At 36.6% G+C, this 49,024-nt stretch carries 44 protein-coding genes and 1 pseudogene; 18 read left to right on the top strand and 27 right to left on the bottom strand.

What is annotated here, in order from left to right; all coding sequences use genetic code 11:
- Window positions 1-54: 54 nt before the first annotated feature.
- The 12 genes from BLW20_RS09590 to BLW20_RS09530 all read right to left on the bottom strand — a co-directional run bounded on the left by BLW20_RS09590 (window position 55) and on the right by BLW20_RS09530 (window position 11,442).
- The gene (locus BLW20_RS09590; protein WP_091099699.1) at window positions 55-2,139 is read right to left on the bottom strand and encodes a type IA DNA topoisomerase; all 2,085 of its coding nucleotides are present in this window, start codon (window positions 2,137-2,139) and stop codon (window positions 55-57) included.
- Window positions 2,140-2,141: 2 nt separating this feature from the next.
- Window positions 2,142-3,593, bottom strand: a complete 1,452-nt coding sequence (locus BLW20_RS09585) for a DUF3945 domain-containing protein (protein WP_091099695.1) — start codon at window positions 3,591-3,593, stop codon at window positions 2,142-2,144.
- A gap of 97 nt (window positions 3,594-3,690) precedes the next feature.
- On the bottom strand, window positions 3,691-3,984 hold the full coding sequence (locus BLW20_RS09580) for a helix-turn-helix domain-containing protein (protein WP_091099690.1): 294 nt from the start codon (window positions 3,982-3,984) through the stop codon (window positions 3,691-3,693).
- A 24-nt stretch (window positions 3,985-4,008) separates the two neighbouring features.
- Window positions 4,009-4,362 (bottom strand): helix-turn-helix domain-containing protein, encoded by a 354-nt coding sequence (locus BLW20_RS09575; protein WP_091099687.1) that lies wholly within the window; start codon window positions 4,360-4,362, stop codon window positions 4,009-4,011.
- A 262-nt stretch (window positions 4,363-4,624) separates the two neighbouring features.
- The gene (locus BLW20_RS09565) at window positions 4,625-5,470 is read right to left on the bottom strand and encodes an RteC domain-containing protein (RefSeq protein ID WP_091099680.1); all 846 of its coding nucleotides are present in this window, start codon (window positions 5,468-5,470) and stop codon (window positions 4,625-4,627) included.
- A gap of 394 nt (window positions 5,471-5,864) precedes the next feature.
- Entirely contained in the window at window positions 5,865-6,215 is a 351-nt protein-coding gene (locus BLW20_RS09560) for an arsenate reductase family protein (RefSeq protein ID WP_091099676.1), read from the bottom strand.
- Entirely contained in the window at window positions 6,212-6,802 is a 591-nt protein-coding gene (locus BLW20_RS09555; RefSeq protein WP_091099673.1) for a hypothetical protein, read from the bottom strand. Before BLW20_RS09555 ends, BLW20_RS09560 begins: the two co-directional genes overlap by 4 nt.
- 130 nt (window positions 6,803-6,932) lie before the next feature.
- Window positions 6,933-8,300: an oxygen-dependent tRNA uridine(34) hydroxylase TrhO gene (gene trhO / locus BLW20_RS09550; RefSeq protein WP_091099670.1), complete on the bottom strand. Its 1,368-nt coding sequence runs from the start codon at window positions 8,298-8,300 to the stop codon at window positions 6,933-6,935.
- Between the two features lie 110 nt (window positions 8,301-8,410).
- A complete protein-coding gene (locus BLW20_RS09545; protein WP_091099667.1) occupies window positions 8,411-8,854 on the bottom strand; it encodes a hypothetical protein in 444 nt (147 codons plus the stop codon).
- 70 nt (window positions 8,855-8,924) lie between these two features.
- Window positions 8,925-9,347: a c-type cytochrome gene (locus BLW20_RS09540; protein WP_091099665.1), complete on the bottom strand. Its 423-nt coding sequence runs from the start codon at window positions 9,345-9,347 to the stop codon at window positions 8,925-8,927.
- 67 nt (window positions 9,348-9,414) lie between these two features.
- Window positions 9,415-10,491 carry a L,D-transpeptidase gene (locus BLW20_RS09535; protein WP_091099662.1) on the bottom strand — a complete coding sequence of 359 codons (1,077 nt, stop codon included), beginning with the start codon at window positions 10,489-10,491 and terminating at the stop codon, window positions 9,415-9,417.
- Between the two features lie 72 nt (window positions 10,492-10,563).
- Window positions 10,564-11,442, bottom strand: coding sequence for a L,D-transpeptidase (locus tag BLW20_RS09530; RefSeq protein WP_091099659.1), 879 nt, complete (start codon window positions 11,440-11,442; stop codon window positions 10,564-10,566).
- Window positions 11,443-11,580: 138 nt separating this feature from the next.
- Between BLW20_RS09530 and recA the strand changes: the two genes are divergently transcribed.
- A complete protein-coding gene (gene recA, locus BLW20_RS09525) occupies window positions 11,581-12,588 on the top strand; it encodes a recombinase RecA (protein WP_091099712.1) in 1,008 nt (335 codons plus the stop codon).
- Between the two features lie 35 nt (window positions 12,589-12,623).
- On the opposite strand, the gene BLW20_RS09520 is transcribed toward recA, so the two are convergent.
- The gene (locus BLW20_RS09520; protein ID WP_091099654.1) at window positions 12,624-13,184 is read right to left on the bottom strand and encodes a zinc-ribbon domain-containing protein; all 561 of its coding nucleotides are present in this window, start codon (window positions 13,182-13,184) and stop codon (window positions 12,624-12,626) included.
- A 191-nt stretch (window positions 13,185-13,375) separates the two neighbouring features.
- On the opposite strand from BLW20_RS09520, the gene pnuC reads away from it, so the two are divergent.
- A complete protein-coding gene (gene pnuC / locus BLW20_RS09515) occupies window positions 13,376-13,966 on the top strand; it encodes a nicotinamide riboside transporter PnuC (RefSeq protein WP_091099652.1) in 591 nt (196 codons plus the stop codon).
- Window positions 13,959-15,005: an acyl-CoA dehydrogenase family protein gene (locus BLW20_RS09510; protein WP_091099643.1), complete on the top strand. Its 1,047-nt coding sequence runs from the start codon at window positions 13,959-13,961 to the stop codon at window positions 15,003-15,005. Before pnuC ends, BLW20_RS09510 begins: the two co-directional genes overlap by 8 nt.
- Before the next feature lie 120 nt (window positions 15,006-15,125).
- On the opposite strand, the gene BLW20_RS09505 is transcribed toward BLW20_RS09510, so the two are convergent.
- Window positions 15,126-15,869, bottom strand: a complete 744-nt coding sequence (locus BLW20_RS09505) for a lysophospholipid acyltransferase family protein (RefSeq protein ID WP_091099640.1) — start codon at window positions 15,867-15,869, stop codon at window positions 15,126-15,128.
- A gap of 91 nt (window positions 15,870-15,960) precedes the next feature.
- Here BLW20_RS09505 and trpS point away from each other — a divergent pair, with 91 nt between their 5' ends.
- Complete coding sequence (trpS, locus tag BLW20_RS09500; protein WP_091099636.1) at window positions 15,961-16,929, top strand: tryptophan--tRNA ligase; 969 nt, start codon at window positions 15,961-15,963, stop codon at window positions 16,927-16,929.
- Window positions 16,930-16,985: 56 nt separating this feature from the next.
- Here the strand turns inward: trpS and BLW20_RS09495 are convergent, their stop codons facing one another.
- On the bottom strand, window positions 16,986-17,543 hold the full coding sequence (locus BLW20_RS09495; protein ID WP_091099634.1) for an autotransporter outer membrane beta-barrel domain-containing protein: 558 nt from the start codon (window positions 17,541-17,543) through the stop codon (window positions 16,986-16,988).
- A gap of 234 nt (window positions 17,544-17,777) precedes the next feature.
- On the opposite strand from BLW20_RS09495, the gene BLW20_RS09490 reads away from it, so the two are divergent.
- From BLW20_RS09490 to BLW20_RS09480, 3 genes are read left to right on the top strand one after another with little or no spacing between them, the layout of a single operon-like run.
- Window positions 17,778-18,539 carry an exodeoxyribonuclease III gene (locus BLW20_RS09490; protein ID WP_091099709.1) on the top strand — a complete coding sequence of 254 codons (762 nt, stop codon included), beginning with the start codon at window positions 17,778-17,780 and terminating at the stop codon, window positions 18,537-18,539.
- Between the two features lie 16 nt (window positions 18,540-18,555).
- Window positions 18,556-19,434 carry an OmpA/MotB family protein gene (locus BLW20_RS09485; RefSeq protein ID WP_091099632.1) on the top strand — a complete coding sequence of 293 codons (879 nt, stop codon included), beginning with the start codon at window positions 18,556-18,558 and terminating at the stop codon, window positions 19,432-19,434.
- A gap of 50 nt (window positions 19,435-19,484) precedes the next feature.
- Window positions 19,485-20,789: a mechanosensitive ion channel family protein gene (locus BLW20_RS09480; RefSeq protein WP_091099630.1), complete on the top strand. Its 1,305-nt coding sequence runs from the start codon at window positions 19,485-19,487 to the stop codon at window positions 20,787-20,789.
- Window positions 20,790-20,807: 18 nt separating this feature from the next.
- Here the strand turns inward: BLW20_RS09480 and BLW20_RS09475 are convergent, their stop codons facing one another.
- The 5 genes from BLW20_RS09475 to BLW20_RS09455 all read right to left on the bottom strand — a co-directional run bounded on the left by BLW20_RS09475 (window position 20,808) and on the right by BLW20_RS09455 (window position 27,196).
- Complete coding sequence (locus BLW20_RS09475; RefSeq protein WP_091099628.1) at window positions 20,808-21,089, bottom strand: FoF1 ATP synthase subunit delta/epsilon; 282 nt, start codon at window positions 21,087-21,089, stop codon at window positions 20,808-20,810.
- Window positions 21,090-21,109: 20 nt separating this feature from the next.
- On the bottom strand, window positions 21,110-22,621 hold the full coding sequence (gene atpD, locus BLW20_RS09470; RefSeq protein ID WP_091099626.1) for a F0F1 ATP synthase subunit beta: 1,512 nt from the start codon (window positions 22,619-22,621) through the stop codon (window positions 21,110-21,112).
- A 304-nt stretch (window positions 22,622-22,925) separates the two neighbouring features.
- Window positions 22,926-24,773 carry a glutamine--fructose-6-phosphate transaminase (isomerizing) gene (glmS, locus tag BLW20_RS09465; RefSeq protein WP_091099624.1) on the bottom strand — a complete coding sequence of 616 codons (1,848 nt, stop codon included), beginning with the start codon at window positions 24,771-24,773 and terminating at the stop codon, window positions 22,926-22,928.
- 2 nt (window positions 24,774-24,775) lie between these two features.
- Entirely contained in the window at window positions 24,776-26,380 is a 1,605-nt protein-coding gene (locus tag BLW20_RS09460; protein WP_091099622.1) for a DUF4270 domain-containing protein, read from the bottom strand.
- Between the two features lie 12 nt (window positions 26,381-26,392).
- The gene (locus BLW20_RS09455) at window positions 26,393-27,196 is read right to left on the bottom strand and encodes a glycogen/starch synthase (RefSeq protein ID WP_091099617.1); all 804 of its coding nucleotides are present in this window, start codon (window positions 27,194-27,196) and stop codon (window positions 26,393-26,395) included.
- A gap of 106 nt (window positions 27,197-27,302) precedes the next feature.
- Between BLW20_RS09455 and panC the strand changes: the two genes are divergently transcribed.
- The 6 genes from panC (at window position 27,303) to BLW20_RS09425 (ending at window position 33,558) form a co-directional block, all read left to right on the top strand.
- Window positions 27,303-28,151 (top strand): pantoate--beta-alanine ligase, encoded by an 849-nt coding sequence (gene panC, locus BLW20_RS09450; RefSeq protein WP_091099614.1) that lies wholly within the window; start codon window positions 27,303-27,305, stop codon window positions 28,149-28,151.
- Window positions 28,152-28,169: 18 nt separating this feature from the next.
- Window positions 28,170-28,520 (top strand): aspartate 1-decarboxylase, encoded by a 351-nt coding sequence (gene panD, locus BLW20_RS09445; RefSeq protein ID WP_091099606.1) that lies wholly within the window; start codon window positions 28,170-28,172, stop codon window positions 28,518-28,520.
- Window positions 28,521-28,523: 3 nt separating this feature from the next.
- Entirely contained in the window at window positions 28,524-29,483 is a 960-nt protein-coding gene (locus tag BLW20_RS09440; protein WP_091099604.1) for a lysylphosphatidylglycerol synthase transmembrane domain-containing protein, read from the top strand.
- A gap of 72 nt (window positions 29,484-29,555) precedes the next feature.
- A complete protein-coding gene (locus BLW20_RS09435; RefSeq protein WP_091099603.1) occupies window positions 29,556-30,101 on the top strand; it encodes an AAA family ATPase in 546 nt (181 codons plus the stop codon).
- Between the two features lie 175 nt (window positions 30,102-30,276).
- Window positions 30,277-31,638, top strand: a complete 1,362-nt coding sequence (radA, locus tag BLW20_RS09430) for a DNA repair protein RadA (protein ID WP_091099602.1) — start codon at window positions 30,277-30,279, stop codon at window positions 31,636-31,638.
- A 78-nt stretch (window positions 31,639-31,716) separates the two neighbouring features.
- On the top strand, window positions 31,717-33,558 hold the full coding sequence (locus BLW20_RS09425) for a DUF4139 domain-containing protein (protein ID WP_091099601.1): 1,842 nt from the start codon (window positions 31,717-31,719) through the stop codon (window positions 33,556-33,558).
- 44 nt (window positions 33,559-33,602) lie between these two features.
- Here the strand turns inward: BLW20_RS09425 and BLW20_RS09420 are convergent, their stop codons facing one another.
- The 3 genes from BLW20_RS09420 to fbp all read right to left on the bottom strand — a co-directional run bounded on the left by BLW20_RS09420 (window position 33,603) and on the right by fbp (window position 36,749).
- Window positions 33,603-35,174 (bottom strand): S41 family peptidase, encoded by a 1,572-nt coding sequence (locus BLW20_RS09420; RefSeq protein ID WP_091099600.1) that lies wholly within the window; start codon window positions 35,172-35,174, stop codon window positions 33,603-33,605.
- Window positions 35,167-35,613 (bottom strand): deoxycytidylate deaminase, encoded by a 447-nt coding sequence (locus BLW20_RS09415; protein WP_091099597.1) that lies wholly within the window; start codon window positions 35,611-35,613, stop codon window positions 35,167-35,169. The genes BLW20_RS09420 and BLW20_RS09415 overlap by 8 nt, the downstream gene beginning before the upstream one ends.
- Window positions 35,614-35,765: 152 nt before the next feature.
- Window positions 35,766-36,749: a class 1 fructose-bisphosphatase gene (gene fbp / locus BLW20_RS09410; protein WP_091099596.1), complete on the bottom strand. Its 984-nt coding sequence runs from the start codon at window positions 36,747-36,749 to the stop codon at window positions 35,766-35,768.
- A gap of 202 nt (window positions 36,750-36,951) precedes the next feature.
- On the opposite strand from fbp, the gene BLW20_RS09405 reads away from it, so the two are divergent.
- Both BLW20_RS09405 and BLW20_RS09400 read left to right on the top strand, forming a co-directional pair.
- Window positions 36,952-38,205: an aspartate kinase gene (locus BLW20_RS09405; RefSeq protein ID WP_091099705.1), complete on the top strand. Its 1,254-nt coding sequence runs from the start codon at window positions 36,952-36,954 to the stop codon at window positions 38,203-38,205.
- A 96-nt stretch (window positions 38,206-38,301) separates the two neighbouring features.
- Window positions 38,302-38,844, top strand: a complete 543-nt coding sequence (locus BLW20_RS09400; RefSeq protein WP_091099594.1) for an autotransporter domain-containing protein — start codon at window positions 38,302-38,304, stop codon at window positions 38,842-38,844.
- Between the two features lie 62 nt (window positions 38,845-38,906).
- On the opposite strand, the gene BLW20_RS09395 is transcribed toward BLW20_RS09400, so the two are convergent.
- From BLW20_RS09395 to BLW20_RS09380, 4 genes are all read right to left on the bottom strand, one after another.
- Complete coding sequence (locus tag BLW20_RS09395; RefSeq protein WP_245725305.1) at window positions 38,907-40,250, bottom strand: MFS transporter; 1,344 nt, start codon at window positions 40,248-40,250, stop codon at window positions 38,907-38,909.
- Window positions 40,251-40,267: 17 nt separating this feature from the next.
- A complete protein-coding gene (locus tag BLW20_RS09390; protein ID WP_091099590.1) occupies window positions 40,268-41,677 on the bottom strand; it encodes a hypothetical protein in 1,410 nt (469 codons plus the stop codon).
- 99 nt (window positions 41,678-41,776) lie between these two features.
- A complete protein-coding gene (locus BLW20_RS09385) occupies window positions 41,777-43,042 on the bottom strand; it encodes a sensor histidine kinase (protein WP_177165066.1) in 1,266 nt (421 codons plus the stop codon).
- Window positions 43,042-43,719, bottom strand: a complete 678-nt coding sequence (locus BLW20_RS09380) for a response regulator transcription factor (RefSeq protein ID WP_091099585.1) — start codon at window positions 43,717-43,719, stop codon at window positions 43,042-43,044. Before BLW20_RS09380 ends, BLW20_RS09385 begins: the two co-directional genes overlap by 1 nt.
- Before the next feature lie 191 nt (window positions 43,720-43,910).
- On the opposite strand from BLW20_RS09380, the gene BLW20_RS09375 reads away from it, so the two are divergent.
- The 3 genes and pseudogenes from BLW20_RS09375 to BLW20_RS14585 all read left to right on the top strand — a co-directional run.
- On the top strand, window positions 43,911-47,306 hold the full coding sequence (locus BLW20_RS09375; RefSeq protein ID WP_091099582.1) for a hypothetical protein: 3,396 nt from the start codon (window positions 43,911-43,913) through the stop codon (window positions 47,304-47,306).
- Window positions 47,307-47,560: 254 nt separating this feature from the next.
- Window positions 47,561-47,833: pseudogene (locus BLW20_RS14980) on the top strand (hypothetical protein); the annotation flags it as partial.
- 434 nt (window positions 47,834-48,267) lie between these two features.
- The coding region (locus BLW20_RS14585) for an IS1595 family transposase (RefSeq protein WP_143037754.1) at window positions 48,268-49,024 on the top strand (757 nt) is incomplete at its 3' end.

Here is a 49,024-nt window from a genome sequence, read left to right as displayed (position 1 = left end):
CCCTAATGGTGTGGATAAGCGGAGCTATTTCTTTTTGGGATATGATAATATCGGTCATTGTCTTTTTGATTTTTTGTTTTCAAACTCAAAGGAGGTTTTGCAGTCGGCATCCAACACGATGTAGGCATCGAATTTCTTACCTGCCTTGCTTTTCATTCCTTTGATGAGTGAAGTTTTGCCTTTATTGACAAGATTTTCTATATCGGCTACACCGATTTGAACACCGCACACATTGCGGAACTGTACCCAATTACAAACTTCATCGGGGCATTTGGCAAGTTTATCACGGATAATGAGTTGCTGGCTTTTGCATTTCGGGCAGGTAAGTTTGGGCAGGTTGCTTTGGGCAATGGAGGTTTGTAACAACTCATTGGTAATCGTTGAAGCATAAGTTTCCATTTCCTTTTGAAACGCACCCGCATCAGCTTCGTTGTTTTCGATTTTCTGCAAAGCCAATTCCCATTCAGCGGTCATAGAAACATCTGCAATTTTTCGGTCTTTGACCAATTCATACACCTGCAAACCCTTTTCGGTCGGGATTAAGGATTTCTTTTCCCTTTTGATATAATTGCGGGTAAACAAGGTTTCAATGATTGATGCTCTTGTAGCCGGAGTACCGATACCGATATTTTGCAGGGCTTTCCGTTCTTCCTCGTTTTCGATTTCCTTACCTGCGGTTTCCATAGCCGACAAAAGCCCGGCTTCGGTATAAAGCACGGGCGGTTTGGTTTTCTTTTCCAAAACGGTAGCTTCCTTGATTTTGAGTTCATCGCCTTTTTTCAGCTCAGGCAAATCTTGTATCGTTTCGCTATCATCATCGGAAAAATTGCCTTTGATACCACGCCAGCCCGCTTCGGTAATCTTACAGCCTTTCAACGTAAAATCATAGTGCGACACTTCCAACGAAACATCGGTTATCTCTTTGATACAGGCTTGCGAAACGGCTTCGAGCAAGCGAAAGGCAATCATATCATACACCTCATTTTCCTTTGCGTTCAGTGCAGACGGGATTTTGTCCGTAATTAATAATCCGTGATGGTCGGTAACACGCAGGTCGTTTACAATGCGTTTATTGAAACGACCCCATTTCATTTTTGACAAGGCTTTTTTACAGGTTTCCCTGTTTTGCAAAGCCCTCACGAGGTTAGGAATTTCCACCCACATATCTTCGGGAATGTATTTACTTCCGGTACGTGGATACGTGATAAACTTCTTTTCGTACAGGCTTTGGGCAATGTTTAGGGTTTCTTCGGCTGAAAGGTTGAGCTTTTTGTTCACTTCCTTTTGCAGTCCTGTAAGGTCGAACAGTAGGGGCGGTTGCTCCGTTACGCTTTTGGTCGCTACCGATGTAACCGTTGCCGTTCCGATACGTTGAACGGATTTCAACGTATCATCGGCGAGTTTTTGGTCTTCCCATTTGCTTTTTGAAATGCTCTTAAACTCAATATCTTCTTTGTAGTACAATAGCTGTATCTGCCAATACTTTTTAATTGAGAAATTTTTGTTTTCGAGAAAGCGTTTGCAAATCAACACCAATGTAGGCGTTTGCACTCTACCTAACGAATAAACGCCATTACCTGCGGAAATGCTCAACGCTTGTGTAGCATTGATGCCCACAAGCCAATCGGCACGGCTTCTGCCTTGTGCAGATTGATACAATCCGTCAAATGCTGCCCCGTCTTTAAGGTTCTCAAAGCCCTGTTTAATGGCTTTTTCGGTCAATGAACTAATCCAAAGGCGTTCAAAGGGTTTGGTGCATTTCAGATATTTATAAATGTAACGAAATATCAATTCGCCCTCACGACCTGCATCGGTAGCTACAATAATGCTATTACTACGGTTAAAGAGTTGCTCAATAACTTTCAGTTGCTTCAATGCTCCTGTATCGGCTTGATAGCCTTTGTCTTTCTTAACCTTACGGACGGTCAACAAAAAAGGGTTTGGCAATATCGGCAGTGATGCCTTGTCAAACCCAGAAATGCCGTAGTCTTCAGGCATTCCTAAACCGATAAGGTGTCCGAATGCCCACGTAACAAAATAGCCATTGCCTGTCAGATAACCGTCCTTTTTATCGGAAGCTCCCAACAGGCTTGCTATTTCCCTCGCTACACTTGGTTTTTCTGCGATGATTGTTTTCATAATTAACTCACTTTTCTACTTTTTGATTTTGCAGGCTTATTTTGTTGCTCCTGTTGCTTTTCATTTTTCGGTCTTTGTTGCCCCGGCTTCAAAGGCTCTTTGATGTTTTTGGTCGCTTCGTTGGTTTTACCCTGCGAATTGACGGCAGTCTGCGTTTTGTGGGCTTCGGTCGGTTGAATTCTTTCCTTATATTGATTGGGAAACTCAAAACCTGTTCTTCCGGTGTCTTTGTTGAACGTGATGTAACCGTTGTACGTTTGCCCTTTCTTATCAACCAGACCTGCCATATACACGGTTTGACCGGCTTTGAAGTCCTTATACTGTTCATCGGTCAGTTCCTTACCACGAAATGTTCTTGGGGCTTCCTGCGGTTGGCTTTGCTGATTGCTTTGTTGGTTATTTTTCTTTTGTCCGTTGTTATTGCTACGGTCAAACAAAAATTCGGGATAGCGTTTTTCGGCATTGTACTGTAACGTTGCCGAGAACTCTGTACCTTTTGTGGAAATCATACCGTCCAATTTGAGCGGTTTACCCTCCATTAAGGTTTGTTTTTGCTCGTCATTCAGCTTCACACCCTTAATCTCATCGGGAATTTTAATGTAGTCCGTCCGCAGTGCGATTACATCATTTGTAAGCCTGTCAATACTAATAATGGAAGGCATAAGTTCGCCTGTTTTAGAATTGATTAGATTTACCACTCGCCCCATATTACCTGTTTCGAGCAAGTTTTTCTTATCCTCAGCTGTAAACTTGTGTCCAAAGAAATCAAAGTGCAGGTTAGGTTCTTTTCTGATACCGTGCATTGCCACGATAACATTTCCGTCTTCACCTTGCTGTAAAGACAAACGAGCATCTGTGCGGAGGATTGAACCTCCGAGATTAACGCCTATCGGCACAAGTTCGTTGGTTTTATAACCTCGTAACAAAGGGTCAAGTAGGTTTCTTTTTTCAAGATATTCCTTGCTCAATCCGAGATTTTTCATTGTGTCCCAATCAATCTGTTCCGGTTGGTAGCGGTATTCGCTTGTTTCCGGTGTTGTTTGTGCTGTTGCCATATCATTTTTATTTTCTTGTTTATTATTCTCTTTTGTATCGGTTTTCACTTCGTGTTCTTTCATCATTTTTTCGCCTTCCGGTGTAGGCTTATCAATCTGCTTCTGCATTTCCTTTGCCTTTTCGACAGCTTCGGGTTCAGCTACCCTAAAAAATGAAAAGTTGGTCGGGTTTTTCAGTTGGCTGAAAAAGTTAGAAAAGAAATTGGAAAAGAAATCGCCGTGTTTATCCACACGCATAAACTGATTTTGGTTTTTATTCGTGGGGTCAACGGTTTCCATTTTTCCGTTCTCGTCAATGCTCTTTACGGCTTGGATTTTCATTTTCTCCTTATCCAGCACTAACAATATGTCCGATAACTGTTCGGGCATTTCCTGTTTGTTTGTTGTTTCTTCACTCATAATCTGAAAAATTTAAAGTTCATCGCCGAAAGTAAAATAAGCTTTGACTGCCTTGTCCAATGTGGTACTCAAAGGCAGTGTTTGGCACTCATTGGCTTCATTTTCTTGGAGGTGGATTAAAGCTCTCTCTGATGAACTGATGCACATCGGACAACTTGTAATACAGTTTTCCACTTATCGTATAATAGGGTAGCTTCCCAATGGAGCGATACCGTTGTAGAGAACGATTGCTGATTTTCAGCATTTGCAATAAATCCTGATTGTCCAATAATTCTTCTCCGTCTATACTGTTCCTTTTCTTTTGCAAATCATAAATATTGTCGCCAAGCATATCAAGGCGAGCAATCAAACGTTCCATCCACGCTAAAAATTCCATTCTGTCAATGTTCATAGCTTTATTCTTATTGGTTGATACCTATTTTATATTTTCATTTAACTTCCTGCCTTTTTCGATATACCCTTTGCCTTTTGCCATTAGTTCTTGTACAAACTCGTCACTACTTTGTATGGCATTGGCGTTCAGCATATCCTTAATTCTTCCGATGGTATAGAAGTATTGTCCGTACATTTTTGCGTAGGTTATCTCGCCTTTGGTACGCATACGCCACAACGTCTTTTCACTAATGTGCAGATATTGGCATACCTCGTGGTTGTTGAGCCACAGGTCATCATAGCTTGTGTCCTCCAACCTTTTTAGATGGTCCGCAATGGCGTTGATACGGCTATTGAGCTGTTTCCACGCTTCTTCTTCGATTGTGATTATTTTCATTGTAATTCTCTTTAAAGTTTACAATGCAAAGTTCCCAAAGGTGGTAGTGTTTGTCTGCCAATGCTTACCCATTGGTTTGGTGGTTTTTTGATTTTTTTTTCAATCGGCATAAACCCTTATTTCATAAGGGTTTTAAAGAGTTTAGAACATTTTATGTGTATGTTTTGCAACCATTTGCCAATGTATGCCAATTGGCAAATAGTGCAAATAAAAAAACAGTACACTTTTGATGTACTGCCTTGAACATAAAGCGCAAATTGAATTATAGGCCTTTGTCCATATATTCTTCGAGTGAAATTTTAAGCTGGTCTAAAAATGCCGTTCGTGAGCCTGCTCTTGTTTTCATTCGGTGGAAAGCGTGATGCAGGTCACCCAGTGTAATACCGAAAAGTATCTGAAACATCAAGCTGATTTTTCGGACACCGATTTTACCGTGCGAAATCACACCGGAAGCATAAAGGGCATAAGTCAATTCGACAAGTGCATTTTTGCTGTCTGTCCAAAATATATCTTTGGAGCTTCCCGGCTTTTGAGAAATAGCATCGGGGTTTTCATCGGGATTGATTTTCGTCAGCAGATATGTGTAGAGCAACTCATTGGCAATAATCCTCGCCGTCTTATAATCGTAGAATGTAGAAAATTCAGAGTCTATTTCAAAGACAATGCTATTCAACCCATCGTGGTAATTTATATTCCCTCTTTTGAAATAGACGGGGTCACGGTCAGTTCGCCCTGAACGGTAATACCTGTAAAAATCGGTATTGCAGATATGCTCAATGTATTCTCGTTTAAGGTTCGCCAAATGGGCTGAAAAATAGCTGTAATACATCTTTCCGTTATTGACCGGACAATTGGTCTCAATTCGATAAACCTTATTGTAGTAGATGAGTTTCCCGAGAATTTGCGGTTTAATGGTTCGGAAGAATTGTATTTCTTCCGTATCACTTTTAAAGCCCTCATCAACAATGTCTTTCTTGATGGAAAATAACAGGTCTTGCAGATATAGGGTCATTTCGTAAGCCTCATCAATAATCCCTTTACACTGTGACAAAATCTTGTCTTCCTTATTGTGTATCTCTAAAATAATGTGTTCCAAGGAGTGCTTCATACCTAATAGTTTTTGCGATGAACACTGAAATTTAATTTCAGTTTATCCCTAATTGACACACAAAAATCATAAGAATGAGTGACAGTATTTCCCCAGTTCAACCCCACTGTGGGAATATTTTTGTCATTATTTAGCCCCAACTGTGGGAATAATTCTAAAAATATTCAGTATGAATTGCCCCGAGAGATAAATTTAAAAAGCACAAAATTAACTGTTGAAAGGAGGTTTTAAATCTAACAGATTTATTATATTTGCTACTGATTTACAAGGTAATCAAAAGAAAGCAAGTGCAGTAAGCACCATTACTAAATCGTTACCGATAGCACTTTCACTTCTTGTAAACTACTCTTTTTAAAGAACTTTGACCTTTACTAATCTTTTTATAAAAAAAAAATCAATTAATGGCTTCTAACATTCTTTCGATATTTTTTGGACTGTTACCTACAAATATCTTCTCATTATAAATAATCACAGGACGTGCTAAAAAAGTATAATGCTCTAAAATGTATCGTTTAAAATCATTTTCGGTTAACGTTTCATCTTTTAAACCCATTTCTTTATAAAGCTTTGCCCGTTTGCTGAACAGTTTTTCATAGCTGCCGGTTAACCGGTGCATTTCTTCAAGTTGTTTTACAGTGATTTCCTGTTCTTTTATGTCTTGTAACTGAAACTGGTCAATGTTTTTAATTTGTTTTAAAATGCGTTTGCAGGTATCGCAGGTTTTCAGGTAGTATATTTTATTCATAATTCATAATTTTCAATAATATAACTAAGCATTTTTTTATCTTGTTTATAGGTTTCTATTTCGCCAATATGTTCTAATGTAAAATCTTTCAATGTGTTATTAGAATTTCTTAAATCATTTTCTTTTTTAGCTTTAAAATTTCTGTAGATGTACAAAGGCGTTTTTAAAAAACCCCACGGAATTGCCCACCAGCCAAACAATGCGGTAGAAATGATTCCTTTTTTATTTTCCTTATTTAAACAATCAGGACACGCTATAATTACCTCTTTCCGCGAACTTGAAAACAAAATAAAACTTGTTACTGTATAGCAAATTGTTCCATTTAATTTCAGCTCTTTTCTCTTGCAAATTGGGCAAGGTAATTTTCTGATCAATTCTGCATAAACCTCAATTTCTTCTAAAGAATATTCTTTGTTTTGAGCTAAAACTGCTTCGAAAAGATCAGGACTTAGCTTTCTTTTTTTGATTTCCTTTTTAATAATTTCATAAACTTCAGGACGCAAGCCGTGGGCATTGGTGGTTAAAAGCTTTATAAACCGATTATCCGACATTTTTTCATAATGTTTCCGAATGTCTTCTAAATCCATATATTATTTTGGTTGTGATTCTAACTAAATTAAAAAAGCAAGTTAGTAAATTACCAACTTGCTTTAAAATATTTTTATTGTTTTATATAACTTCGACAAAGTTGAAACTCTGTCGGAGTTAAATTTAAAATTAATTTTCGTTATGAATAACATATAATTTATCAGATAAACGCACACGGAACGGAACTTCGAAAGTGATTTTATCATTAATAACCGCCAAATTTGCATCTTGTCCGTTGACTTTGAATTTTGTCAGCGTAAGACGTTCTTCTCCGGTTGATGGCCCTACAATCAGCACTTCATCGCCTACTTTTACCTGATGGTTTTGAATACTAAATTGTGCTACCGACGCTTTGGTAAAATAATGTTCTCCCTTGCCGATCAAAATTTTGCGTTCGCGGTTTTTCTTACGGATTTCGGTTACTGTAGCAACTTTTTGCGGAATTACTTCTTCAAAAACATTGCGTTCTTTTTTAAATTTCAGAGCGTCCGACTTTCCTTTTTTGAAAATCAGATTGCCTTTTTGCTGTCCTTTTCTCAAACGTTTTTGTTCTTCAACCGGCAATTGAATAATCTCTAAACATTTGTCAGAACAACATCCGTGCATGGCTTCAGCACATTCATCGCACTGAATGAACAATAAATGACATGCTTCGTTAGAACAGTTTACGTGGGTATCGCAAGGTTTACCGCATTGGTGGCAATTGGCAATGATATCATCGGTAATGCGTTCGCCTAAACGGTGGTCAAACACAAAGTTTTTTCCAATAAATTTACTTTTTAATCCTTCTTCTTTAATTTGTCGGGTGTATTCAATAATTCCGCCTTCTAACTGGTACACGTTTTTAAAACCGTGATGCTTGAAATAAGCACTGGCTTTTTCGCAACGGATTCCTCCGGTACAATACATCAACAGGTTTTTGGTTTCTTTATGCTCTTGTAACTTTTCATTGATGATAGGTAATGATTCACGGAAGGTATCAACATCCGGAGTGATGGCTCCTTCAAAATGACCGATTTCTGATTCGTAATGATTTCTAAAATCTACCACAATGGTATTTGGATCTTCTAATAAGTCGTTAAATTCTTTAGCCCGTAAATGGATTCCTTTGTTGGTTACGTCAAATGTATCATCGTTCAAACCGTCGGCCACAATTTTTTTACGCACTTTTACGGTTAATTTCAAAAACGACAAATCGTCTTGTTCCACCGCTACATTCAAACGGATACCTTTCATAAAATCATACACTTCTAACGTTTCGCGAAAGGCTTCAAAATTTTCTGCCGGCACACTCATTTGAGCGTTAATTCCTTCATGAGCCACATAGGTTCTTCCTAAAGCATCGAGCTTTGACCAGGCAAGGAATAAATCGTCTCTGAATTTTTGCGGATCGGCAATTTTTGCGTATTGATAGAAAGAAAGTGTAATGCGTTTTTGTCCCGCTTCTTCAATTAATTGTGCGCGTTGTTCTGCGCTTAAGGTGTTGTACAGTTGCATGCTATAAACAATTTAAGAGTATAAAAATAATAAAACCGGACTCTAAATGGAAGAATCCGGTGCAAAGTTATGATTAATTATAACAACGTCAAATGATAAAAATCAGGAAATTAATATTGATAAAGAATTGGTGTGTTCCAACCTTCGATAGTCAACTGAACTTGATTTGCTCCCGGCATCTGCAAAGTCGTTAAATCAAATGAAACGGTTTTTTGGAAAACTGCCAAACAGGCTTCGTTGTTTATAAGTTCTGTTTTTGTTTTATATTGTGCAGGATTTGTTTCCACAATAAGTTCCGAAACGAATAAATTCATATCCCAATTATTCGGGTCGCAACCGCTTGCACCGATTGTTATTTCTAAACAATCCCCGTTTAAAACCACATTGGTTATAGTGTAATTGCTTGTGTCTGTTTGACTGTATTTTGTTTCATCAATCACTGAAAACTTATTACAATTTGTTGGATCTGGATGGGGGCAACAATTACTATCATCGCCTTTACAAGAAACAGTTACTATCCCCATAAAAAGTAACAACACAAAAAACTGTTTCATAATTTACTAATTAACAGGTTAATAAAACATAAATATAATAAATTTTTCTAAAAACTGATGATATTATAAGCTATTTCTTTTCTTCTTTTAGCGACATAAACGCCCGTGTATCGTCCATTGGTTTCGTTGAACCTCTGTGACAGGTTGCACATTCAATAGCATTTTTATATTTTTCGCCAATTGGTGCAAATTCGTTTGCATTCAACGCATTGGTAAACTTAATCATGTGGCGGGCTATTTCTTTTTCGTGTTTCTCGTCAGATGCTTTATTCATGGTGTGGCAATGATTACACTTTACACCCAATGCCTGATTGTAACCTTTCATCAATGACATTAAACTGTCTTTTGAAATATCTTTTGGTAAAATTTTAAGGTTTTTAAATCCGTCTTCAGAAACATCTTGATACGATTCACTTTTAAAATGATTGTTGAATGACATTAAAATAAATCCCACCAACAAAAAAGTACAGATATAAATTACATTCTTTTTCATAATTTTTTATTTTAAAATTACAAAAAGAATAAATACCGCAATAACTCGTTTTTAATTTGAATTTAATCTAATTAAGACTATCCTTAACAACTTTTAAAGAATCTACTTTTGATTCAGTTATTGGAGTTTTACTTTTAATATACTCTTCTCTAATGCTTTGCTGGTTCAAGATTTCAGATACATAAGGCTCTGCAATAGCTTCTAATTCACTTTTTGAAATGGTTGTTATTTCAGGATTTTCTACTAACCGATACCAGATACCTTTAACACCAAATTTATAATCGCCATAAACAATAACCGGGGTTCCCTTTACTTGTACAGTGTGTTTATCTGACAAAACCCATTGATCTGCCCAATTATACAGCCATTGCGCATCGGCGTCTAACAAACGTAAACAAGAGTGTGATGCAGGATAACCCGGCAATGCATACTGATGCCAACCAACTCCGCCTTTATTGCTGATGTTGAAATTCCAGTTTAAAATCCATTCATCGTCAACGGTACTGGTAACTTGGCGTCCTTTCCAGTTGGTAAAAAACAAACCACGCGGAGTTTGTGCCGATTGTTTTCCCATATTTGTTGGCCCCCATTTAACTAAATTTCCATTTTCATATACGCCATAAGCCTGGATGGGATATGAAAAGATAACGATTTTAGCAACATCGTTTAAATTATCCAGTTTTCGCGGAAACGGCGTGTAATCTATAAACGATTCTTTAAATTCATTTGGAACAATCAGTGTGTCACGCGTTTTAATGTGATCTGTATCAATACGGTTTAGCGCGGCAATGGTATATTGTTGCTGTTTGCTAAAAGTGTTGTAAAAAAGTTTGCGTAAAGAATCACTTGATTTTATTGGCCAATAACTAAAAGATTCTCCTTTAAAAACCTCGTATTTTTTTTGTTTTCTCTTTTGAATAATAAGATTTTGCAAGCTATCTTTTTTAACCTGCTCCAAACTATCTTTACGAACCTGTGCAAGACTGTCCTGACGAACCATTCGCAAAGAGTCAATACGCAACTTTTCTGTATTAATCTTTTCTAAAGTATCAGTGTCAATTGAAACATCATCAGCGTTTGGGCTTTCTTTCTTACATGAAAAAAGCAATGCAAATAAAACCGCAATCAGTAATATTTTCTTCATTTTCAATTTTTAAACGAAGATACTAAAAAAATTAACTGAATTATTGAAAAAAAAATGACTTCAAAAGAAATTTTATTGTTGAATAGAAGCCCTGTTTTTCTGTTCTTTTAAAATCTCTGCCTGGTATTTTTTTACAATTTGGTCCAATTCATCCTTAGAAATATCGTTGGCATGGCTGTCTTTTGCCAGATCAAGCCAAGGTTTTCTGCCGTCAAAATTATAATTTCCATATACAATTACCGGAGTTCCTTTTGCTTTAACGGTTTCTTTATCGGCTAAAATCCATTCGTCTGCCCAATCGTACATAAATTTGGCATCGGTTTCTAACAAACGCAGGCACGAATGTGATGCAGGATAACCCGGCAATGCATACTGATGCCAGCCAATTCCTTCTTCGTTCTGAATATTAAAATTCCAACGCAATACCCATTCGTCGTCAAACGTACTGATTACTTCTTCTCCTTTCCAATTGCAGAAATACAAACCTTCGGGCGTTGAATGCTGCTTAGACCCCATGCTTGATGGTCCCCATTTAATCAATTCGCCATTTTCATACAATCCGTATGCTTGGATCGGATATGAAAAAATCGCCAGTTTTTTAATGTCTTTCGCATTCATTAATGTATAAGGAAAAGGGGAATAAGCCAAGAAATCATCATCAAACTGATCGGGAATCAGCAGCGTATCAACACTTGTAAAAGTGCTTTTATCTACGCGGTTCAGTGCCACAATAGTGGTTAATTCTGCCGAAGTGAACTTTTCTTTAAACACTTTCCGAACCGAATCGCTGCTTTTCAGCACCCAATTGGTATAGGTATAATCCTGAGCTTTTTCGTATTTTCGTTCTAATTTTTTTTCTAACGACGTTTCTTGTCGTTTTTCAGTCATATCTTTGCAACTGAAAATGGTCAGGAAAGAGATAAACCCCACCCATAAAATCATCTTTTTCATAACTATAATTTTAATTTTTAGTTGTTAAGGTACAAAAAGGATCTTTTAAAAGCAAAAAACAATCCATTTTTAAACCTTGAAAACAATAATAATTCAATAAAAAAAGGTATTTTTACCTTTAAAATAAGAGAAAAGATTATGAGTGCAGACAGAGAAGCAAAATTGAAAGCATTACAGCTTACGCTAGATAAATTAGACAAAACATACGGCAAGGGAACCGTAATGAAACTGGGCGATAGTGCCGTGGAAGAAGTAGAAGCCATTCCTTCAGGGTCTTTAGGTTTGGATTTAGCTTTGGGAGTGATGGGCTATCCACGCGGTAGAATCATTGAAATTTACGGACCGGAATCGTCTGGTAAAACCACATTGACTTTACACGCAATTGCCGAAGCACAAAAAGCCGGTGGAATTGCCGCTTTTATTGATGCAGAACACGCTTTTGACCGTTTTTATGCCGGGAAATTGGGCGTAGATATTGACAACTTGATTATTTCTCAACCAGATAACGGAGAGCAAGCATTGGAAATTGCCGAAAATTTAATTCGTTCAGGAGCCATTGATTTAGTAGTCATTGACTCGGTAGCAGCTTTAACTCCGAAAAGTGAAATTGAAGGCGAAATGGGCGATTCTAAAATGGGGTTACACGCCCGTTTAATGTCGCAAGCGTTACGAAAATTAACTGCTACCATTTCAAAAACAAATTGTACCGTATTCTTTATTAACCAGTTACGTGAAAAAATCGGTGTGATGTTCGGAAACCCTGAAACTACAACCGGTGGTAACGCATTGAAATTTTATGCATCGGTTCGTTTAGATATCCGTAAATCAACACAAATTAAAGACGGCGATAACGTAATGGGTAACCGTACCAAAGTTAAAATCATTAAGAACAAGGTAGCACCGCCGTTCCGTACGGCAGAATTTGACATTATGTATGGTGAAGGAATTTCTAAAACAGGTGAAATTTTAGATTTGGCAGTTGATTTTGAAATCGTGAAAAAATCAGGATCGTGGTTCAGCTACGGCGACACAAAATTAGGGCAAGGTCGCGATGCCGTTAAAGCATTAATTAAAGACAATCCGGAACTTCAGGAAGAATTAGAAGAACGCATTAAAGCACATATTAAAGAGCAGCAAAATGCTTAAGAAAAAACTCCCTTTCACAATTGAAAGGGAGTTTTTTATTTGTAATCGTTTGGTTTAACTACATATTGGTCAACAAAAGCACCATTTTTATCTTTATAACAATATTTAAAAGTTACATCTCTTTTTCTTTGAGGTTCCATAGAAGGATTTGTTTTGATGTTTTCTAAAATACCCGGATACACATATTTACGTACAGTATCTAAATTAACTTCAGATTTATCTAAACTTATCAATTTGTAATTGTATTGAAAAACCTTTCCTGGCAGTGCCACAGTATTTTCTAAAACAGTGTATTCATCAACTTGCACTGGACAGGTTTTATTAAGCTCATCTGCAATAGCCTTCATCTCTTTATCAATAGAATTATCATTATTAAAGAAAGATTGAACAAGGAAATACATTGCAAAAAAACCTACTACAGAACCTATTACTGCGGGTATGTTCGATTTTTTCTTAATAACTTTCTTGTCTGTTTCAGTTTCAGTATGTATCACTTCCTTCACAGAGTTTTGCTTTGGCAAAGAATAACCACAACTTTTACAAAATTTTGCGTCTAAACTATTCGCGGTATCACAATTGGTACAGATATTACTCATGATTTTTTTTTGCAAAAGTATTTAATAAATACGTAAAAACCTTTCACGATCCAGAAAAAATCCGCAATTTTGAACCCGCAACGGGGTGCCTTATTGGCTGAGATGATACCCGGGAAATTGGTTCTGCACCTGATCCGGATAATGCCGGCGGAGGGATTGTATCTTTATCATCTCATCATTTAATTTATTATATGATGCAGGAAATTTTAAGTAAAACCACATGGATTGAATGGCTGGGTGTTGCTTTCGCCGTGGTTCAGGTGCTTTTGGCGCAAAAAAACAACATTCACAATTATCTTTTCGGAATTGCCGGTATCCTTTTGGCAATGTATGTAAAGTTTCACGCAAAACTGTATGCCGAATTTTCACTGGATTTTTATTATTTAATAATGAGTATTTACGGTTGGTTGTTCTGGAAATTTGGCAAACAGCAAACCGAAACGCCCATCACGTTTACCACAAAAACCGAAAAATATAAAGCAACCGGTATTGTCTTTATCGCTTTCACGATTTTCTATACCTTTTTAACGCGTTTTACCGATAGCGATGTACCTGTTTGGGATTCGTTAGTTACTGCCTTTGCATGGGCAGGAATGTGGTTAATGGCAAAACGAAAAATAGAAAACTGGATTTTACTGAACATCAGTAACTTTATGGCGGTACCCCTGCTTATTCACAAAGATTTGTATCTTTATGCTGTACTAACCGCTTTTTTGTTTGTGGTTGCCATTTTTGGATACATCAACTGGTACAAAATCTTAAAACGACAACAACATGCTTAATGCCGATTTGCAAAACAAATTATCAGGCAGTAATTGGATGCCAGATGAAATAATGCAACATATTTTTGAACAACGCTGGTTGCAGATCTGGGTTCCAAAAAAATATTTCGGGTTAGGACTATCGTTTAAAGAAGGTTTGAAGTTACTGAAAAAGTTAGCCAAAACCGATGGCAGTTTGGGCTGGATGGTTACCTTATGCGCCGGAGCCAATTATTTCTCAAGAAACCTAAAACCCGAAATTGCCACAGAACTTTTTAAAAATCATTTCACATGTTTTGGCGGCAGCGGTGCTATTGGCGGAACTGCCGAAATGGTAAACAATCAATTTTTAATTAACGGCAAATGGACATTTGCTACCGGTGCACCACATTTAAGTCATTTTACGTTGAATGCACGCCTTACAACAAATGGCAAACCTGTTCTAGATAAAGAAGGAAATGAAATGATTCGTTCGTTTATTATCCCCAAAGATCAGGTTGAAATTATTGCCGACTGGCAAGCTATGGGAATGCAGGCTACCGGAACTTTTTCGTTTACGGTTGATGCTATTTTGGTTGATGCCAATCACAGTTTTATTTACAACGAATTTTATACCGATGCCGTTTTGGATAAGATTCCGTTTCGCATTTTTGCCGATTTAACCTTGTTGGTTAATTATCTGGGAATGGCAGAACATTTTCTTGATGAAGCAGAAAAAATTCGTTTGAATCTAGATTTATCGGGATTCAAACAGGAACTTCGAGACAATGAAAACCAAATTTATTTTTTTGCGGATAAAATGGAATATCTGTTAGGAAATAACGAAGAAATTCCAGACGGAATTCAAACCGAAATTCATGAGTTTGGCAAACGACTCGTTGCCAGTTTATCTCACAAAATTTTGGATTTATATTTTCAGTTAGGTATTAAAGCATCACATACTAATGAGCCAATTCATCAAATATTTTGCGATTATTTTACGGCTACACAACATGCGAATTTTAGAAACACTTATGCTTACAAAAAAGACAATCTTTTACCCTTTTTTACTAATTTTTAATAAAAAACACATCACTCATCATTTATTGATTTTTTGACACACAAAGAATCTTTCTACTATAGAAATAATAAAATTTAAAACATATTGATAGGAATTGAAACAAGAAAGAAAAAACTTAAATCAGACAGATTCATGCCATAACAACGGTTTTAAAATCATTTCGCGAACTTCTTCTTTCAGCTGTGGTTTATCGCGTTGGGTCAATCCTTTGGTTTCTACAAACGGGTGCTGATGAATCAATACCTTTCCGGGGTATCCTGCAAAAAACCGGAAAGGAAACATCTTTTTTAATCCTACAAAAGTCATAGGGACTACCGGAATTTCAAAATCAATCGCCAAGCGAAAAGCTCCGTCTTTAAATTCGTCTAAAACAACAGATTCGTCATCGGGCACACCACCTTCGGGAAAAATACAAACACTTAAACCATTTGCTAATTTTTGTGCGGCAGCAATCATTGTCTTTTGGCGGCTCACTGCACTTGATCTGTCCACAAGAATACAGGCTTTTTTATAGAAATAACCAAATATCGGCAACTTTGCCAATTCCTTCTTTCCTACGAATACAAACGGATTTTTTACTAAAATCAACATCAGCATAATATCCATCATCGATGTGTGATTTGCCGTAAGTATATAGCTTCTCCTTGGATCAAATTTTTGTTTTACCAATACCTTTTTGGTAAAGCCCGTGCCATAAAAAACGCAATGTGCCCAGATTCTTGCTAAAATAAAAAAGAAACGATAGAATTTATCTGTTGATAACGAAACAATCAGGAAAGGTGAAAGCACCAATATCACGATTAATATCAACGTATAAAACCATATTTTCCAGAGAAACCATGCAATTTTTTTTAGCAGCATCATTTATTTTGTTTGACCCTGCAAATTAATAAATAAAATAAATTTTACCACCACCATAGAATACTTTAAATTTGTAAAAATTTTAATCGATAAAATGGCAAAAGTATTAACAGGAGTTCAAAGTACCGGAACCCCACACTTAGGAAATCTTTTAGGAGCTATTTTGCCGGCAATAGAAATGGCAAACAATCCTGAAAATGAAACGTTTTTATTTATCGCCGACCTGCATTCGGCTACACAAATTAAAGACGCTAAAACATTAAAAGAAAATACATACAGTGTGGCTGCAACCTGGCTGGCTTGCGGATTGGATACCAATCGTGTAACCTTCTACAAACAATCAAGTGTACCACAAACCTGTGAGCTTACCTGGTACTTAAGCTGTTTTTTTCCGTTTCAGCGTTTAACGTTGGCGCATTCATTTAAGGATAAATCGAGTTATTTGGAAAATATAAATGCCGGTTTATTCACTTATCCGATGCTTATGGCAGCTGACATTTTATTGTACGATGCCGAATTTGTACCTGTGGGAAAAGACCAGTTGCAGCATATAGAAATCACACGTGATGTAGCTGCTCGTTTTAACCACCAAATGGGCGAAGTTTTTGTGTTGCCCAAAGCTAAAATAGCCGAAGACATTATGACTATTCCCGGAACCGACGGTGAAAAAATGAGCAAAAGCCGCAATAACTTTATTAATATTTTTGAAGACGATAAAAAGTTACGCAAACAAATTATGGCGATTGTTACTGATGCCACTCCGTTAGAAGAACCTAAAAACCCGGATACCTGTAATGTATTTGCGTTGTACAAATTATTAGCTTCTGATGAACAAATAGCTCAAATGCGTGTCAATTACGAAGGTGGAAATTACGGTTACGGACATGCCAAACAAGCCTTGTTTGAGCTGATTTGCGAAAAATTCAAAGATATTCGCGAAAAATATACTTACTATATGAACCATTTAGATGAAGTGGATCACTTCTTAAACGAAGGCGCTGCAAAAGCCGCTGTCATCGCTAACAGAACTTTAAATAAAGTTAGAGAGAAGCTGGGGTATTAAAAGTTTATACAAAAAACCCTTTATCAATTGATAAAGGGTTTTTACTATTTCAGTTTTTAAAAGCGATAACCAATATTGATACCTGCATTTAATTCAATACCTGCAAATTCGTCAATTACATCATCACTAAAGTTTCTTGCTATATTAATAAATGGCGAAATGGTAAAAGCATCATTTTTTACTAATTTATAACCTGCTCCCACACCAATAATGAATGAATTCATATCGGTTGTTGTGCGTGTATAACCAGATTCTGTTTTTATATCGTGCTCATAATCTCCAAAACGGTATTTTAAAAAGGGTTGTGCATATAAGCCTGAAGCGTGTTCTCCTTCTTTTCCTCCAAAATAAAAACTATAATTTACTGCAATGGCATTGGTATTAAATTGTTTGAACTTACCTTCCTTTTTATTCTGCCCGAAATAAGAAAAACGGTCATTAATCATTAAATCTACTCCTACTGATTGATCCTGATCAATAAAATGTTCATAACCAATTTCAACCGACTGGTTTACAATAGTGTTAAAAATGTTTAATTCTACTTCGTTTAAAGCTTGTGCCTGTACATTTGCTGTACCCACTAAAGCACAAATTGCTACAGCTATTTTTTTCATTTTTACGATATTTTTGACAAATATAGAAATTTTACAGTCAATTTATTTCTTTTCTTAAGGATATAATATCACCAGGTCATACCTTTTACAGATTGTTACCTCCTGATACTATTTGCAATATCGAAAATAGGCATAAGAATTCCAATATAAAGACCATTAAAAACAAAACAACTCGTTAAATGTATTTTTCTTACTAAATGAAATATGTATTTTTGGCAAAACCCTATTTTATCAATGAAAATTTTATCATACAATGTAAACGGAATTCGTGCGGCAATTACAAAAGGTTTTTTAGATTGGTTGCAAGCTGCAAATCCGGATATTATTTGTTTACAGGAAATTAAAGCAACACCAGAGCAAATTCCTGTATTAGAGATTACGGCAGCGGGCTATCCCTACCAATATTATTTTCCGGCAGAAAAAAAAGGATACAGCGGCGTTGCCATTTTAAGTAAAACCGAACCTAAAAAGGTAGTTTTTGGAACCGGAATCGATTATATGGATAAAGAAGGACGAAACCTTCGTGCCGATTTTGAGGATTTCTCTGTAATGTCATTATACCTGCCTTCCGGAACAAATAGTGAGCGTTTAGGACACAAGTTTCAATATATGGCAGATTTTCAGAATTACATCAACGAACTAAAAGTTATTGTTCCCAACTTGATTATTTGTGGCGATTACAACATTTGTCATCAGGCAATTGATATTCACGATCCTATACGCAATGCAAAAGTATCAGGATTTTTACCCGAAGAACGTGAATGGTTAGATACATTTATGAAAAACGGATTCATCGATTCGTTCCGAATGCTGAATCCGGAGCCCCATAATTATTCGTGGTGGAGCTATCGTGCCAATGCCCGAAACAACAATAAAGGCTGGCGTATTGATTACCATTTGGTTGCAGACAATATGAAGGATCGTATAAAACGAGCCTATATTTTGCCCGAAGCCAGGCATTCTGACCACTGTCCCGTGGCAATTGAAATTGATTAACAAAACATTCAGAACAATGAAAAAAATACTATTGGCAGCTTGTTGCCTTCCTTTTTTAACAAGTTGCGTTACCAGAAGATTGTATAACGAATTAGATGCAAAATATAAAAACTGCGCCGAAGAACTGGAACGTTTAACCGGAGAAGCAACAGATTTAAAATCGCAATCGTTTGATTTGGGTACTAAAAATCAATCTTTGCAATCACAATTAGATGATGCTGTTGCCGAACGCGACAAATTACAAATTGCTTATAATCAATTACAAAAAGATTATGATAATTTAGAAAAAAACAGCGATCAGGCAATCAAAGCAGAAATTGAACGCCTCAACAGCTTAAAAGAAGAATTAGCCGGAAAATCATCTCGTGTTGCAGAATTAGAGAGTAAATTGGCGGCACAAGATAAGAACCTTCGCAACTTAAAAGAATCACTTTCTAAAGCATTATTTGAATTTGAAGGCAAAGGATTAACTGTTGAGCAAAAAAACGGAAAAGTATATGTATCAATGGAAAACAAATTATTGTTCCCATCGGGCAGCTGGACAGTGAGCAATGAAGGAAAAACTGCTGTGGGACAGTTGGCTGAAGTATTGGCAAAAAATCCTGATATTTCCATATTGATTGAAGGACATACCGATAACGATAAGATTGTTGGAAACCTGGGCGGCGGAATCACTAACAACTGGGATTTATCAACCAAACGTGCCACTGCCATTGTAAATATTATTGAACAAACGCACGGCATCGACAAGAAAAACTTAACAGCAGCCGGGCGTAGTGAATATGCGCCTGTTGCATTAAACAATTCGGCAACCAATAAAGCAAAAAACCGTAGAATCGAGGTAATCCTGACACCAAAGTTAGACGAAATCTCAAAGATGTTAAACGACTTATAAACCTTGAATCCCGGACAATTCGGGATTTTTTTCAAAAACCCCTTATATTAATGAATGTTTTAGACCATCAATTAAAAAGCAATATTTACTCATTTGGATATGACACCCTTTTAAAAATAGGAATTTCTTCTGAACTTGCCCATTATTTAAATGCTGTTTTACTCTTAATGGTTCTATTTGCTTTATTGTATTTAGTAGATATCTCATTACGTAAATTATTAAGAATTTCAGTTATTAAAATTGTAAGAAAAAGCAAAACACGGTTCGACGATTTTTTAATTCACAACAGGGTTTTAAAATATGTTACTCATTTAGTACCATTGATCATTGCCAAACAGTTGTTACCAGTAATCTTTATAGGTTTTCCAAAATGGATTAACTTTACGGTAAAAATCACTGACATTCTTATTATTGTAGCGGTAACCGTACTTGTAAAAGCTATTTTTTATGCAGTAAAAGATTATTTAAACACAAAAAAACGATTTGCAGATAAACCTTTAGACAGTTACTTTCAGGTAATTGCGATTCTTCTGTATATTGTTTGTGCCATCTTAATTTTTTCTGAATTAACCGGTAAAGACCCTTACGGATTACTTATTTCATTAGGAGCGGCATCTGCCATTGTTATGTTAGTTTTTAAGGATACCATTCTTGGTTTTGTGGCAAGTATTCAGGTTTCGTCAAACGATATGGTTCGTGTGGGCGATTGGATTGAAATGGCAAAATACGGTGCTGACGGCGATGTGTTGGAAATAAATTTAAATACCGTTAAAGTTCAAAATTTTGACAAAACCATTACCACCATTCCCACGTATGCGTTAATCAGCGATTCGTTTAAAAACTATCGGGGAATGCAAAAATCCGGAGGCAGACGCATCAAACGATCCATTAACATCAAATTGGGATCTGTTCGCTTTTTAGAAGCTGATGAAATTGAAAATTTAAAGCGTATTAAGCTTTTAAAATCATACATTATGGAACGGCAACAAGAAATTGCCACATATAACCACACTCACGTTGACGACCCCACAATGTTAGTAAACGGCAGACGAATGACAAATGTGGGATTGTTTAGAGAATACGTTAAAAGATACCTTTTAAACATTCAATCTACCAATAAAAGATATGCCATCATGGTACGCCATTTACAACCCACAGAGCACGGTTTGCCTATTGAGATTTACACATTTGCAAACTCTATTGTCTGGGCAGAATACGAAGGCATTATGGCAGATATTTTTGACCATGTAATAGCTGTGGTTCCGTACTTTCATTTAGAACTTTTTGAACTGCCAAGCGCAGCAGATTTCCACGATTTGTTTGCAGACCAATACCATAAAAAAACCAACTCGTAATGAGTTGGTTTTTTCTATTTAATTTGCTAAAATATTTATTCTATTGTCTTTCAATTCCAGCGTTCCCGATTTTATTGGCAGATAATAGGTATTATTGTCAATCTTCTCGAAACGGCTTTCAAATTGAGGTTCAAACTGTAAATTAGTACCGGCAATTTTAATTCTTCCTTCAATTAATAAAGAAACAATCGGCGCGTGGTTATTCAGCATTTGAAACTCTCCGTTAATTCCGGGCACAGACACTGCGGTAACCTGACCTTTAAATAGTGTAGCTTCCGGAGAAACAATTTCTAAAATCATACTAAATTGTTTTTTGTGATTTATGATTCAGCTAACATCTTCTCTCCGGCTGCGATTGCGTCTTCAATTGAACCTTTTAAGTTAAATGCAGCTTCTGGCAAATGGTCTAATTCACCATCGATAATCATGTTAAATCCTTTAATTGTCTCTTTAATGTCAACCAATACACCAGGAATACCTGTAAACTGTTCTGCTACGTGGAAAGGTTGTGATAAGAAACGTTGTACACGACGTGCACGGTGAACGGCTAATTTATCAGCTTCTGACAACTCTTCCATACCTAAAATCGCGATGATGTCTTGTAACTCTTTATATTTTTGCAGGATTTCTTTTACGCGTTGTGCACAAGCATAATGTTCTTTACCTAAGATTTCAGGAGTTAAGATACGTGAAGTAGAATCTAATGGATCTACCGCAGGATAAATACCTAGTTCTGAAATTTTACGAGACAATACAGTTGTTGCATCTAAGTGGGCAAATGTTGTAGCAGGAGCCGGATCCGTTAAGTCATCCGCAGGAACGTAAACCGCCTGTACCGATGTAATTGATCCTGTTTTTGTTGATGTAATACGCTCTTGCATAGCACCCATTTCAGTTGCTAAAGTTGGTTGGTAACCTACTGCAGAAGGCATACGACCTAATAATGCAGATACCTCTGAACCAGCCTGTGTAAAACGGAAGATGTTGTCAACGAAGAACAATACATCTTTACCTTGACCATCACCCGCTCCGTCACGGAAATATTCAGCAATTGTTAAACCAGATAAAGCTACACGTGCACGTGCACCTGGTGGTTCGTTCATTTGTCCGAATACGAAAGTTGCTTTAGAATCCATCATTCCTGGTTTGTCAACTTTGGTTAAATCCCAACCGCCGTTTTCCATAGAATGCATAAAATCGTCACCGTATTTAATAATACCTGATTCTAACATCTCGCGTAATAAGTCGTTCCCTTCACGAGTACGTTCACCAACACCGGCAAATACAGATAAACCTCCGTGACCTTTTGCAATGTTGTTAATTAACTCTTGAATCAATACAGTTTTACCAACACCGGCTCCACCAAACAAACCAATTTTACCACCTTTTGCATAAGGTTCGATCAAATCGATTACTTTGATTCCTGTGAATAAAACTTCGCTTGATGTTGATAGGTCTTCAAATTTAGGTGCCGGACGGTGAATTGGCAAGCCATTTGCACCCTCTTTTGGTAACTTTTCTAATCCGTCGATTGGCTCACCAACCACGTTGAATAAACGACCAAAAACTTCTTTACCTATTGGCATTTGGATAGGCGAACCGTTAGAAACAACTTCTGCTCCACGGCTTAAACCATCGGTAGAATCCATTGAAATGGTACGTACGGTATCCTCACCAATATGAGATTGAACTTCTAACACTAATTTTGACCCATCTGCTTTTGTAATTTCTAATGAATCATAAATTTTCGGTAATGCAGCAGAAGTAGTATCAAAAACTACGTCAACTACCGGCCCGATAACTTGTGCAACTTTTCCTGTAACTTTAGACATTGCTTATGTATTTATTTAACAGCTAATTATCAATTGCGAAAAAATCACTTTTTTCGATGTGCAAAGATAGTTTTTTTTTGTAATAATTAAAATCTATTTTTTGTTTTTTCAATTACAGTATTATCTGCTGTAAAAATAACTTTAAAAATCTTCTAAAATAAAAAATGGGATGGTTTAAAAACCGTCCCATTTTAATATAACCAAAAAAAACACTTATGAAAAAATTCTATTCTATTGGGTAGAATGAAATTTATTTTGCTAATATAAGGTGTTTTTTTATTTAAACAAATTCTTTTACTATTTTTTATTCAACCGTAACCGATTTCGCTAAATTCCTTGGCTGATCTACGTTCGTACCACGCAAAACAGCTACGTGATATGACAACAACTGTAAAGGAATCGTGGCAATGATTGATGTTAACGCTTCGGTTGAATTTGGCATTTCTATGATATGATCGGCAAGATTTTTTACTTGTTCATCGCCTTTTGATACCAATGCAATGATTTTTCCGCTGCGTGCTTTAATTTCTTGGATGTTACTCACCACTTTATCGTAATGATTTTGTTGTGGTGCAATTACAATTACCGGCATGTTTTCATCGATCAAAGCAATAGGACCGTGTTTCATTTCGGCTGCCGGATATCCTTCTGCGTGAATGTATGAAATTTCTTTCAACTTCAAAGCTCCTTCTAATGCTACCGGAAAATTAAACCCACGACCTAAAAACAGACAGTTGGCCGCATCTTTATAAATACGTGCAATTTCTAAAATACGATCATTTTCTTTTAAAGCTTCTTCTACTTTTTCAGGAATCAGTTCTAATTCAATTAAATTTCTTAAATAATCAGACTGAGAAATAGTTCCTTTTGCTTTAGCCAAACGCAACGCAATCAATGCCAAAACAGTGATTTGTGTGGTAAATGCTTTAGTTGATGCCACTCCAATTTCTGGTCCGGCATGGGTATAAGCTCCTGCATGGGTTTCACGAGAAATAGAAGATCCTACTACATTACAAACACCAAAAACAAAGGCACCTTTTTCTTTAGCCAGTTTAATAGCTGCCAATGTATCGGCAGTTTCGCCCGATTGTGAAATAGCGATAACCACATCGTCTGCATTGATGATTGGGTTACGGTAGCGGAATTCAGATGCATACTCCACCTCAACAGGGATACGGGCAAATTCTTCGATCATATATTCTGCCACTTGTCCTGCATGCCAAGATGTTCCGCAAGCAACAATAATAATACGTTTTGCGTTGGTGAATTTATTCAGATTATCTTCAATCCCTGCCATTTTAATCAACCCTTGGTCGCTTAATAAACGACCACGAAAGGTATCGCGAATAACATCGGGTTGTTCGTAAATCTCTTTCAGCATAAAGTGATCGTAACCACCTTTTTCTATCTGTTCTAAATTTAATTGTAATTCCTGAATGTACGGACTTACTTCTTTATCAGATTTTATTTTTCTAATCTTAATCGGTTTGTGTAAGCGGATAATCGCCAGTTCTTCATCTTCCAGATAAATAGCGTTGTTCGTATATTCTATAAAAGGCGACGCATCTGAAGCTACAAAATATTCGCCTTCGCCAATACCAATTGCCAACGGACTACCTAATCTTGCCGCTACAATTTCGTTTGGTTTTTTAATATCCATTACACAGATCGCATACGCACCAACTACCTGGTTTAATGCCACCTGTACGGCTTTACCTAATTTTAATCCTTTATTTTTTTGTACGTCTTCAATTAGGTTAACCAATACTTCTGTGTCTGTATCGGACTTAAAAGTATATCCGCGATTGATTAATTCTTTTTTTAACGGTTCATAGTTTTCAATGATTCCGTTATGAATAATAACCAATTTGCCGGAATTTGAAAAATGCGGGTGTGAGTTTACATCGTTTGGCACTCCGTGTGTTGCCCAGCGCGTATGACCGATCCCCATGGAACCTTCCAAGGTATTTTCAGCTTCTGCTCTTTTTTCTAAATCAGAAACTTTACCTTTTGTTTTACTTGATATAAATTTTTCACCATCGTATAACGCAACGCCGGCACTGTCATAACCACGGTATTCTAAACGTTTTAATCCTTTTATTATAATTGGATATGCGTCTTTAGGACCTATATAACCTACTATTCCACACATAATTAATTTTCTTTAGTGTAATAAATTTCAAGTTTCATTTTTAATTCGCTATTAGAAGCATCAGGAGCGTAGATTACGGTTCCAAAAGGATTCATGGTAGCTGTTACTGGTGTTTTTTTATCTGTTGTTTTTACAGGGTTCATAACAGAATTTGTAATATCGTTTGCAACAACCAATCCTAAAGGTACATTGGTAGAATCTTTCTGGATTAAATTGTTGATATGATCTGTTATTCTGAACTGGTATTTGTGAACCGATGAATTTGAAGTATTTAACCCACTACTAAACACCGACTTGTCTGTTGATGTATCGTTGGTGTAGTCTGCAAGTATTTTGTTGTTTTTAAAATCGTATAAAAATAACTGCTTTGGTACAGAAATGGTATCCAGCCCCATTACGGAATGATCTACATAAACGGTTAACAATGCCTGATTAATCAACCAGTTGTTGTTAATAATGGTTTCTAATTCGTCTGCTTTTCCGCTGTTGTCGTTATCGTTGCCAAAAAGCGAAATGGTTGCATACGAAGTTTTATTACCACCTTTCAGCCATAAATTTCCAACGGAATTATTCTCTAAATCAAAATTACTTTCTAACAGATTAACGGTTGTTGCCGATGAAGTTGCCGATGTGGAACTGTCGTACCCAATACTGAATTCGTATGTTTTACGTTCGCGTTTTGGCTGGTTGGTTTCACTGTCAACTGTTCCGTCTTGTTTATACACAAAAACTACTTTTCCCTGACTTAAATTTAGCTGTGCCAATGCATTTTGATTGTACGCATCGACCACTTCAAAATACAACCCGCGGAAATAGTCTTTTAAAACAGCGTTATTCGAGATAGATTTGTATTTATTATTTGCAAAAAACTTATCTTGAAAATAGTTCTTGTCTAAATCTAACCAAATACCGGGTGCAATGCGTTCTTTTACCTTTGGATTTCCATCATCATCTAACTGTGGAGTTCCGTCGGCATTGTACGCATACAGTTTAATTTCACTTTTGTTAAAAGTAAACTCGGTATTTTGCGCAGTGTTAGCAGCATTGTTTAATCTGTCACTTCCGTTTAATCCTTTTTTATATTGATCAAACATTGGTTTTTCATCAGCATAATAGAATTGTGTTTCAAACTCATTATTAGGATCGGTAGCACGTAAAAAATATCCGTTTTCATAAACATTTAAGGTAAACTTTCCGCTGCCGTAAATGTTAGATACATCGTATGATTTGTTTCCGTCAGAATCGGTTGAAGAAACCGAACTTGTAAACGGTATGTAAACATACACTGAATCTAATACCGGATTATCTCCAAATGAAGACAAATCATTGTTATCTCCCATTTCAATCTGCGTAACAAAATGTGCCGCTGTTTTACCAAACGCACTGTGTGTGTAAACGCCAAAATTGTTTACCGGTAAATTGCGGGTATTTGCACTTGTGGTTTCGCCGTTTGCGGTTTCGATATTTTGAACCACGTATTTATCAAAACCAAACGGATCGTTACCAATAATATCAGAACCCATTTCGGTAAACTCTTGTTCACACGAAACGATTGTTACAGATAATGCAGAAAATAATAAAATTTTAGCTATCGATTTTCTTCTCATATATGCTTTAAATTAAACCTTGTGAAGATAAAATTCCGGATAGAAATCCTTCATTTTTTCTTTTGCGTCGAAAGGTAAGAAAGGTTTATTTGAACTTTGTATATAATTTGTTAAATCTTCTGATATTTCCGATGAAGAAATCACGATGCCGTCTGAATGGTCAATGGCGTTTTTCATAATGCTTGTGTAATCGGCTGTTTTTAACCCTTCGATATCTTTTGTATCGAATTCGTCAAAAGCAACTTTGTCAAACATATTTTCTGAGAGTTTTCCGTTAAATCCTGCTGAAAAAACAGAAGTGATTACTTTAGTATCTGCGAAAATACTTTCATCATTATAATACTTTTTCATATACAACGGCAATAATGAGGCCATCCAGCCTTGCACGTGAATCACATCGGGAACCCAATTTAATTTCTTAATGGTTTCAACCACTCCTTTTACAAAAAAGATGGCACGTTCGTCATTGTCGTTGTACAGAGTATCTGCTTCATCACCGAATGTTCCTTTGCGTTTAAAATAGTCGTCGTTATCAATAAAGTAAACCTGAATGCGCTCTTTTGGGATCGAAGCAACTTTAATAATTAAAGGCATGTCCATATCATTGATAACCAAATTCATACCCGAAAGCCGTATAACTTCATGTAATTGATGTCTTCTTTCATTGATGCTACCATATCTTGGCATAAAAATACGGATTTGACCACCTAAATCATTAATCATTTTCGGAGTGTCAAACGAAGCTTGCGAAACTTCATTTTCAGGTAAATAAGGCACTACTTCAGATGATACATATAATATCCTCTTATCTTTCATTATTCTTTAATTAAATTAAAAATGCTTTTTAAAGTGCAAAATTACAAAAAATTGTCGACATTATTAAGTAATATGCTAATTTTGCACTCATTAAATTTTAAAAATCATGAATGTATTTCATTCACAAAGCCAGTTAAAAAGCTATTTAGAGCCACTTAAACAGGCTGATAAAACCATAGGTCTTGTTCCTACAATGGGGGCAATTCACGAAGGGCATCTTTCATTATTACAACGAGCTTTAGATGAAAATGAAGTGACTGTTGTGAGTATTTTTGTAAACCCCACACAGTTTAACAATGCCGAAGATCTGGAAAAATACCCCAGAACATTAGAACGCGATGTGGAATTAATCAAAACAGTTTCTGATAATATTTTGATTTTCTCTCCTTCTGTTGCCGATATTTACGAAGGCAACACCATTGCTCAAAAGTTTGATTACGACGGTTTAGAAGATGAAATGGAAGGCGCAAATCGCCCGGGACACTTTGACGGCGTTGGAACAATTGTTAAAAAGTTATTTGAAATTATTGAACCCACAAAGGCTTATTTTGGTGAGAAAGATTTTCAGCAGTTGCAAATCATCCGTAAGATGGTCGCAAAAAATAACATGGGTATAGAAATTGTTGGCTGCCCCATTTTTCGTGCCGAAAGCGGATTAGCAATGAGCTCGCGTAACGAACGATTATCTGCCGATGCCAGACAAAAAGCTGCTTTTATTTACCAAACCCTTTTGAAGGCAAGAGAAATTTTTCAAACATTTGATGTAATCCAAACCGAAGAATTTGTGAATGAATCCTTTAAAAACAGTGCTGCTTTTACCTTAGAATATTTTGTAATTGCCAACGAAGAAACCCTGAAAACGGTTACATCAAAAGAATCGGGTAAAAAATACCGCGGTTTTATTGTGGTTCACATTGAAGAAGTTCGCTTAATTGATAACATTGCATTAAATTAAAATTTATAACTTTGCGTCATGCAAATAGAAGTTTTAAAATCAAAAATCCACCGTGTTAAAGTAACAGGTGCTGATTTAAATTACATCGGAAGCATCACTATTGACATTGCTTTAATGGAAGCTGCCAATATTATTGAAGGAGAAAAAGTTTCGATAGTAAACATAAATAACGGAGAACGTTTTGAAACCTATGCCATTCCAGGACCACGCAACAGCGGCGAAATTACCCTAAACGGACCTGCGGCTCGCCGTGTTCAGAAAGACGATATTATTATTGTAATTACGTACGCTTTAATGGATTTTGAAGAAGCTAAAACGTTTTCTCCATGGATTATTTTTCCTAACGAAGAAAATAATTCTTTAACATAATAATTGAAGGCTTTAAAAAAAATACTAAATATTACACTCCCACTTTTGTTGGGAGTTTTTTTGGTTTATTACGCCTATAATCAGTTCACCGCTGCACAAATCGACGAGATGAAAAACTATTTTCAATCAGCCGATTATTTTTACGTAGCGCTTTCATTGCTCTTTATGAAAATCAGTCATGCATCGCGTGCATACCGTTGGAAATACAGCTTACAGTATTTAGGCTATCAATCGGGGTTTTGGAATAACTTTATGGCAATTGCCGTGGGATACCTTTTAAACCTTACCATACCAAGATCGGGCGAGCTTTCACGCGCAGTTGTCTTACAGAAATACAACAACATTCCATTCGATAAAGGTTTTGGAACCATCATTGCAGAACGCATCATTGACTTGCTGTTTTTAATCTTGTTTGTTGTTTTGGCTTTGGTTTTACAGTACCGCCAACTGGTTGGTTTTATATCTCAACAAATCCCCGTAACGCAGCTTTTAGTAATTATGGGTGTTTTTTCCTTAATTGGAATTGTTGGACTGTATTTACTTTACACCTCGCAATGGAAACTATTTGTATTCATCAGACAAAAAATTTCAGGTTTGGCAGAAGGTGTTTTAAGTATTTTTAAAATGCCTTACCGCTTGCCGTTTCTCATACACACCTTTATCATCTGGATAAGTTTTGTACTGACTTTTTATTTTGGCACCAAGGCATTACCCGAAACCAGTGGTATATCTTTAGGAGTTACCATGGTGGCTTTTGTAGTGGGCAGCCTGGCAATTAGTTTTACAAATGGAGGCATTGGTGCTTTTCCCCTACTCATTGCTAAAATACTGGCGTTGTATGGCATCTCTTTAACTGCCGGAACCGCTTTTGGCTGGATTTTATGGACCACGCAAACGGTTTTAATCATTGTTTTAGGAGGTTTGTCGTTCTTGTTGCTTCCCATTGTTAATAAGGAAAAATAAAAACTTCACTCCTTTATTCATAAACATATTTTGTAAATTCCCCTTTCTTAGATCCATCATAATTCATTAATAATGAAACCATTTTACATCATAACAGGAGGTCCTGGCGTTGGAAAAACAACGCTGATTAATGAACTAAATAATTATGGTTACCAAACTGTCCAAGAATGTGCAAGAAAAATAATTAAAGAACAAATTAAAACTAAGGGTGAAGGTTTACCTTGGAAAAACAAAGGGCTTTATGCAAAATTGATGTTTGAAGCTTCTTTAGAAAGTTATGATAACATAAATGTTGGTATACTATCCGATTTTATTTTCTTCGACAGGGGAATTTTAGACACTATTTGCTATATGAAAATGGAACATATTCCAATATCAAATCAAATAATTAAAATTGCAAGACATTATTTATACAATAAAAAAGTCTTTATTCTTCCTCCTTGGAAAGAAATCTATAAAACCGACAATGAAAGAAAACAAAGTTGGAAAGAAGCTGAATTTACATTTAAGAAAATGAAAGAAACCTATCTTGATTTTGGCTACAACATTATTGAAGTTCCAAAAGCAAATGTGCAAGAAAGAGTAGAATTTATCATTCAAAGCATAAACAAACCGTAAGTGTATTTGCAATCATAATCTTGAAAAAAACTGTTTTTTTTAACTGTCGTTCTCGTCACTTCCTGTCGTTAACAAAGGAAAATAAATTTGTAACTTCACGCTTTAATAATTTTTAGTCATTAGCTTTAAGTTTTTAGCTTATAGTATAATGCCTATTGCTTATAGCATTTAAAAAATGGCAAAAGTAAAAACAGCATTTTTTTGTTCATCGTGCGGAACACAATTTTCTAAATGGTTAGGACAATGTACCTCTTGTAAACAGTGGAATACCATTGTAGAAGAAGTGGTTCAGAAAGAAGAAAAAGTCGCCTGGCAGACTAAATCTTCAACGGGTATGAAACGTGCGTCAAAACCTTTGTTAATCAACGAAATCGACAGTACGCAAGAAATCCGGATGAACACATTAGATCAGGAATTAAACCGTATTTTAGGCGGCGGCATCGTTCCCGGATCTATGATCCTTTTGGGTGGAGAACCCGGCATTGGAAAAAGTACATTATTACTGCAATTATCCTTAAAATTACCTTACAAAGTGTTGTACGTTTCGGGCGAAGAAAGTCAGAAACAAATAAAAATGCGAGCCGAACGCATCAATCCCAACAACAATTCGTGTTATATTTTAACCGAAACCAATACGCAGAATATCTTTAAACAGGTGGAAGAAGTTGAACCCGATATTTTGATCATCGATTCCATTCAAACCCTGCATACCGACTATATTGAGGCTTCGGCAGGAAGTATTTCGCAGATAAAAGAAACTACCGCCGAACTAATTAAATTTGCCAAAGAAACATCCACTCCGGTTATTTTAATTGGTCATATTACCAAAGACGGAAACATTGCCGGACCCAAAATTTTAGAACACATGGTAGATACGGTTTTGCAGTTTGAAGGCGACCGTAACCACGTGTACAGAATTCTACGTGCATTGAAAAACCGTTTTGGATCTACAGCCGAATTGGGAATTTACGAAATGCTGGGTTCGGGACTGAGAGAGGTTTCCAATCCGTCAGAAATCTTGTTATCCAATCGCGAGGAAGAGCTTTCAGGAACGGCTATCGCTTCAACCTTAGAGGGAATGCGTCCATTAATGATCGAAATTCAGGCATTGGTAAGTACGGCAGTTTACGGAACGCCCCAGCGAAGTGCCACGGGCTATAACCTGAAACGCCTGAACATGATTTTAGCTGTTTTAGAAAAACGAGCCGGTTTCCGTTTAGGAATGAAAGACGTATTTTTAAACGTCACAGGCGGAATTACAGTAGATGATCCTGCGATTGATTTGGCGGTCGTGGCATCCATTTTATCCTCAAACGAAGACGAAGCCATATCCAAAGACATTTGTTTTGCGGGCGAAGTAGGATTATCCGGTGAAATACGTCCGGTAAACCGGGTAGATCAACGCATTCAGGAAGCTGAAAAATTAGGCTTTGCTAAAATATTTGTATCCAAATACAATAAAATCACCTATCAGTCAAAAAACATCAAAGTCGTTTTAGTTTCTAAGATTGAAGAATTGGTATCGGCATTGTTTTAAAACAGTTGCTTGCTCCTTAAAAAACGGCTCGGTCTTTGTTATAATTTTCAGAAATTTACTTTCTAAAAATATTCTTACATGAAAAACATGTTAATTCCTATAGCAATTGTTTACAGTATTACAGCAAATGCTCAAAAACCGGTTTTTACGCAAGCGCAAATTCAATCGGCACGAATCTATAATAATGCAGCCGAGTTAAAGCACAAGGCTTCAGCACAAATTTCTTCAGGCACTTCTGAAATTGTAATTACCAATGTTGCCAATTACCTTAACGAAAATACCGTACAAATCGGCGTACCAAAAAATGTCACGGTTATGTCTGTTCAATTTACCAATGCGTATGTAGAAGAATACGACAACAATCAGGATTCGCCTTTGGTTAAACCTGTAAAAGAAGAAATCGAGAAAAAAGAAGCTGAACTAAATGCACTATTGAATCAATTAAATTCCGAAAAAAAAAGTATTGAATTACTTGATAAAAATCAATCCATGAGCAATGCACAAAACTTTTCGGTTGCTGAATTGACAAAGCTTTTGGAATTTTATAAAACCAAACGAACGGATCTTTCTAATTCGATTGATAAATTAGAATTAAAAGAAGAAAAATTAGAAGAAGAATTAACCGTTTTAAAAGGCAAACTGACCTTTAACGAAACATCTGCCGAAAAAACAAGTCAGGGAAAATTAATTCTAAATGTAATGAGCAACCAACCGGCAACAATACCGTTAGAGATTTCCTATTTAACCAATCAGGCAACCTGGCAGCCAAGTTATGAAATGCGTATCGATAAAATAAACGAACCAATAAATATGTTGTACAAAGCACAGGTACAACAAAATACAGGTATCGATTGGAAAAACGTAAAATTGTCGTTAACCAGCGGTCCGGCAAACCAAAATACCTTTGCTCCCGAATTGCAACCCTGGTTTTTAGATTATTATAATATTGCATATCGTTCTAAAATGGAAGTAAGACCAAATGCAGATGTTGTAAACACCTTACAAGATCAAGTACCGGGATTGAATATCGAATCAGGCTCTGGGCAACCGGGAGCAAGTACTTCAGTAACATTGCGAGGTGTTGGTTCTATTAATAAAGACACAGAACCTTTATATGTTATTGACGGCGTACCAATGTCCTCAGATAAATTCAGAAGTATTAATCCTGATGATATAGCAAATATAGATGTTTTGAAAGATGCAGGAGCAACATCAATTTACGGCAACAGAGGTGCTAACGGTGTAATCGTAGTTACTACTAAAAGTGCAATGGGTACTTCTACAATGAATGATTTTACCCAAATAAATGAAAATCAATTAAACATTACATTTGATATCGATATTCCGTACACTATTTTAAGCAACGGCAAACAACACAGCGTGGCACTGAAAGATACACAGCTGCCAGCGACTTACAGTTATGTGAGTATTCCAAAATTAGATACCAATACCTATTTAATTGCTAAAGTTAAAAATTATGGCGAATACAACATTTTACCCGGCGAAGCCAATGTGGTTTTTGAGGGAATGTATGTTGGAAAGACCTATGTAAACGCAAATTCTAACGAAGATGAATTGAGATTAAGTTTAGGAAAAGATCAGAATATTTCGGTGACGCGAACACTCATCAACGATAAATCGGGAACAAAAACCTTATCGTCACGGAAAGTTCAGGATTTTGTTTATGAAATCGCCGTCCGAAACAATAAAAAGGAAAACATAAGCATTATTATCGAAGATCAGATTCCTGTGAGCAGCAACAACGACATCGAAATTACTTTAACCGATAAAAGCAGTGCAAAAATAGATGAAGAAAAAGGAAAATTATCTTGGGATGTAACTCTAAAATCAAATGAAACCAAGAAAATACGTTTTGGCTATCAGGTAAAATCTGCAAAAGACAAACATTTGGGACTGTAACACAAAACCGCAAGCTAAAGCTTGCGGTTTTTGGTTGTTTTATACTACATACTCTCTATTTTCACAATCATTGGATCTTGCTGTATGATCCAGTGATAATACGCATTGTCGTCATATAATTGATGGACGTACTCGGCAACTAAATAGAAAATGATATTTTTTTTGTGACGGTCTAAGTTAAAAGTTAATCCGCTTGCTTTTAAATGTGCCTTTAAATCGTTAAAATATTTTGGGTCGTTATAAATTTTTTCAGAGAGCTCTGTTGCCGTTAATTGTTCCAAAGCAGCACGCTCTTTTTCAATTTCTTCAAAAACATAATAACTTACCAAGCTTGTTTTCATAAGTAACTGAATGGCATCTTCACCGTGTTTGTTTTTTAACGGTACAAAAACATCGGGAACAATTCCACCACCGCCAAAAACAATTCTGCCTCCTGTGGTTTTAAACTTTAAGCTGTCTGCCAAATGGATACTGTCTTTAGAATACAGCTCGCCCGATTTAAAACGATTGCTCAAATCGCTGTTGTACTCATCTAATCCATTGGTGTAAGGTTTTTGAATGGATCTGCCCGAAGGGGTGTAATAACGTGCGGTGGTTAAGCGTACAGCAGAACCATCGCCCAGATACATTTCGCGTTGTACCAAGCCTTTCCCGTAAGATCTTCTTCCTACAATGATTCCACGGTCGTTATCCTGAATGGCACCTGCGATGATTTCACTTGCCGAAGCCGAATTTTCGTTGATTAAAATATAGAGTTTTTTGTCGGTAAACAACCCTTTGCTTGATGCTTTGGTTACTTTCACATTCCCTTTTTTGTTGACCGTTTTTACAATTACTTCGTTTGTTTTTAAGAAATCGTCAGCAATTTGTATTGCAGGTTCCATATAGCCGCCGCCGTTTTCGCGTAAATCTAAAACAAGTTCTTCAATGCCTTGGCTCAACAATGATTCTAATCCTGTTTTAAATTCCGGATAAGTAGTTTCGGCAAAACGGTTAATTTTTATATATCCTGTTTTTTCGTCAATTTTAATCGCCGTGTCAACACTTTTTAAAGGAACTTCGCCGCGGATAATTTCAACATTAAAGGTTTTATTGGTCGATTTTCTGTAAACTTTTAAAAGTGCTTTCGATCCGTTGCTTCCCTTTAACAGATTAACAATGGAATCATTTGAGAGCTTTTGGTCAAACAGCTGTACTTTTTCTGCATATAAAATTCGGTCACCGGCTTTTAAGCCTGCTTTGTCTGATGGACCGCCGGGTAAAGGTTTTACAACTGCCAAGGTATCATTCAGCATATAATAATTGATTCCGATGCCCACAAAGGATCCTTTCATTACATTTTGAACTTCGTCAAATTCTGATTTTGAAATATAGATAGAATGCGGATCTAATTGTGCCAGGATGTTGTTTACGGTCATATCGATAATAGAATCGGTATTTACGTTATCTACATATTCCTGTTCAATTAAATCAATAAGCTTGTTTAGCTTTACCCTTCCTCTATCTTCTTTTACAGAAAAAGGCAGACCGTTTTTACTAAAAAAACCGCCCAGAACAATACCCGCTGCCAGCGACCCCATAGTTAGTAAAGGCCACAAATAATTTTTTTTACTCATACAACAAAGAGCTTAAATCCTCTATCTGAATCACTTCTACTCCAGCTCTCTTTAAAAATTCAATACCGGCTAAATCTTTATAACTATTTTGATACACAACGCGTACAATGCCCGATTGATGAATTAATTTACTGCAATCTCTGCATGGACTCATTGTGATATACAATGTAGCATTCTCACAAGATTGTGTAGATTTTGCCACTTTTAATATGGCATTTGCTTCGGCGTGAAGCACGTACCATTTTGTTTTGCCTTCTTCGTCTTCACAACAATTTTCAAACCCCGAAGGCGTTCCGTTATATCCATCGGAAATTATCATTTTATTTTTTACGATAATTGCACCAACTTTTTTTCGCTGACAATAAGATAACTGACCCCATTCTCTTGCAATTTTTAAATAGGCTCTATCATATTTATTCAACTTTTCAGGGTTTTCCATAGTATTGAAAAAAGAATATATTTTTTTAACAAAAAAATAAGTACTGCAAAATTACATAAAAAATATTATTTTAAAACTTTAATGCAACTATATATTTAAACAGACTCTAAATAGCTCAAATAAAAAAGTGAGTTCTACAACTCACTTTGATTTTATAAGAAACGTTCTAATTTTTCTACCATATTTTTACTTCCGCAGAAGACAGGCACGCGTTGATGTAATTCGGTTGGCTCAATTTCTAAAATACGTTGCTTGCCGTCTGTAGCTTTACCACCCGCTTGTTCAATAATCATCGCAAAAGGGTTGCATTCATACAGCAATCGCAATTTTCCGTTGGGTTTAGAAACCGTACCGGGATACATATAAATGCCGCCTTTTAAAATATTGCGGTGCACATCGGCAACCAAACTGCCAATATAACGCCCGCTGTACGAATGGTCTTTACAATAACCAATATAATCTTTTACACCTTGTTCAAATTGGTTAAAATTACCTTCGTTTACAGAAAAAATGGCTCCGTCTTCGGCAATTTTCATATCGGGATGCGATAAAAAGAACGTTCCCATTGCCGGATCTAACGTAAAACCGTTTACGCCGTTTCCGGTGGTATAAACCAGCATGGTTGACGATCCGTAGATTACATAACCTGCCGCCACCTGATTGATTCCTTTTTGAAGGAAATCGGCTTGTGTTACAGGTGTTCCGTCTTCAGAAATTCTGCGGTAAATAGAAAAGATTGTTCCCACCGATACGTTTACGTCTATGTTTGACGATCCGTCTAAAGGATCCATCAAAACCACATACTTGTTGTTGTTACTGCCATCGGCTCCGCAAATAGAAATAAAATCATCGTTTTCTTCGGATCCTATACCACATACAATCTCGCGGTTAACTAATGTTTGAATGAAAATATCGTTTGCGAATACATCTAATTTTTGCTGTTGTTCTCCCTGAATATTCTCTTTACCAAAAGCTCCGGTAATATCTACCAAACCCGCCTGATTGACTTTTTGGGCAACAATTTTTGCCGCCAGCCTGATAGAATTCATCAATCGGGATAATTCGCCCGATGAATAAGGAAAATCTTCTTGTTTTTTAATGATAAATTCGCCTAATGTGGTATATCTTTCTTCCATAATCTGCTACAAAAGTATTGTACAATATATTATTATGCAATATTATTACCTAATAATAAGATAGCAAATATCGGTAAAAAAAACAGAATCCAAATATTTTTGAACCCGGTATTGTGTAGAAACGCTTTGTAACTTATTTTTGCAGCAAACAAACAAAACAATTTCAATCAATTATGAACTTAATTTACTATTAAAGCAAAAAATGAGAGTATTTAAATTTGGAGGTGCGTCGATCAAAGATCCGCAGGCTATTCGCAACGTGTTACACGTTTTAAAAACCGTAGGTTTTGACAACAGTTTAATTATCGCTTCGGCAATGGGCAAGACAACCAACGCTTTAGAAGATGTAATAAACGCTTATTTTAAGAAGCCTGAAGAACTGAAGAATGCCATTCAAACTGTTAAGGATTTTCATTTTAACATAGTAGATGAACTTTTTGAGAATAAAAACCATTTGGTTTTTGATAAGGTGAATGTTTTGTTCAGCGAAATGGAATTTTTCCTATCAGTAAATAAATCGCCTAATTACAACTTTGTTTACGATCAAATTGTATCGTACGGTGAAATTGTAGCAACTACCATTTTAAGTTATTTCTTTAACGATCAAGATATAGAAAACGTTTGGGTTGATGCCCGGAATTTAATTAAAACCGATACCACGTACCGCGACGGTATGGTTGATTGGAAAGCTACCGAGCAAAACATTACCAACCAGCTGCAATGTAAAAAATTGTACATTACTCAAGGTTTTATAGGATCTGATCCCAACCATTTCTCGGTAACATTGGGGCGTGAAGGTTCTGATTATTCCGCAGCTATTTTTGCTTATTGCCTAAACGCCGAAAGTGTTACCATCTGGAAAGATGTTCCCGGGGTTTTAAATGCCGATCCGCGTTATTTTGATGATACCGTTTTATTGAACCAGATTTCGTATCACGAAGCTATTGAGTTGGCTTTTTATGGTGCATCGGTTATCCACCCTAAAACCTTACAACCATTACAACGCAAAGAAATTCCGTTGTATGTAAAATCATTTGTAAACCCCACATTGCCGGGAACAACCGTTTCTAAAGGAGCAGACTTAGAGCCTGCCACACCGTGTTTTATTGTTAAGAAAAACCAATTGCTTATTTCTATTTCGTCTAAAGATTTTTCGTTTATTATGGAACATCAGGTAAGTGATATCTTCAAAACTTTTGCAGAACAACATATTAAAGTAAACGTTATTCAGAATTCAGCCATTAGTTTTACTGTTTGTGTGGAAGATAAGTTTGAAAATTTTAGTCAAATTTATGAAGATCTGGTAAACAACTTTAACGTAACCTATAACGAAAATGTATCGTTATATACCATTCGTCATTTTACCGATGAAGCTGCAAAAAAAGTAATTCAAAATAAAGAGGTTTTATTACAGCAGATTAATCGCGAAACCATGCAGATTGTAACTAAAGAATAATTTTTGAACCACTCGATATTCGGGTGGTTTTTCATTTTAATATTTTTTTGGCACATATTTTGGTTAGCGTTAACAAATCTTATAAATCTCTTAAGGATGAAAAAAATTATTTACTTGCTTAGCCTTATTTCTGTAAGTGCTTTTGCTCAGGAAAAACAAAAAGATGTTGTTACCATTTCTGCTAATTACAGTTTTTCTGAACCAACACAATATGGTGTTAGTTTAGAATTTACAAAAAGTGAACTTTCCAGCTCTCGCATCTTGAACATAAGTTACGGACAGTTAGAATATGACAACAACTATTTAAAAACTACCGGTGAGGGTTTTGTTGTGGAATTGGGGAACCGCAATTATTTTGGAAAAAATCGTGAAGGTTTCTATTTTGAGAACTTTTTAACGCACGGAGAAATTAAATTTAATGAAAGCATTGCCGGTGAAAGGTTTGAAGGGAAATATTCTTACTGGAGCATCTTTAACCCAAATTTGGGCTATAAAATTCAGCTGACTAAGAATTTAAGCATTGACCCTTCTGTTGGTTTTAACTGGAAATGGGAAGTTCGAGGTAAAGGCGATATCGACAATAAACACTTTGATAATTTTGTTTTTAAAGCCGGTGTTAAATTAGGTTATACATTTTAACAAAAATAAAGAAATCCGTTTCATAATAACTGAAACGGATTTCTTTATTTAATCTAAAGAATTTAATCTTTATTTAATAGCGATGTTTTTTTGGTATCCTTCATAAAAAGATATACCACTAACGAAAATGCAATACAAGCTGTAATATACCAATAATAATAAGATTCTACACCTTGCTGTTTAAACAATAAAGCAACATATTCTGCGGAACCTCCAAAAATAGCAACCGTTAACGCATAAGGCAGTCCCACACCTAAAGCCCGGATATTTGCCGGAAATAATTCTGCCTTTACTACCGCATTAATAGACGTGTATCCCGAAACAATAACTAAAGCTGCGATTAAGTAGAAAAAGGCTTCCCACATACCTGTAGCATGGCTTAAACCTGTTAACAAAGGAACGGTAAATACGGTTCCTAAAATCCCAAAACCCAACAACAACGGACGACGCCCGATTTTATCAGAAAGAGATCCGAAAACCGGTTGTAAACACGCAAAAATAAATAGTGATATGAACGAAATTAAAGTAGATTGTTCTTTTGTTAGTAAAACGGTATTTACCAAGAATTTCTGCATATACGTTGTATAAGTATAAAATGCCAACGTACCACCAAGCGTTAACCCTACTACTGTTACTAATGCTTTCGGATGTTTTAATAATTCTTTAATGGTTCCGTTTTTCTCTTTTTTCGTTTTTGTATCTTTATTTTTCTCAAAAGCTTCAGTTTCATGCAAATTGCTTCTCATATACAATGCAATGATCGATAAAATGGCTCCAATGATAAATGGGATCCGCCATCCCCAATCGTGTAGCTGGTCTTCGGTTAAAATCAATTTCTGTAAAATAAGCTGAATTCCTAATGCGGTTAATTGTCCGCCAATTAAGGTTACGTATTGAAAGCTTGAATAGAAACCTCGTCTGTCAGAGGTTGCCATTTCACTTAAATAAGTTGCCGAAACACCATATTCACCACCAACGCTTAAACCTTGCAGCAATCGCGCCACCAACAATAATGCGGGAGCAAGAATACCAATGGTTTCATACGTGGGAGTTAAGGCTATAAGCAAAGAACCAAACGACATTAATAATACCGAGAGTGTCATTGCTTTTTTACGCCCTATTTTATCTGCCATCGTCCCAAAAATCCATCCGCCTATAGGACGCATTAAAAATCCAACTGCAAAAATTCCTGCCGTATTTAACAATTGCGCCGTTTGATCGCCACTTGGAAAAAAAGCATGCGAAAAATAGATGGCGAAAGCTGCGTAAGCATACCAATCATACCATTCTACCAGATTACCAATAGAACCACCCACAATTGCCTTGATACGGTCGGCAGTGGTAATTTCTTTCTTTGGAGTTAAGGGCGTTGTATGTGCCTTATCCATCATGTCTTGTTTTATCATTTGTTTTTAAATTTTAATTATAATGCAACTTGAAAGCTTAAAATAAACTCTCCTTTTCTGTCGAAAACTTTTTTTGTGGTTTGATCATATAAAGGACGACTTGAATATTGAGCCGCTATTTTAGCGTTTTGTGAGAAAACAAACAGGTTGGCTCCTATGTCGTAAAAATGAGCTGCCTGGTTTAAACCATCCAGATCTTTGTAGTGATAAGCTGCAAACGGCTGAAGTTTTACCGTTTTGCTAAAATTGGGTAGCACAAAACCCGCCTGGGTGTACCATATACTACCTGTTCCTGTAAGGTATTTGGCGTTTCCGAATCCTTCTGCAGCAACAGGTTCTGTATAGTTTGTATCTGCTGTTCCCGGATTCATAATTCCGTTTGTTCTAAGGTTGTTTTTCCCGAAATCGTTGTAGTAATACACACTGTAAACACTTAACGACATCTCTTTTTCTTTAGCTCCTATGGGAACTTCCACAAAAGCATCAATCCCTAAATTCAACTGGTCGTGTGTTTTAAAAACACCTTCTTCGGGCTGCGACAACAAGGCTTCTTTATTGGTATAGAATCCGGCTCCTATATTAAAAATAGATTTCGATCCTAAATAAGTTCCCGGCAAAAATGAAGTTGTTGTTGATTCCTTGTCTAAAAACTGATACATGGCGTAACCGGCATACGATAATTTTCCGGAACCATTATTCTCTACAGGTACTTCGCCAACTTCTGGTTTTCTGTCTGTAGCAAAGGGTTTATTCACACTAAAACGATAGTTGATTCTGTCTAAATTTCCACGAAGGAAAATTCCGAATTGTCTGGAGAACTGATCTGATATTTCGATGTTAGGAAAGTTAAAAACGGGTAAATCGGCTGTTAACAGTTTGGTTGTACTGGCATTTGACAGGCGGCTGATTCCGTTCCAACTGTGCAGCCCCGCACCTATGTAAAGATTGTATTTATTGGTTTCGTTGGTATAAAAATTGGTCTGCGGAACAATTGCCAGCTCGTTATAAGCATCCATAAAGAACATTCCCGGTTTTTTACCTTGTCCGTTTGCGCCGGTTCCCGATCCGCCACCGCTTATAAAGGACTGGTTGTTGATTCCAAACTGAAAAAACACGGAATATCCTTTACTTAGCTGAGACTGCATGGTAATACGGACTCTTCGTACACCGGCATCAATGGTGTGATCCTGCGGAACACCGTTTACAGCAGTTCCCGGGTTATTTTCTATAGAACGAAACCAAACCTGACTGGAAACACCAAACTTTAAAAACTTATCTCCGGTTTCGTCAAACTTAATTTTCATCTCGCCCAAAGAATTCTTAAAAAGAGGTTCTTGTTTTGGTTCGTTTTTTTCAACGTGGTCCTGCGACCAGATAATTCCATTGCAAAAACAACAACAAAAGAGCGTAAAAAATATATTTTTCATTTTTTTAATGTTATTACAACACTAAATAACAAATGAAAACTGAAGAGATTTTGAAGAAAAAATGCTAAAACTTTGAAGTTTTAAAAAAATTACTGATTATCAATGTTTTATATCTAAAATAAATATATGAAAATTATTTTCGGCTTTATAAGTGATTTTATATCCGTACACATCGACTATTTTTTTAACCAATGCCAGACCGATACCTAACGATCCGGAGTCCGATGTGCCTTTTTTAAACCGGTTAAAAATGGTTTCATTGGTAAGTTCGTTAGGTACTCCTGTATTTTTAATTTCAAAAAAATTGTCTGTAAGTGTTATATGGATACTTCCGTTTTCAATATTGTGCCTGCTGGCATTGCTTATAAGGTTAGACAGTACAATTTGTAACAGCATGGGGTTTATGGTAATGTACACGTTGTCTTTAATAGAAACTTCTAACATTCTGCCACTCATTTCAATAATATCCTCGTATTGGGCAATTGTTTCTTTAAGAGCCGTGGAAAAAAGCACACGTTCTGACGAAGTTTCGTGATCTTCCAAACTCATTAGCAATACCAAAGACCGGTTTAATGACGACATTCTGTTCAACTCGTCGTACATAACGCTTAAAGCTTTCATTTGTTCTTCGTTTAAATCGGTGTCCAGCAGCAATTCAATTTTTCCTTTTAAATGTGCCAGTGGAGTTTGCAGTTCGTGCGAAAGGTTTTCTGTAAATTCTTTTAAAAGCTGGTATTGCTGAATAGACTTGTCTGCCATTTGCCTGAAAAGCTGATTTAACTCGTCTAATTCGGTGGTATGTGTATTCATTATCTGTATCTGCTCTCCTTTACGTACATCAAAACCTTTCATTTGCGCCAGCAAACTGTAAAAAGGCATGTAAAGATTCCGGGCAACCATCTCTCCAAAAAAAATAATCGTGATCAGTATAAAAACAAAAATCCACGCCACCACCATTAAAACACTTAACCAATATGCTTTTTCTATTTTAATAAGGTAATCTTCGTTGGTAATCTGGTAGTGCACATTATCTACAAACGGATAATGTATTACTTTTATATTGTAGCCGTAACTTTGCAGCTCATCGTTCCAAACGGCTTCTTTTTCTTCAATAACCTCATCAACGAGGGTGTCAAATTTTTCCGGCAAAACGCTTATGCTAACAGTGGGATGTTTCTTTTCTAAAGAATCTATAGGCTGTGTTTTAAGCTGCCGGATAATGTACTCGTTAAGATGTTCCATTTTACGTATGACAGACCGGTTGGTTACCCGTTCTATGGAAATATAGAAAATAGAAAAACCAATTGCCAACGACAAAAAAACAATAACAATGAAATAATATGTAATTCTACTGCTCAGTTTCATTATTCTGTCCATTTATAACCCAAGCCGTAAATAGTATGCACATAATCTGTACCACCTGCATCGATTATTTTTTTTCGCAGATTTTTTAAATGCTGATAAATGAAATCAACATTGTCCAGATTATAGGTATAATCGCCCCAAAGATGCAGGGCTATTGCCTGTTTTGACAGCACCCGGTTTTTATTGTTGATAAAGTAAACCAATAAATTAAATTCCTTTTTGGTTAAAACCACCGGCTGTTCGTTGACCTTACATTCTATAGAATCAAGATCTATGGAAATTTCATTAAAAACAAGCAGGTTGTCTTTGCTGTTAATACTGTTTCTGCGGGTTACGGCTTTAATGCGCGAATGTAGTTCGGGTAACGGAAACGGTTTGGTAATATAATCATCTGAACCGCCGTCTAATCCTTTTATCTTATAGTCTAAAGAATCCTGGGCAGAAATAATGATCACTTTACTGCTGATATGGTGCTTTTTGATGTATTCTAAAAGATGAAGCCCGGAATGATCCGGTAACGTTAAATCAAGAAGTACCACATCATATTCAAACATTTCAAGCATCTCTTTAGCCAATGTAACGGTTTTTACCCATTCACAGATATAGTTTTCTTTGGTTAAAAAGCTTATCATATTTGCTGCAAGCTCTTGATGATCTTCTACCAGTAATAGTTTCATTTTCTACAAAAGTGGTGTTTAAGTTCATAAAGATAACGATAATTTAGAGAATTTAATGTTTTATAAAACTTCATCGGGCTGTTACAAACATAGAATACCATTTTAATTTCTTTACTTTTACAAAGTTGTTATCTTAGTTAAAAAAATAAGGAGCTGTACACTATTTTTTATTTTTTTGAGTTTATCTGAATATGAAAAAGCGATTTTGGTTAATGGTTTGTTTGCTGAGTTTTGTTGTCTCCTGGGCACAAAACAACGGCTTGTATCAAACAAAAAAAATCATAACCGATTCGATCCCGCAAAAAATAGTTTTAGACAGTGTGGCGCTGAACAACACTTATTTTGAAATTGTTAATAATCAAGGGGTGCCACTTGACACACTTTGTTATAAGATTGATTTTAATGCTGCAACTTTAACATTAGAACCATTGAACGATACATTAACGGTTTCTTACCTGAATTATCCCGATTTTTTGACCAAAACCTACGCCCTTTACGATACCAAACGAATTGTTCCCAATAAAGAAGGTGCCTATATTTTCAAAGTTCCCGAAAAACAAGCCTCTACATTTATGCCGTTTGAAGGTTTGAATACCAATGGAAGTATTTCCAGAGGAATCACGGTGGGAAACAATCAAAACCTGGTGACCAATTCTAATTTAGATTTGCAGATTGTGGGAAACCTGTCTGATAAAGTTCAAATCAGAGCTTCGCTGCAAGACAGCAATGTGCCTTTACAAAATGGTGGATATTCACAAAAAATGGATGAATTTGACCAGATATTTATGGAACTTTTTTCAACTGACTGGAGCATTAAAGCAGGCGACTTGTTTTTAGAAAACAGAAAATCAAAGTTTCTCAATTTCAATAAAAAAGTGCAGGGGATTTCGGGGAGTGTACAGTTTGGAAACGAAAATTCAAAAACCACCATAGAAACAGCCGCGGCATTGGTACGTGGGCAATATGCCAAAAGTGAATTTGTGGGGCAGGAAGGCAATCAAGGGCCTTATAAATTAAAAGGCAGCAACAACCAACTGTATATTTTGATTATTTCGGGATCGGAATCGGTTTATGTAAACGGACGAAAGCTCACCCGTGGCGAACAAAACGATTATGTGATTGATTACAATTCAGGTGAAATCAGGTTTACCACGTTGTTTCCTATTACTTCTGAAATGCGCATTGTGGTAGAATATCAATACACCGACCGAAATTACACCCGTTTTCTGGGTTATGGAGGCATTAAACACGAACGCGAAAAATGGAATATTGCAGGATATGTTTACACCGAAACCGATATTAAAAACCAACCGGTACAGCAAAACCTTAACAAAGAACAAATCGATATTTTAAAACAAGCCGGCGATAGTACATCGTTAATGATGGCACCGTCTGCTTACCTTGATACGTATTCGGAAAACAAAACGCTGTATAAAAAAGTGGTTGAAAACGGTTATGAGTTCTACGAATATTCCAATAACCCCACCGATACTTTGTATATGGTTTCGTTTAGTTATGTGGGACCAAGCAACGGAAATTACCGATTGGCGAGTTCGGCTGCCATTGGAAAAATATTTGAATTTGTAGCACCAGTTGAAGGTTTTAAACAAGGCGATTACGAACCGCTGATTCAACTAATTGCCCCTACGCGACTGACTTTAGCGACTGTGTTAGGGCAATACAAACCTAAAGATTTTTCGGCGGTTGATTTTGAGGTGGGATTCAGTAACAACGATTTAAATTTATATTCGTCAATAGATGATGGCGATAATCAGGGATTTGCCGGAAACATAAACGCTACCCACCGTGTGTTAAATAATAAATGGAAAGTTGATGTGTTTGGAAATGTACAATATGTATCTAAAAATTTTCAGACCATTGAACGATTGTACTCTATTGAATTTGACCGGGACTGGAATGTATCCAACACCTTTGGAAATCAATCATTGATTACTGCCGGATCTAAATTTTCTCCCAATGACAACAGCTATTTCACTTACGAATACAGTAGGTTGGAATACAGCGACAATTACATCGGTCACAAACAATCATTAGTAGGAACCTATCAGTTGAACAATTTTAATTTCAATACCAATACAAGTTTTCTAACCGCAAAAGGCAGTACGTATAACACAAATTTTGCACGCAGCAAAACACAGGCTCTTTACACGAAAAACGATAAATGGGCGGGTGCTCGTTTAGATTTAGAGAATTATCAGGTAAAAGATGTGTTAACACAACAATTTCAAACACTATCTCAGAAATACACTCAAATCGATGCGTTTGTAGGGAAAGGAGATACGTTAAAAACGTATATCGAAATAGGTTACAGATTCAGAGTAAACGATTCATTGCAAAACAATATTTTACAAAATGTTTCAAATGCCCATTCCTTTTACGCCAAATCGCAACTTTTTAAAACCAAAACCAGTGATTTATCTGTTTACGCCAATTACCGGCATTTAAAATATACCGATACAGGAATGACGGAACCCACACTAAATTCACGTATTGCTTATAATGACCGCTATTTTAAAAACCTGATTCAAACAAACAGTATTTATGAAACGTCGTCGGGTTCTGTAGCACAGCAAGAATTTACGTATATAAAAGTTGACGCCGGTTTGGGAACACACATGTGGAACGATTACAATGGCAACGGCATTCAGGAACTGGAAGAGTTTGAAATTGCACCTTATCCCGATTTGGCGGAATATGTACGGATGTTTTTACCCAATCAAACATTTGTAAAGACACATCAAACCAAATTAACGCAGGTTTTTAATTTTAATTTCAGCATCTGGCAGAATGATACCGGATTTAGAAAATTTCTAAGTCAGTTTCACATTCAGTCATCTTTTATTATTGACCGAAGTATTTTGCGAGATGGAAACGGCATCGCATGGAATCCTTTTGGAAAAGCATCAGATGAACTGGTTGCTGAAAATTCAAATATTCGCAACTCCATTTATTTTAATAGAGGCAAACAACATTATACCACCATTTATTCGTTAATAAACAATCGGGCAAAAAACCTGATGAATTACGGTAGTTTAGACAATAAAATAACCACGCACCAATTGCAATTTCAACATTTATTAAACAAATGGTGGCTGGCACAGTTAACTAATAAATTGGATAAAGTAGAGAGTATTTCAGAAAATTACGGATCGAAAAACTACTTGCTGAATAACATCAGCATTCAGCCTAAAATTGGCTATCTGTTTTCTCAAAATGCCCGTATTGAACTTTTCTATGAATGGCAGGATAAAAAGAATGTACAGGGAGATTTAGAAACATTGGAACAACACCGCATTGGCACCGCTTTTAACTGGAGCACTTCGCAGAAATTTACATTGAACGGCGAGTTTTCGTTTTATCAGAATAAATTCAGCGGCAATCCGTTATCGGCAGTAGCATACCAAATGTTAGAAGGCTTGCAGCCCGGAAAAAACATCACCTGGCGTTTGCTGTTTCAAAGAAACTTAACCAAATATTTAGACGCAAACATAAGCTATCAGGGGCGTACCAGCGAAACCGCAAAAACCATTCATACCGGAAGCATTCAATTGCGTGCGTTTTTTTAAAAAAATGCTTATATTTGTTTCTTTAACAGATCAAAATCATGAAAAAAATAACAATTATTGCATTATTTGCTGCATTAGGAATGGTTTCTTGTAAAGATACTAAAGCAGAAGCTACAGAAAATCCGGCAACAGAAACAGCTGTAACAACAGGTGAAACGGCTACACCAGTTGCTGACAGTCACGAAGGACACGATCACTCATCACATGCAGGTCATGACCACGGTACTGATGTGGCAAGTTCAGCTGCAGAAGGAATGAATCCACCGCACGGACAACCAGGTCACCGTTGTGATATTCCTGTAGGTGCACCTTTAAATTCGCCACCGGCTCAAACAAATCAACAGACACCAACTCCGGCTGCTAACCAAGGTGGTTTTTTAGGCAGTGGAAATGAACAAACATCAGCTCCGGCGCAACAAGCTGCACCAGCACAACAAACCGCTCCCGGAATGCAGGGAAAACCAAATCCGGCACACGGGCAACCAGGCCACCGTTGCGATGTTCAGGTGGGACAACCTTTACCGTAAATTACGTTTTTAGTCTTTAGCTATTAGTTTTTAGACAGAAGCTATAAATGAAAACCTGTATAATTTCAAAATCATACAGGTTTTTTTGTTATTTTTACTACTATGAATCCAAAAAAAATATTTGGATACCTATTTATCATCGTTGCAGTTATTTTAACGTTAGCAATTATTGTGCTTTTACCTCAATTCATGAAAGCTTTATTACCTGCTGTTTTCAATAACCATTCAGGCAGCTATGAAATCGCATATAATGTAGGATATATAACCTACTGGATTATTCATCCGATAATTACCATAATTTTATGGAGAGTAGGAATTCGTTGGATAAAAAGATAATGACCTGAAATAGATTTTATTCTTTAAATTTTAATTAATTTAGGCACTTTGTCATTAGCACCAAAAGTAGTAAATTCGGGTAAACAAAACCCAAAACCATGGAGCAAAGATTCAAAAGCCTATCACTTTTCGAGTTTCGGGAAAAATTCCCGGACGCCGACAGTTGCCTTTCCTACCTTGCCAAATTGAAATGGGGAAACGGTTTCACTTGCAAAAAATGCGGGCATGGCAATTCATGCCGGGGGATGTCCCCCCATTCCCGCCAATGCACCAGTTGCAACTACACCGAATCGCCCACGGCCAACACGCTCTTCCACAAAGTGAAGTTCGACCTTCTCAAAGCGTTCTACATTGTTTATTTCGTCAGCACCAACAAAAAAGAAATCACCTCGACCGAACTGAGCCGGAAGCTCTCGCTCAGGCAAAAAACCTGTTGGGCGTTCAAGCGCAAGGTCATGAAAGCGATGAAAAGTTCGGGAAACCATCCCATAAATGGAGATGCGGAAGTGGACGAGGCCGTTTTCGGCGGACAGGAAGAAGGTGTCCGCGGCAGGAAAAACAAGAACAAGAAACTCGTGGCGGTTGGCATCGAGAAAAAGAAAAAAGGCATTAGCAGGTTGTACGCCAAGGTAATCCCCGATGCCGGGTCTGTTTCGCTCGGGGGTTTCATGAAACACCATATCGGTCCTTCGGCAAATGTAAAGACCGATTTATGGACAGGCTACAAACCATTGGAAAAAGATTTTGAGAACCTGGTCCGTGTGCCTTCGGGCAAAAAAGGGCGGAATTTCCCGGAAATGCACAGGGCGATAATGAACCTGAAAGGGTGGCTGCGGGGAGTGCACCACCACGTAT

Source organism: Paenimyroides marinum (genome assembly GCF_900108395.1).
GTDB lineage: Bacteria > Bacteroidota > Bacteroidia > Flavobacteriales > Flavobacteriaceae > Flavobacterium > Flavobacterium marinum.
Note: the sequence above shows the minus strand (reverse complement) of the source record. Positions and strands in the feature narration are given on the sequence as shown.

Excerpts from the sequence above, each read along its gene's own strand:
- BLW20_RS09590 (WP_091099699.1), bottom strand. The coding sequence starts at position 2,139 with ATGAAAACAATCATCGCAGAAAAACCAAGTGTAGCGAGGGAAATAGCA.
- BLW20_RS09585 (WP_091099695.1), bottom strand. The coding sequence starts at position 3,593 with ATGAGTGAAGAAACAACAAACAAACAGGAAATGCCCGAACAGTTATCG.
- BLW20_RS09580 (WP_091099690.1), bottom strand. The coding sequence starts at position 3,984 with ATGAACATTGACAGAATGGAATTTTTAGCGTGGATGGAACGTTTGATT.
- BLW20_RS09575 (WP_091099687.1), bottom strand. The coding sequence starts at position 4,362 with ATGAAAATAATCACAATCGAAGAAGAAGCGTGGAAACAGCTCAATAGC.
- BLW20_RS09565 (WP_091099680.1), bottom strand. The coding sequence starts at position 5,470 with ATGAAGCACTCCTTGGAACACATTATTTTAGAGATACACAATAAGGAA.
- BLW20_RS09560 (WP_091099676.1), bottom strand. The coding sequence starts at position 6,215 with ATGAATAAAATATACTACCTGAAAACCTGCGATACCTGCAAACGCATT.
- BLW20_RS09555 (WP_091099673.1), bottom strand. The coding sequence starts at position 6,802 with ATGGATTTAGAAGACATTCGGAAACATTATGAAAAAATGTCGGATAAT.
- trhO (WP_091099670.1), bottom strand. The coding sequence starts at position 8,300 with ATGCAACTGTACAACACCTTAAGCGCAGAACAACGCGCACAATTAATT.
- BLW20_RS09545 (WP_091099667.1), bottom strand. The coding sequence starts at position 8,854 with ATGAAACAGTTTTTTGTGTTGTTACTTTTTATGGGGATAGTAACTGTT.
- BLW20_RS09540 (WP_091099665.1), bottom strand. The coding sequence starts at position 9,347 with ATGAAAAAGAATGTAATTTATATCTGTACTTTTTTGTTGGTGGGATTT.
- BLW20_RS09535 (WP_091099662.1), bottom strand. The coding sequence starts at position 10,491 with ATGAAGAAAATATTACTGATTGCGGTTTTATTTGCATTGCTTTTTTCA.
- BLW20_RS09530 (WP_091099659.1), bottom strand. The coding sequence starts at position 11,442 with ATGAAAAAGATGATTTTATGGGTGGGGTTTATCTCTTTCCTGACCATT.
- recA (WP_091099712.1), top strand. The coding sequence starts at position 11,581 with ATGAGTGCAGACAGAGAAGCAAAATTGAAAGCATTACAGCTTACGCTA.
- BLW20_RS09520 (WP_091099654.1), bottom strand. The coding sequence starts at position 13,184 with ATGAGTAATATCTGTACCAATTGTGATACCGCGAATAGTTTAGACGCA.
- pnuC (WP_091099652.1), top strand. The coding sequence starts at position 13,376 with ATGATGCAGGAAATTTTAAGTAAAACCACATGGATTGAATGGCTGGGT.
- BLW20_RS09510 (WP_091099643.1), top strand. The coding sequence starts at position 13,959 with ATGCTTAATGCCGATTTGCAAAACAAATTATCAGGCAGTAATTGGATG.
- BLW20_RS09505 (WP_091099640.1), bottom strand. The coding sequence starts at position 15,869 with ATGATGCTGCTAAAAAAAATTGCATGGTTTCTCTGGAAAATATGGTTT.
- trpS (WP_091099636.1), top strand. The coding sequence starts at position 15,961 with ATGGCAAAAGTATTAACAGGAGTTCAAAGTACCGGAACCCCACACTTA.
- BLW20_RS09495 (WP_091099634.1), bottom strand. The coding sequence starts at position 17,543 with ATGAAAAAAATAGCTGTAGCAATTTGTGCTTTAGTGGGTACAGCAAAT.
- BLW20_RS09490 (WP_091099709.1), top strand. The coding sequence starts at position 17,778 with ATGAAAATTTTATCATACAATGTAAACGGAATTCGTGCGGCAATTACA.
- BLW20_RS09485 (WP_091099632.1), top strand. The coding sequence starts at position 18,556 with ATGAAAAAAATACTATTGGCAGCTTGTTGCCTTCCTTTTTTAACAAGT.
- BLW20_RS09480 (WP_091099630.1), top strand. The coding sequence starts at position 19,485 with ATGAATGTTTTAGACCATCAATTAAAAAGCAATATTTACTCATTTGGA.
- BLW20_RS09475 (WP_091099628.1), bottom strand. The coding sequence starts at position 21,089 with ATGATTTTAGAAATTGTTTCTCCGGAAGCTACACTATTTAAAGGTCAG.
- atpD (WP_091099626.1), bottom strand. The coding sequence starts at position 22,621 with ATGTCTAAAGTTACAGGAAAAGTTGCACAAGTTATCGGGCCGGTAGTT.
- glmS (WP_091099624.1), bottom strand. The coding sequence starts at position 24,773 with ATGTGTGGAATAGTAGGTTATATAGGTCCTAAAGACGCATATCCAATT.
- BLW20_RS09460 (WP_091099622.1), bottom strand. The coding sequence starts at position 26,380 with ATGAGAAGAAAATCGATAGCTAAAATTTTATTATTTTCTGCATTATCT.
- BLW20_RS09455 (WP_091099617.1), bottom strand. The coding sequence starts at position 27,196 with ATGAAAGATAAGAGGATATTATATGTATCATCTGAAGTAGTGCCTTAT.
- panC (WP_091099614.1), top strand. The coding sequence starts at position 27,303 with ATGAATGTATTTCATTCACAAAGCCAGTTAAAAAGCTATTTAGAGCCA.
- panD (WP_091099606.1), top strand. The coding sequence starts at position 28,170 with ATGCAAATAGAAGTTTTAAAATCAAAAATCCACCGTGTTAAAGTAACA.
- BLW20_RS09435 (WP_091099603.1), top strand. The coding sequence starts at position 29,556 with ATGAAACCATTTTACATCATAACAGGAGGTCCTGGCGTTGGAAAAACA.
- radA (WP_091099602.1), top strand. The coding sequence starts at position 30,277 with ATGGCAAAAGTAAAAACAGCATTTTTTTGTTCATCGTGCGGAACACAA.
- BLW20_RS09425 (WP_091099601.1), top strand. The coding sequence starts at position 31,717 with ATGAAAAACATGTTAATTCCTATAGCAATTGTTTACAGTATTACAGCA.
- BLW20_RS09420 (WP_091099600.1), bottom strand. The coding sequence starts at position 35,174 with ATGAGTAAAAAAAATTATTTGTGGCCTTTACTAACTATGGGGTCGCTG.
- BLW20_RS09415 (WP_091099597.1), bottom strand. The coding sequence starts at position 35,613 with ATGGAAAACCCTGAAAAGTTGAATAAATATGATAGAGCCTATTTAAAA.
- fbp (WP_091099596.1), bottom strand. The coding sequence starts at position 36,749 with ATGGAAGAAAGATATACCACATTAGGCGAATTTATCATTAAAAAACAA.
- BLW20_RS09405 (WP_091099705.1), top strand. The coding sequence starts at position 36,952 with ATGAGAGTATTTAAATTTGGAGGTGCGTCGATCAAAGATCCGCAGGCT.
- BLW20_RS09400 (WP_091099594.1), top strand. The coding sequence starts at position 38,302 with ATGAAAAAAATTATTTACTTGCTTAGCCTTATTTCTGTAAGTGCTTTT.
- BLW20_RS09395 (WP_245725305.1), bottom strand. The coding sequence starts at position 40,250 with ATGATAAAACAAGACATGATGGATAAGGCACATACAACGCCCTTAACT.
- BLW20_RS09390 (WP_091099590.1), bottom strand. The coding sequence starts at position 41,677 with ATGAAAAATATATTTTTTACGCTCTTTTGTTGTTGTTTTTGCAATGGA.
- BLW20_RS09385 (WP_177165066.1), bottom strand. The coding sequence starts at position 43,042 with ATGAAACTGAGCAGTAGAATTACATATTATTTCATTGTTATTGTTTTT.
- BLW20_RS09380 (WP_091099585.1), bottom strand. The coding sequence starts at position 43,719 with ATGAAACTATTACTGGTAGAAGATCATCAAGAGCTTGCAGCAAATATG.
- BLW20_RS09375 (WP_091099582.1), top strand. The coding sequence starts at position 43,911 with ATGAAAAAGCGATTTTGGTTAATGGTTTGTTTGCTGAGTTTTGTTGTC.